Consider the following 57,402-nt stretch of genomic DNA (forward strand, 5'->3'; position numbering starts at 1 on the left):
GTGTCCGTCCCGAGTGCTGCGCGCGGAGGCGGAGCGGACCTTCCCAGTCAACACCGCCGGGCCGTGTCGGGCAAGGAGCCGATGTCGGCCCGCGCGAGGGTGGGTGCCCGTCCAGATGGTTAGTCGACGCCCGCGCTCCCAACGGACTCCGACAGCGTTGGCGAGTGGAAGGTCCGCGTGTCACCGCGCCGGTGTGGGTGCTTCTCGGAGGTGGGGATGGGAGGCCCCGCTCTGCTCCGGCGCTCGCGCGCGACTGCTCAACGTCACCGCGAGCACCGAGGGCAGCCAGCGCCGCGCCCACCACCCCACGCCGCCCACCAGGCAGACCCCCACGCCCAGTGCCAGCAGGGCGCGCGGTAACTCGATGGCGCGACGCGTCCGCGTCACCGGCCGCGCCCGGACCACGAGTCTTGGCGGCTCCGCTTCGGCCAGGGGCTCGACGGTCTGAATCGCGGGCAGCCTCCCGGAGTGGCTGGAGCGCCGTCCTCGCGACGGGGTCCGCGGGCTTGGGCCGTCGGGTGGGAGCTCGGCGGCGTCCGGGAACAGCGGCTGCTCCCACGCCGCGTCGGCGCTGGCGAGCGCGGTCTCCAGGGCCTCGCACCAGGTTCTCGCGGTGCCCCGGCGCCAGGGCTGCTTGGAGAGCAGCCGCAGACACAGCTCGCTGAGTTCCCACGGCACCCGGGGGTTGAGCACGTACGGCGTCACCGGAGGGTGGTGGATGACGGCCAGTTCTCCCTCGGGTGTCTCGACCTGCTCGAAGGGGTAGCGCGCGGTGAGCATCCAGTAGAGGACGACTCCGAGCGCATACAGGTCATCCGCGATGGTGGCCGGGTACACGCCGTCGCGGCCCTCGCGGCGGAAGGCCAGGGCCTCCGGGCTGCGGTAGCGCGGGGTTCCGGGGGGCAGCACGCCGCGCGGCAGTCGGGGCGCTCCGGAGTAGTCCCCCACGCCGAAGTCCATCAACACCGGCGTGCCGTCCTCCTCGCGCACCACCACGTTGGCTTCCTTGATGTCGCGGTGGAGCACCTGCGCCGCGTGCGCGGCCTCCAGTCCTCGCCCCATCCCCAGCGCCAGCCGCGCCGCGCTCCGTGCCCCGGGGTTCTCCTCTTCCACCCACTGGGCCAGCGGGCGCCCGCGCACGTACTCCATCGCCAGATAGAGCCACTCGGGCGCCTCCGGCGGGAACAGGCCGCCTTCGCGGAAGCCCACCACGTTGGGGTGCGCCAGCCGCGTCAGGATGGCCACCTCGCGCCGGGCCCAGCCGCCCAACTGCGCCAGCGACTGGAGCTTGAGCGCCACGGCCTGTCCGTCGCGAGTGGCCCGATACACCACGCCGCAGCCGCCCGCGCCCAGCAGTCCTTCCACCGTGTAACCGGCGATGTCCGTGCCCTCGGGCGCGTCCAGGACGTGAAGACCGTTCATGCCACCTCCCGTGTCCGGCCCGACCTCGGGAATGGGGAGAGATTAACACCACCCATTGGGATGTCCCCACCGGCGGGGGCCCGGGGGCCCGACACGCCGGCGCGGACTGTGTCGTGGAAGACCAACGGTCCGCCCTCAGGGGCACGTGCCACAATCCGCGCGGCAGCTCAACGCGGTGGTGTCCGTGCCGCAGCGCTCGGTGAACTGACAGATGCCGTCGCCGCAGCGATAGATTTCCTGCGAGCGAATCCGCGCGGTGATGGGGCGGTACGACTTCCCGTTGTACGCGCAGCTCTCGTAGTAGGGCTGGGGCGTGGTGCCGACGACCGCGGGCTGGCACAGCGTGGCGCACATGCCCACGTGGGTGATGGGAGGGCACGCCTGCGTGGGGCCCGACGCCAGTCCACACGTGCGCGGGGTGCTCTTGTCCGCGGACAGGTAGGGCTGGTCATTGGCCGCGAAGACGCCGGTGCCGTCGAACAGGTTGCCGAAGAAGCACGCCTCCTGCTGGTTGTACGTGGCCAGCTCCTCCGCCGTGTAGGGGATGGGCGCGTTCGTTTCGGACGTGGTGAGGCCCAGCACGGAGATGGGCACGTGGAGGCCGTACTTGTTCGCGTGCGCCGCGAGGCAGGCGGAGACCACCTGCTGCTCCACCTCCGTCGCCGGCAGCCCCGAGGCCCAGCGCGGCGCCAGCCCCAGCGCTCCGAGCCACATGTGTGTGATTCCCGTCACCGGATTGGTGAACTGGCGCGCCACCCCCGCCTGCACCGCGCACGTCACCACGTAGGCCATCACCGAGTCCGCCGTCGCCGGATCCTGGTTGAACCAGGTCACGAAGCCATTCGTGGACAGGCCATTTGTCGACAGGCCATTCGTGGACAAGCCATTCGTGGACAGGCCATTTGTCGACAGGCCATTCGTGGACAGGCCATTTGTCGACAGGCCATTCGTGGACAGCTGGCCTTGTCGCAGGTGCCCGAGGTCATCTCCCACCGGTTCCACCCCCACGCCACAGGCCCCCGTTCCAAGCGCCAGACTCAGGAGCCCCGCGAGCCATCCCCGGGCGTGGAGTTGGAGAGCGGTGGTGTGACGACGCGACGGCGAAGCTGGTGTGCGGTGCATGCTTTTCCCCCGTGTGTGGCAGTCAGCGTTCGCTGACCACCTTGCCGCCCACCTGTTTCAGCACTCCCAAAGAATGCCGCTGTAACTGATGGGTTCGACAAGATTTGCCGGGGTTTCAGGCTTTTGCATGCCGCATGGGAAATAATTTTCCCATGGAAGCTGAATCACAACAGTCAGGCTGTAAGGTCCAGGACTCAGGCAGTCCTGGATGAAATGGAATCAACGGATGTCTGTGATTTCCGGGAGGCCTAGATTGGTTCCGGGAATTCCAGGGACAAGGCCGCCGCGGGGGTGAGGGCGAAGCCCTCGGGTCCGCGCAGTCGCCAGGCGCCCACGTCGGTGACGGGGCCTCCCACGACTTCGGACTCTCCGGTGTCGCCGCGCGTCTCGGCCTGGCCCAGGTGCAGGCACAGGTGGACGCGGGCATCCACGGGGTCGGCGAGCTTCTGCGCGGCCTGCTGGAGGATGCGCAGGGAGCGCTCGGCCTCGCGCAGGTACGCGGTGCGCTCCGGCGTGGGCGCCCCGTTCTCCAGGGGGCGCACGGCCAGCAGGGTGGTGCCGGACTGGAGCGCGAGCAGGAAGCCGCCGCCGCGCAGGCCCTGCTCGAGTCCGTCCAGCACATCCGCGAGCACGGCGTACATCGCGTCGTCGTCCTGGGCGGCGGAGGGCAGCATCACCTCCGCGTGGACGGCGAGCGCCAGCCGGGAGCGGTTCGCGGGCTGCACGGGCTCCTCCGCGGCGTCGGCGAGCGAGGCGAGGAAGGCGCCCACGCTGCTGAAGCGCCGGCTGGCGTCCTTCTCCAGACAGCGCAGCACCACCGCGTCCACGGCGGGGGACACCGGCGCGATGGCGCTGGGCCGGGGAGCGGGGGCCTCCAGGTGCAGCCGCTCCAGCTCCATCCGGTCCTCGCAGAGGAACGGGTAGCGGCCGGTGAGCAACTGGTGCAGCAGCACGCCCAGCGCGTAGATGTCCGTGTACGGGCCAATGGTGGAGCCGCGGAACTGCTCGGGCGCCATGGCGTGCGCGGTGCCCAGCCGCTGGCCGGCGATGGTGAGGCCCTCCTGCGAGGGCTCCGCGTGCATCAGCTTGGCGATGCCGAAGTCGAGCAGCTTCACCCGGGGCTTCTCGCCCTCCTCCACGACGAGGATGTTGCTGGCCTTCAAGTCGCGGTGGACGACGCCGGCGCGGTGCGCGGCCTCCAGCGCGCCGCACACGGGCTCCAGGTAGGCGCGCGCGCGGGACGCGGAGAGCCGGCCGCGCTCCTGCACCACCTGGCCCAGCGTCCGGCCCGCGAGCAGCTCCATGACGTAGTAGGGGCTGCCGTCCGGCATCAGCCCGAAGTCATAGACATCCACGATGTTGGGGTGGCGAATCTGGTTAACCACGCGGGCCTCGCGCACGAAGCGCTTGAGCATCTCGCCCTGATCCGCCAGGTGCGGATGCAGCACCTTCACCGCGGCGCGGCGGCCCAGAATCCGGTGCTCGGCTTCGTAGACGCTGCCGTGTCCACCGGAGGCGAGCAGGGCCTTGAGGATGTACTCGCCCGCAAGCGTGCCAGGGCCCCGTTCACCTCGGCCCGCATCGCCACGACCTCGCTCGGAGCCATGCAGATCCGCCCGTGCCTGGATGCGGAACGTGCTCTCGGAGTCGGCCGCCATGTGTGGTCAGCACCCTACCACCCACCCTGGAGCCCTGCTGCATGCCCCGGGCCCGAAGCGACCGCCGCGTCGCGCCAATCCCCGCCATGCGTTCACCACCCATCACCTCGGGTGGGGTGCGCGGGGGCAGATGTTGCCTTGCGAATGCTCGGACGCCCCAACACCCCGGGTGGTTGGACGCCGTGGCTGGGGACTGCTGGATTCTCGGGACGTGACATCACGCGTGCGAGTCGGGGCAGGTCGGGTGGACGGAAGCGGCGCGTGGTGCCGGGGGGCCTCTTGATGACGACATTGGATGACCTCACGACCTGCGCCGGCATGGCGCTGGCTCCGCCTTCCTCGACGGGTGCCTGCCTCATCCTCATCAGCACCACCACGCCCGCGGCCATCGGCAAGGCGTACCGGCTGGAGCCCGGCGAGCACATCATCGGCCGAGGCTCCGAAGCCACGGTGCGCATCGACGACCACGGCGTCTCGCGAAAGCATGCCCGCATCATCCGCGCGCTCGACGGGGGCTGCCACGTCACGGATTTGGAGTCGACCAACGGCACGCTGCTCAACGGCACGCCCATCGCCACGGCGGAGCTTCAAGAGGGAGACCGGCTCCAGATTGGCACCGTCACGGTGTTCCGCTTCTCCAAGCGGGAGCTCTTGGAGCAGCGTGAGGAGCAACTGCGGCAGGCGTTGTCCGCCGCGCGCGTGGGCATCTGGGATTGGAACGCGCAGAGCGGCCGGGTGACGTGGAGCGAGCAGGTGGACCGGCTGTTGGGGCTGGCGGTGGGAAAGCTGTCCGGCCGCGCCATGGAGCTGGAGGAGGTGGTGCACCCCGGCGACCTGCCGCGCGTGCGAGAGGCCCTGTCCACCGCGCTGGAGAAGAAGACGCAGGTGGACGTGGAGTACCGCATCGAGCCACAGGGCAGCGGGTGGCGGTGGATTTCCTGCAAGGGTGACGTGCTGTGCGACGCGTCGGGCATGCCGGCGCGGGTGACGGGCACGGTGATGGACATCACCGCGCGCAAGCAGGCCGAGCAGGAGCTGAACCGTCAGGCGCTCATCTTCGAGAGCATCTACGACGGCGTGGTGATTACCGATTTGGGCGGCGGCATCATCGACTGGAACGCCAGCGCGGAGCGGATGTTCGGCCGCAACAAGACGGAGGCGCTGGGACAGACGCTCTTCCGCGTGCTGCATCCGGAGGAGCCGGACCGGCTCACCGGCATGGTGCTCGCCGCGCTGGAGAAGCAGGGGCGGTGGACGGGGGAGCTGGAGTTCAAGCGCCACGACGGCACCACCTGCTGGTGCGAATCCGTCGTCGTGCCGCTGCGCGACAGCGAGGGGCGCACCATCGCCAACATCATGGTCCACCGCGACACGTCGGAGCGAAAGCAGCTCCAGGCGCACCTCGTCGTGGCGGACCGGCTGGCGTCGGTGGGCACGCTGGGCGCGGGCGTGGCGCACGAAATCAACAACCCGCTGGCCTACATGCTCGTCAACCTGCACCTGGTGCGCGAGGGGCTGGAGCGGATGGAGAGTCAGGTGCCCGCGGCGGCCATCGCCTCGCTCCAGCAGTTGGTGCGCGAGACGACCGAGGGCGCCGAGCGCATCGCCACCATCGTCCGCGACTTGAAGGTCTTCGCGCGCGGCGAGCAGGAAGTGCGGCTGATGCCGGTGGACGTGCGCCGCGCGGTGGAGCTGGCGTGCAAGATGGCGGACAACGTCATCCGCCACCGCGCGCGGCTGGTGACGGAGTTCGAGCCGGTGGCCCCGGTGGAGGCCAGCGAGTCGCGGCTGTGCCAGGTGTTCCTCAACCTGCTGCTGAACGCGGCGCAGGCGATTCCGGAGGACCGCTCGCCGGAGCACGAGCATGAAATCCGCGTCGTCATCCGCGCGGGAGACCGCGGCCGGGTGCTGGTGGAGGTGCGGGACACGGGCATGGGGATGTCGCCCGAGGTGATGGACCGCATCTTCGACCCGTTCTTCACCACGAAGCCCGTGGGCGTGGGCACGGGGTTGGGGCTGTCCATCTGCCACGGCATCATCGAGTCGATGGGCGGCTCCATCCATGCGGAGAGCGACCCGGGCAAAGGGAGCACCTTCCGCGTGGTGTTGCGCGCGGCAACGCGGGAGCTGGAGGTGCTGCCGAGGCTGACGGCGGTGGTGGCCGTCAATGCGCGGGCGCGCATCCTCGTCGTGGATGACGAGCCGAACGTGACGTTGGCGCTCCAGCGCTCGCTGGCGGCGGACCATGAGGTCGCCACGGCGAACAGCGCGCAGGCGGCGCTGAGGTTGCTCAACGAGGGCAGCCGCTTCGACCTCATCCTCTGCGATGTGATGATGCCGGGGATGACGGGCATGGACCTGTACCACGAGCTGGGGCGCAGCGTGCCGGAGCAGGCGGGCCGCATGGTGTTCATGACGGGCGGCGCCTTCACCCCGCGCACGGTGTCCTTCCTGCGCGACGTGCCCAATCTGAAAATCTCCAAGCCGTTGGACCTCACCCAGCTCCGGGAGTTGGTGGGTCGTTCAGCGGAGGCGGGCAGATGAGCAGTCCCCTGGAACCCATCGTGTCCTCCACTCCTGTTGTTCCCGAGGTCGCCGGCGAGACGCGTCTGGCGGCGGTCTCCGATGAAGCACCGTCCCCTGTCCGCGAGCCGAGGGAGGGGACCGCGCGTGCGCTGGGGATGGGGCTCGTCGTCGGCGCGCTCCTGGCCGTCACCAACGTGTCCATGGGGTTGAAGCTGGGCTGGTGGGAGAGCGGCTCCGTCACGGCGGCGGTGTTGGGCTTCGGTGGTCTCGCGGCGGTGTCACGCAGGCGCGGCTCGCCGTACACGCCGCTGGAGAACAACCTCACGCAGGTGACAGCGGTGTCGGTGGGCGCGATGCCGGCGGCCGCGGGGCTCCTGGGGCCGCTGCCCGCGCTGATGCTGCTGGGGTTGGACGTGCCCGGCGTGGGAGTGGCGGTGTGGAGCGTGGCGCTGGGGGTGCTCGGCGTGCTGGCGGCGCACCTGTTGCGGCGGCGGTTGATGGAGGAAGAGGCGCTGGCCTTTCCCACCGGCATCACCACGGCGGAGCTCATCACCGCGATGCATGCCTCGGCGCCCGAGGAGAATCGCGGGCGCGGGGTGTGGTTGGCGGTGGCGGCGGGGGTGTCCGCGGCAATCACGGCGGTGCGCGATGTGCTCCAGAAGCTGCCCGGTATGGTGGCGGCGCCGGGCTCGGTGGGCGGGGTGTCGACCGCGTCGCTGACGTGGGGTCTGGCGTGGAGCCCCATGCTGCTCGCGGTGGGGATGATGGCGGGGTTGCACCTGGGCTTGAGCATGCTGGCCGGGGCGCTGGTGGGGTGGGGCGTGCTCGCGCCGTGGCTCTTGAATACGGGCGCGGTGAAGGACGCGACCTATGACTCCCTGCTCGGCTGGCTCACGTGGCCGGGCGTGGGGTTGCTGGTGGGCTCGGCGGTGGTGTCGCTCGCGGCGCAGGCCCGGGACTTCTGGGGCGCGGCGAAGGATTTGGGCTCACTGAAGCGGAGTGGAACGCTCCCTCGGTGGGCGTGGCTGAGCGGCGGCGCGGCGGCGGTGGTGACGCTGGCGCTGGGCGTGGGCCTGTTTGGGATGAGCGTGCCGCAGGTGTTGCTGGCGCTGGTGGTGTTGCTGCCGCTGTGCGCGGTGTGCGCGCGTGGCGCGGGACAGGTGGATGTGTCGCCGGTGACGCAGGTGGGGCAGCTCTCGCAGGTGGCGGCCGGGGTGCTGCTGCCTGGGGCGGTGGCGCCGAACATCGCGGTGGGCGGTGTGGTGTCCGGGGCGGCGGCGCAGACGGGCGTGAGCATGTGGGCGCTCAAGGCTGGGCACCTGCTGGGGGCCTCGCCACGGAGGATGCTCGGGGCGCAGTTGGTGGGAGTGCTGGCGGGGTCGCTGGTGAGCGTGCCGGCGTATCTGCTGCTGACGCGAGCGTATGGATTGGGCTCGGAGGCGTTGCCCGCGCCGTTCTCACATCAGTTCCGCGCGGTGGCGGAGCTGGCGGTGAAGGGGCTCGCGGGCCTGCCGCCGAACGCGGCGCTGGCGGGAGGCGTGGCGGCGGGTGTCGGCGCGCTCCTGACGGTGTTGGCGCGAGGCCGGGCGGCGCGGTGGATGCCTTCACCAGTGGCGATGGGAATCGGCTTCATCCTGCCCGCCTACTTCGCGGTGACGCTGTGCCTGGGTGGAGCGATGGCGGCGGTGGCGCGGTGGCGCTGGCCGCAGGCGACGGGGCGCAATGTGCCCGCGCTGGCAGCGGGCGCGATTGCCGCGGAGTCGCTCGTGGGCGTGCTCATCGGCGCGCTCAAGCTGCTGGGCCTCATGGCGTAGCGGACACTTCACGTCGGAGGGGCGTTGTCCCGAGCACGCTCCAGCGAGCGGCGGATGCGCGCTTCCATGAGATTGGGCAGCCGTGAGGCGAGCTGAAGCGCGTCCGTCAGGATGCGGATGGCTTCCTCTCGCTCACCCCGGCGCAGCGCCGCCAACCCCATCATCTCCAGCACCTCGAGCGGCTCCTGCTCCACGGACACCTGGGCGGACCACTCCCGCAGCGTGTGCCAGGCCTCCGCCGTGGCGTCGCGCGTGGCCAGCTCCACCATGGCGAAGAGCACCTCCTCCGACGGACTCAGCTCCACCCCATTGCGGCCCTCCGACAACACCTGCCGCACCTGCGCGAGCAACTCGCGGGCCCGCGCCTGCCGTCCCAGCCACGCCATGGTGCGCGCCTGGAGCAGCAGGGCCCACGGACGTGGCGCCACCTCCGGGTGCCGGCGCTCCAGCGTGATGGCCCGGGTGATGTGCGGCGTGGCCGCGTCGACGTCTCCCGCCTGGTAGTGGAGCTCACCCAGGTTGTGCTCGGCGAAGTACTCCCAGCCCACCATGCCCAGCTCGCGTCCCAGGTGCATGAAGCGCTCCTGGTCCTTCAACGCGTTGGCCAAATCCCTGCGAGCCACCCACAGGTTGCGGCGGTTGTTGATGGCGCTGCCCAGATGGAACAGGTCTCCACGCTCGGTGCACGCGGCGACGACCTCCGACAGCACCCGGTCCGTCTCGTCGATGTCGCCCAGATTGGGGAGCATCACCGCCAGCAGCAACTGGGACACCACCTGCGTCTCATAGCCCGCGTCGCCCAGGCGCCGGGCAATCTCCGCCGCCGCCTCCAGGGGCTCGCGGGCTTCCTGCCACTCGCCCTTGCGGAACAGCGCGCGGCCCACCGCCAGGAGCAGCCGGCCCTGCACATAGGCCGAGCCCACGCGGGCCGCCTTCGCCTGTGCCTCCAGCGCGCGAGCCTCGCTGGCGGGATAGTCATTCACCCAGTCCAGCGCCATGGCCTCGTCGAGCAGCAGCTCCACCTCCGTGCGCGTGTCACCCAACCGTTGGGCTCGCTCCCGAGCGGCGGCGAAGTCCGCCAGCGAGTCGTCATACCGACCGATGCGGATGCGCATCAGCCCGCGTCCTCGCAGCGCGGTGAGGCAGCGCAGCTCGTCCGTGCTCTCCAGCAGGTCCAGCGAGCGCGTGTACATGGCCTCCGCGTCGAGGAACGCGTGGCGTCCGCGTGCGGACTCGGCCAGGTCGATGGAGAGCGCGGCGGCCTCGTCGCGCAGGTCCGCGGCGGCGGCATGCAGGGCCAGCCGAGGCAGGCGCTGCCGCTCGCTGGCCCCGGTGGGGCCCAGGAAGTAGCGGTACGCGGCGCGGTGGATGCGCTGGCGTTCGGCGGCGGGGAGGGTGGCGGCGACCGCGTCGCGCAAGAGTTCGTTGCGGAAGCTCAGTCCTTCCAGGCGGTGGGACACCAGCAGTCCAGAGTCCAGCAACCTGCGCGTCGCATGTCCCGCATCCAGCGGGAAGCCACCGGCCGCGCCGTCGCGCTCCAGCTCCCGCACCACGCCCTCCGCCGTGGCGGCGGTGAAGTCCGTGCCCAGCAGGGCGCACAGCCGGGCGTGCGCGGCGAGCGTCGGCGGCAGCGCCCCCAACTCGCGGTCCGCCAGCCACTCCACGAGCCGCAGCTCGGGCACCTTCTCCACGCCGTCGGTGACGAGGTACCAGCTCCCGCCCGGAGCGCGCTGGCGCACCAGTCCCTGGCGCTTGAGGCCGCGCACCAGTTCCACCATGTAGAGCGGCACGTGCTGGGCGCGCTCGACGATGCGGTCCACCGCCTGCGCCGGCACGTTCTCCACCGGCTTGAGGAGCATGCGGCACAGCTCCTGCGCCTGCTCCGCCCCCAGCGCGCGCAGGGTCACCGTGGACTGTCGGGCCGCGCGAGTGCCCCACAGTGGCCGGCTCTTCTCGAACCCCGGGCGCGCCAGCACACACACCCAGATGGGGACGCTCGCCTCGGCGAGACACGCGTACTCCAGCGCATCCAGCGCCGTCTCCTCCGCGAAGTGCGCGTCGTCGATGACCAGACACAGCGAGCGCTCGCGTGCGGTGGCGGCCAGCAACTCACCCGTGGCGCGCATGGCCAGGGAGCGCAGCGCACCCGGCGCCGCCGCCCAGCTCTGCAGCTCCGGCCCGCCCGGCGCATACCACCCCAGCGTCGCGGCCACGCCCGGCCACAACTCCGTGCCGAGCGTGGGCCCCAGCCGCTGCATGATGGACGCGCGGCCCTGCTCCTCCGTGTCCGTGTTGTCGCTCTCGAAGGCATTGAGCGCGCAGCGCAGGAGCGTGCGCAGCGTACCGTCCGGGTCGCCCTGGACCGGCTCGCGTGAGCGCGTGGTGTAGATGCGAGTCAGTGGCAACTGCATCTGGAGTTCGCGAGCGAGCGCCGCGGCGAGGTGGCTCTTGCCCAGCCCTCGCTCGCCCATCACGGTGACCAGCGTCGGCGCCGCTTCGCCCACCGCCGCGCGGGCGCTGTCCAACAGCGAGGTCAGCTCCGCCTCGCGGCCGACGAGCACCTCGCTGCCCAACTGGAGCACGGTGATGTCTGGACGAGGCGCGGCGCCTGGGGACGCGGGACGCAGCAGGCCGGGATGGCCGGGCACCTCCGTGCAGGGCACCTCCGGCACGGCCTCCGCGGCGGCGGGAGACAGCAGGAGCCCGTGGGTCTCCGGGCCAATGGGGTAGCGGTCCGCGCGGGAGAGGATGGCGCCCAGGTAGCGAGGGGTGCCGGTGGGACGGCGCTGGACGGTGACGGCGGACACGTCCACCAGGGCGCTCGCGGCCAGTCCCCGGTCGGCCAGTCCCTCCGCTGCGCGCATGGCCCGGCGCACGGGATTTTCTCCCACGTCTGGGTCGAACACGGCGGCGATGCGCGGCCCATCCGTGAAGGCCAGATGCCCACCGTAGGAAGCGAGCCCCTTCTGCAGGCTGACGGGGTTGGCGCGGGACGTCAGGAAGAGCACGGCGACCGAGCGGCGCACCTGCGCGGGCCGAGGCTCACCGGGTGCGGTGGGACGGGGCGTGACGGGCTCGTGGGGACGGTGCGCGTGGGTGAAGGCCTCGCGCAGCGCGGTGCCGAGCGCCGTGGCGTCCTCGGGTCTGCGCGCGCGCTCCTTGGCCAGACACCGCAGCACGACTTCCTCCAGCGCCGGAGGCACGGGCGCGAAGTCGGAGGGTGGAGGCGGGCGCAGGGCCAGGTGTGCCTGGAGCACGTCCGGCGTGGGGCCGAAGAAGGGCGGCCGACCGGTGAGCATCTCGTAGAGCAGCACACCCAGCGCGTACACGTCCGTGCGCGCGTCCACGTCCGAGTTTCCCGCGCACTGCTCCGGCGCCATGTACTCCGCGGTGCCGGCGAAGCCAGACGAGTCGCTCGTCGTCGCGCCCTCACCGGGCAGGGCCGAGCCCTCCAGGGGAGAGGTTCCGCGCACCAGGCCGAAGTCGAAGACACGCACCTGCCCGCCGCCGTCCTCGTTCAGGAAGAGGTGCTCGGGCTTCAAGTCGCAGTGCGCCAGCCCTCGCGCGTGGACGTGGGCCACCGTGTCCGCCACGGACAGGGCCAGGGCGGCCAGCTCCTGGGCCGGCACGGGCCCCGCGGCGCGCGCCAGCCGCTCCGCCAGGGTGGGCAGCGGGACGTGCTCCATGACGAGGAAGCGAATGCCTCCGGAGAGCACGCCCACCTCGTACAGCGCGGGTACGGTGGGCGGCCCCAGGGTGCGCAGCGCCTCCGACTCCCGGACGAGCTGCGCGCGGGCCAGGGCATTGCCGGTGCGGGCCAGCTTGATGGCCACGCGTTGCTGGTCCGTCTCACGCCGGGCGCCCAGCAGCACGCCGAAGCCGCCGCGCGCCAGCACCCCTTCGACGAGGTAGCCGGGGATGAGTGGTGGAGGGGGCTCGGCGGACGACGCACGTCCCGCCCCGTCGACGGGTGAGTTCGGCGGGCACGGCGCGTGGGAGCCTTCCCAGCGCCGCCCACATGTCTGGCACCGCGGCACGCGGCAACTCTACGCCAAATGCAATGGGGATTCAGGACACCCCCTGGAAACCCCGGGGGTCGGTCTCGCATCACCTGGACTCCAGGGCCTCTTGCTGGCGCGAACGCACGTTCATTGCCCCGCCCGGGTGGCGATGCTGTCATGCCGCCTTCCCCGAGGAGGACCGCGTCGCGTGGGTGGCGTACCCAAAGGCGGGGCAGCTCGACACGGACCTCAACCGGGACATCCTCGCCAGGCGCCTGGAGCAGGAGGGAATCCAGGCCGTGCGGCAGGTGGCCATCGACACGGTCTGGAGCGCCCTGCGCTTCCGCCCGGGGACGTGAGCGCGTCGCGCCGAGGTGTCGGAATTTCGTCGTGATGAAGGGATGCTTCCCGTGGCGCGAGGAGCGGCGTGTTTGACTGACCGCTCTTCTCGTTCCTGGAGGTTGTCATGCCCTACGTCGATGGATTCGTCCTGCCAATGCCCACGAAGAACCTCGCCGCCTACCGCAAGATTGCGCGCAAGGCCGGCAAGATCTGGCGCGAGCACGGCGCGCTCCAGTACACCGAGTGCGTCGCCGATGACATCGCCGAAGCCCCGCTCGCCCTGTTCGCCAAGAGCGTGAAGCGCAAGCCCGGGGAGACGGTGGTGTTCTCCTTCATCGTCTATGCGTCGAAGGCCGACCGCAATCGCATCAACAAGCTGGTCATGAAGGACCCCCGCCTGAGTGGCATGCAGAGCATGCCCTTCGACATGAAGCGGATGATGTACGGCGGCTTCAAGCCCATCGTCTCGCTCTAGAAAACCTCAGCGGCGTCCGGCGGGTGGGAGGGAAGGCCCGCCGGACACCGTGAGGGACTACGGAATTTCCAGGGCGCGAAGCACCGTGGATTCCGAGTCCGGGGCTCGCACGCGCAACAGGAGCGCGGCGCCCGACTTCACAGAGGACAGGGTGTTGGCCGCGTCGGACGCGCTGGACACCTTGTCGTCACCCACCTGCACCAGCACCATGCCGGGCATCAGGCCCGCGCGCTCGGCGGGGCTGCCGGGCTCCACTTCCATGATTTGAGCGCCGCCGCCTTCCGCGTCACGCAGGCTGATGCCCAGCTTGCGCGTGGCGGGAGCGGTGAAGTTGCGCGGCGTGACTTCCTCCTCGCCGCGCTGGGCCGGACGCGTTCCGAGCGTCACCTCCAGCGACAGGGGCTTGCCACCGCGCACCAGCTCCACCTTCACGCGGCTGTCGGGCTTGAGCAGCGCCACGGCGCGGGTGAGCGCTCCAGCGGACTCCACCGCGCGACCTCCGACGGAGGTGATGATGTCCTCTTCCTTGAGGCCCGCGCGGTCGCCAGGGCCCCCTCGGCTGATGCCGGACACGACGGCGCCCTTGGCCGCGTCGACCTTGAGCGCGCGCGCCAATTCCGGCGTGAGGTCCTGGATGGCCAGGCCCAGGTAGCCACGGCGCACCGCGCCCGTCTCCTGGAGTTGGGGCAACAGCGCGCGGATGAGGTTGCTGGGCACCGCGAAGCCGATGCCGCTGGCGCCGCCGATGATGGCGGTGTTCATGCCCACCACTTCGCCCTTCATGTTGAAGAGCGGGCCGCCGGAGTTGCCGGGGTTGATGGCGGCGTCCGTCTGGAGGAAGTCGTCATAGGGGCCGGAGTGGATGTCGCGAGCGCGTGCGGAGAGGATGCCGGCGCTGACGCTGGAGTCCAGGCCGAACGGATTGCCGATGGCCATCACCGCGTCGCCCACGCGCACCGCGTCCGAGTCACCCAGCGGCACGAAGGGCAGGTTGTTCGGCGCGCCCTTGAGCTTGAGCAGCGCGACGTCGGTGAGCGGGTCTCTGCCCAGCACCTCCGCGTCGAACGAGCGGCCATCCTCCAGCTTCACGCGCACCGCGTCCGCGCCCTCCACCACGTGGTTGTTGGTGAGGACGGTGCCCGTCGCGTCGATGATGAAGCCCGAGCCCAGGCCCTGGCGCGGCTGCGGATTGCCCTGCATGCCCGGCGGCATGCCGAAGCGCTCCGCGAAGCCCGGAGGCAGGCCCTGCATGCCCGACATGCGCTTGGGGCGGGCCTGCACTTCGACATAGACGACGGAGCCCTTCACCGAGTCGACGAGTGGCGCCAGCGAGGTGACGGTGCCGGACGTCGCGGGATTGAAGCGCGCGGGCTGCACGGGCGCGCCGGAAGGTGTCGCGGCGGCGGCCGTCGCGGTGGCGGCGACCGTGGCGGTCGCTTGAGAGGAATTGGAGGCACCCAGGGCCTGGGCCTGTCCGCACGCGAAGCCCAGCGTCGCGGCGGGCAGGAGGGCCAGGGCACCGAGGAAACGGCGAGAGGGGAGCGAGCAGGCCATCGTTCGTTCTCCGTGAGGCCGGAGGCGTTCCGGCCAGGAAAGAGTGTTTGAGAATCGGCCCGGACGTGGGGAGGACGCGGAGCGGCTCCCCTTGGAGGTGGAAAGGTGTGCCGCTGGTCGTCCCCCGACTCCCGACGGCTGCCATTGCTCGGGGCTCGTTCCGCGAGTCCCCACATCCGAACCGATGCCAGACACCTGTGCACGTGCCGGGCCAGGGCTCCGCGCGGGGGACTCTCCTCTGAGGGTGGGAGCCGCGGGGCAGGAAGCGCGGGGCAATGTGCCCCGCTCGGGGCAAATGTCCCCGGGGCGAAGTGCCTCCTTCTCCTGGGGAATGAAGTGGCACGTCGAATGCTCTGCCCGGACCCGCTCGCACCCACGTTCCGGCCTTCATCGTGGAGGCTGGAGAGAGGGCGGGCAGCCCACCGCGCTGGAAGGAGTCGACCTTTGATGGGGCCAGACGAAGAGCAGGAGCAGCAATCAGGAGCGCGGCCGTGGCCGCTCCTGGACCCGGAGCGAGGGCAGCGCCCGCGAGTGCTCGTCGCGGAGGATCAGCCGGAGATGCGTGCGTTGTTGCGCAGGGCGCTCAAGCGCCAGGGTTATGAGGTGGTGGAGGCGGCGGACGGGCCTGGGTTGGTGAAGGCCATCATCGATGGCCTGCTCGCGGACCAGACGCAGGTGCCGGACCTCATCATCACCGACGTGCGCATGCCGGGGTACTCGGGGCTGGAAGTGGTGGCGCGGCTGCGGCGCGAGGGCTGGACGACGCCGGTCATCCTCATCACCGCGTTTGGAGATGCGCAGCTGCATCGGGACGCGGAGCTGTTGGGCGCGGCGCGTGTGTTGGACAAGCCCTTCGCGATGGAGGACTTGTGCGCCACGGCGGAGGCGCTCGTTCCGCCGGTCCGCTGAGCGCCTGCCTGCCCGACGCGGGCGGGGATGGAAGCAGGTGTGCACTCTCGAAGGGTGCTCTCTCGAACCGCGTTGAGGCGAGCGCTCCTCGCCTTGCTCCCCCTGGTGCTGCTGGCGCTGGCGTTCATCGTGATGCGCCACGAGCTGCATGAATTGCGAGGGGCGGACGTGGCCGAAGGGCTGGCGTCGATTCCTCGCGAGCGCATCGTGTTGGCGGTGGTGTGCGCGGCGTTCAACTACCTGGCGCTGACGCTCTATGACGTGCTGGCGCTGAAGCACCTGGGGCGCAGGCTGCCCTATCGGCAGGTGGGGTTCACGGCGTTCGTGGGCTACGCGTTCGGCCACAACATCGGCATGTCGTTCCTCACGGGAGGGGGCGTTCGCTACCGGCTGTATTCGGCGCGGGGGTTGACGGCGCTGGATGTGGCGCAGGTGGGGACGTTCAACGCGCTGACGTTCTGGGTGGGGTTGTTGGCGGTGGCGGGTGTGGCGCTGGTGGTGGATGCGGGGCAGGGAGCCATGGCGTCGCTGTCGCTCTCGCCCGGGGTGGCGCGGGGGCTGGGCTTCTCGCTGCTCGGGGTGTTGCTGGGCTATCTGGTGCTGTGCGCGCGGATGCGGCGGACGCTGAAGGTGGAGCGCCTGCATCTGGAGGTGTCGTTGCCCACGCTGAGGCAGGCGTTGGAGCAGCTCGTGGTGTCGTGCCTGGACTGGTCGCTGGCGGCGATGGTGTTGTGGGTGTTGTTGCCGTCAGGGGTGGGGATTTCGCCGCCGAGCATGGTGGCGTTGTTCGCGGTGGCGCAGCTCGTGGGCATCGCGAGTCAGGTGCCCGGAGGGCTGGGCGTGTTCGACTCCATCATCCTGGCGGCGCTGACGCCGGAGGTGCCGGCGTCGATGCTGCTCGGCACGCTCGTGGTGTACCGCATCGTCTACTACCTGCTGCCCTTCGCGGTGGCGGTGGTGATGCTGCTGGGGCACGAGCTTTCGCAGCACCGCGGCCACCTGGCGGAGCTGCGAGCGCGGCTGGGACGGCGACGGCAGGAGGGGTGAGGGAGGACGCTCGTCTCGCGGGGCTGGCATCCTCTAGCGAAGGTCCGCGAGGATGGAGCGATGCGACTCCTCGCGTGCGCCGTGCTCCTGCTCTTCTTCTCGGCGTGTGCGACGTCGGCCCCGGGTCCAGGAGCGCGCGTGCCCCCGAGCCGGAGGGTCGCCAATCTCCAGAGAGCGGCAAAGCTGCCGTGGACGGACGGAGGGAAGTGCGCCGTCCATCAGGCCTCCCAGCCATGGCCCGTACTGGCGGAGCGGTGTTTCCAGGCACTCGACCATGATCGAGTCCGGTTCAATGACCCCACGGGCAGGTGCGCCGTTGCCTCGGTGGGCATGGCTGTCATGGGAACCGGACTCTGTGTCCTCGCGGCCCCGGAACTCATCGCGGGTGCTGTACTTGTCGTTGGCGTATTGGTGGTGGGCGTCGCCATCAAAGAGGCGCTGGATGCATATGCCCTGAGCGGGAGTCACCCCGAGGAGGAAGAGGTCACGCTCCTGGCGAAGCCAGCATCGCGGGAGTCCTCCTCGAATCGAAAGCCCCAACCCGAGCCAGCAGGGCAGGACTGGTTTTCTCCAACACCACCCGATTCCCCTGAGAAAGAGCGCCACCCCCGGTGTGAGCCCGTCCCAGTGCCTCACCTTGGCGGAGATGCAGCTCATGACAGGTGCGCCGACCAGTTCCCTCCGAACCGATTTCCCGGCAAGGACGTGCTCGTGAAGGGCAAACGCTTCGACGCGCTGCAGGTCGGCGTGCGTGTGCTGTGGGAAATCAAGACCGATCAATTCGACACGTACTCTGATTTCCTTCAGGGGCAGGTGGTCCGGCAGCAGGTGGCGACGATGCGAGAAGAGCGAAGCATCGCGACCGAGTGCGGATATGGCTTCGTGGTTGGGGTGAGCACCGAAGCCCACAAGGAAGCACTGGTGGAAGAAGAAGCAACTCTCAACATCGTCGTCACGGGATGCAAGCGGTGACAACTCGAAGAAGGCTCGGCATCGCCGTCTACGCGCCAGCGCTCACGAACAGTGACGGCCGCGTGCTCGCGGTCATCCAAGGCATGGAACGGGCTCTGCTCGGCTTGCGTCTGGAGTGGAAGGTCTCCGAAGACGGGCACCCCATCGCCTTGCCTGCGCGCGACACATGGCTCGCTGAGGAGATGAGGGACGGGGGATTCCCTCTCGTGTGCAACGGTGACGAGCGCTACCCCGTGATGGTTCATGGACTGCAAACACCTGGGAGTCAGGCGCCGGGCGGTCAGCCGATGCTCGATGTCCATGCAAAGCTGCCGCTGGATGAGGCCATGACCGCGGTGGCGCCGGGTGTGCTTGAAGGCGTGGCGGAGGGCGCCCGCGCGTACTGGGGGCATGCGACGCCGTCCAAAGCGGCGGCGCAGATCGCTGGGCAGACGGTCGACCCGGTGCACAAGCCTGGGGTTCCGCCCCGAGGGCTCCCAGTACTCAAATTCCCTGAGAGAATCCGCTCGCCGGAGATTCCCCATCGCTTGGGGTGGCTGAACTATTGGTCGGCTGCTGCTGCCCGAGCCATCGGGTTTCCGGATGCCTCGCGCGACGCCGAACTGCTCACGCGAGCGCGTGGAACTCCATCGGGCGGGTGGGTCGTACAGCTCACGGACGCGCCGCTCGACCTGGATGACCCCGCCCATCTGGACGTGCTCCTGCGGACCTATGAACGGTTCCCGGAGATTGGTGGTCGCTCAGTTCCTTGACCTTCGTGAACAGGGGCTCCGCGCGCGTGTTGTGCCGGCCTTCGTTTCCTGCTTCCGTGGCCCACTCGATGCGAGTCCATCAAACAGCGTGGGTGTCGGCGCTCTGTGTCCTGGGCATGGGGCTGGGCAACGGCTGTAGCTGTGGCCCCGCGCAGCGGCGCATCACCCCCGAGGGCGCGCCGACGCGGAAGGTCGCGCACATCGTCCAGGAGTATCCGCACTCGACGGACGCCTTCACGCAGGGCCTCGTCTTCCACCAGGGTCGCTTGTTTGAAAGCACCGGCAATCAGGGCACGCTGCGCGAACTCTCCCTGGAGTCCGCCACGCCGCTGTGGATGGAGCCGCTGGGCAACATCTTCACGGAGGGCCTCGCCAGCGACGGCGAGCGCCTCTACCAGCTCACCTGGACGGAGGGCCTGCTCTACACGTGGAGCGGCCTGCCCCCCACGCGTGAGCGCACCACGCGTTACTCCGGTGACGGCTGGGGCCTGTGCTACTGGCAGGGCCGCCTGGTCCGCAGCGACGGCACCTCCATGCTGACCTTCCACGCACCCGACACCTTCGAGCCCGTGGGCTCCGTGGAAGTCACCCTGCAAGGCCTCCCCCAGGACCAGCTCAACGAACTCGAGTGCGCCAACGGCGTCATCTACGCCAACGTCTGGCACTCCTCGAGCGTGCTGGAAATCGACCCCGCCACGGGCCACGTCACCGCCATCATCGACGCCTCCGCCCTGTCGCGCGCCGTGTCTCCCCAGCTGAACAGCCGCGAGGCCGTCCTCAACGGCATCGCGGTGGAGCCCGGCACCGGCCGCATGCTGATGACCGGCAAGCTCTGGCCGAAGCTCTTCGAAGTGCGCCTGGAAACCGTCGACTGACGCTCAGGGCTTCTTCGCCTCGTCGTCGCGCTCCAGCTTCCGGTACAGCGTCTTCCGGTCCACGCCGAGGATGCGCGCCGCCAGCGTCCGACTGCCACCCACCGCCTCCAGCACGCGGTGGATGTAGCGCCGCTCCAGCTCCTCCAGCGTCACCAGCTCCGACGGGTCCGTGTTCTCCGGCACCACCTTCGGCTGGCTGTAGTTCCGGATGCGCTCGGGCAGGTCATCCACCGTGAGCTGCTCGAACGACGTGAGCGCCACCGCGCGCTCCATGCAGTTCTGCAGCTCCCGCACGTTCCCCGGCCACCCATAGGCCAACAGCCGCTGCGCCGCCGCCGGAGACAGTCCCACCACGCGCTTGTTGTTGCGCGCCGCGAACTGCTCGATGAAACGCTGCGACAACAGCAGCACGTCATTGCCCCGCGCCCGCAGCGGAGGCAGCTCCACGCCGATGACGTTGAGCCGGTAGTACAGGTCCTCGCGGAACCGGCCCTCCTCCACCGCCAGCTCCAAGTCCCGATTCGTCGCCGCCACGATGCGCGCGTCGAACGGCACCTCCGTGTCCCCACCCACCGGCCGCACCACTCGCTCCTGGAGCGCGCGCAAGAGCTTGGGCTGGAGTGTGAGCGGCAATTCACCCACTTCATCCAGGAACAGCGTGCCGCCATTGGCCTGGACGAAGAGGCCCGTGCGCGTCGCCTTGGCGTCCGTGAAGGCGCCCTTGGCGTGGCCGAACAGCTCGCTCTCCAGCAGCGCCTCCGGCATCGCCGCGCAGTTGAGCGCCACGAACGGCCCCGCCGAGCGACGCCCCCGCGTGTGCACCGCGCGCGCGGCCACTTCCTTGCCCGTGCCGCTCTCGCCGGTAATCAGCACCGTGGAGTCCAGGTCCGCCACCCGGTCGATGAGCGCATAGGCCTGCTGCATGGCGGGGCTCTCTCCCACCACCGCGCCGCTGTCCTGCTGCCGTCCCAGCTCCTGCCGCAGCCGGCGCACCTCGTCGCGCAGGGCCCGGTGCTGCACCGCGCGCTCCAGCACCAGCACCAGCGCGTCCAGGTCGATGGGCTTGGTGACGAAGTCGTACGCCCCCGCGCGGATGGCGGCGACGGCCGTCTCCAGGCTCCCGAACGCCGTCAACACGATGACGGGGATGTCCGGCCGGTTGAGGACGATGCGCTCGCACAGCGCCAGCCCATCCATCCCGGGCATGCGCAGGTCCGTCAACACCACGTCGAAGTCCTCGCCGGACAGTCGCGCCAGCGCCTCGTCGGCGGACCCGAGCGCCACGGGCGTGTAGCCCCGACGGGTCAACCCCTTCTCCAACATGGCGCGCATCTCGCGCTCGTCCTCGACCATCAGGACGCGGCCTGGCATGTGTCCCCTCCGCTCGGCAGGTAGATGGAGAAGCAGCTACCGCGTCCCAGCTCGCTGCGCACGGCAATCCAGCCGCCATGGTCTCTGACAAGACCATACGAAACGGACAGCCCCAGCCCCGTGCCCTCGCCCACGTCCTTCGTGGTGAAGAAGGGCTCGAAGACATGGCCCAGCACGTCCGGGGGGATTCCGCCGCCCTCGTCCTCCACGTCCACCCGCACGTAGCTGCTCTCCGCGCCCCCCACGTCAGTGGGCGGTGTGGCGCGCGTGCGCGTCGCGTGGATGCGCACCGTTCCGGGCTTGTTCATCGCCTGCAGCGCGTTCATCACCAGGTTCGTCAGCACCTGCTGCACCTGTCCTCCATCGGCCTCCAGCATGACACCCGGGGGCACGTCGTCCACCAGGGTGATGCTCTTCTTGGAGGCCATGGGCTTGAGCAGCGACAGCGAGCGGTCCACCAGCTCCCGCACGTCCTCCGGGGCCCGGTGGGGCGCGCGGCGCCGCGCGAAGTCGAGCAACTGCCGGATGATGCCCGTCATGTGCTGGGCCTGCTGGCTGATGATGCGAGCGCACTCGCCCACCTCCTCGCCCTCCGCTTCGCCCGAGGAAATCATCTTCGAGCGGCCCATCACCACGTTGAGCGGCGTGCCCAGCTCGTGCGCCACGCCGGAGGCGAGCTTGCCCACGGTGGTGAGCCGGTCCGCGTGGCGCAGGTGCTCCACCGCGGACAGGCGCGCGACAGTCTCCGAGGACAGGCGGGAGCGCGTCTCCTCCAACTGCTCGCCCATGCGGTTCATCGCGTTGGCCAGCATGGTGATTTCATCACCCCGGCGCCGGGTCGGCAGCCGCACGCGGGCCGTCAAGTCGCCCTGGCCGAAGCGGTTCGCCAGTTGGACCAGCTCGTCCACGGGCTCGCCGACGAGCTTGCGGCCCATGGCCATGGCGGCGATGAAGAAGGCGAAGGTGATGGTGCCGGTGGCGACGATGGTGCCCACCACCGTGACGAAGACGTGCTGGCGCTCCTCGCCCAGCGACTCGGTGATTTCGATGGCGCCAAAGCGCTGGCCCCGGCCGATGAAGACCGGCGTGTAGGAGTGCAGCAGGCCAGGGTCCGGGCTCGGGTCCACCATGGAGCCGTCCTTCCCCTGGCGCAACGTGGCCAGCAGGCGCGGCGGGAATCCGACGAGTGACGGAGTCCCCGGGCCACCATCCAGCCAGACCCAGCGCAGGTGGACCTGCCCCTGGTAGCTGTTGGACTGGTTCAGGATGGTGAGGGCTTCACGCTCACCGGCGAGCTGCCACGCCTTGCCGATGGCTCCGGCGAGCGTGTGACCGAGCAGCTGGTGGTCGTGTTGCATGTCCAGCGCCGAGCGCTCCAGCTCACGGCGAACCTGGATGACCTGCAGCCCGGCGATGACAGCCACGGCGAGCAGGACGAGGGCGAGGGTGAACTTGCGAGCGAGTTTCACGGGAGGTCGAGGCTATTCCGGTCCATGCACCTTGGAGGGGTCGAATACGCATGGACCGGAAGGAAGTACTCACAACGTACCGCGAGTGCCGCGAGAAGAGAGCAGTGCGTCGTGCCGGAGTCCTTGGAGGGAGTGGGAGCGACCTTCGTGCGTCACACGGAGGCCTAGAGCATCCGCCATGCCAGGGCGGTGCTCGGAGCGCTCTGCCTCGGAGGAGGGTGTCTCGGCGGGGCGGGATGACCCGCCGAGACCGGGGCACATTGCCCCGTGGGGGCGAAGTGCCCCCGCCTCAGAACCCCTTGGGCAGGGCCACCACGTCGCTGACCAGCGAGAAGCCACTCGCGGGGCAGGCGGCGATGGCGGGCTCCGACGTGTCGAGGAGTCCCCTGCGCTCGACGAGCGTGCTGCCCACGACCTCGTGGACGAAGATGCGCCCGCCGTTGGTGTCGCCCAGGTAGGTGCGATTGCCGACCACGGCGAAGCGGCCGGCGGCCGGAATCGGACAGGAGCCGATGCCCGGCGAGCACTGGATGGGCGCGGTGGACACCACGCGGTCCTGCGCGTCGAGGAGCACCAGCGCCGAGCGCTCCACGGACAGCAGCTTGAAGTTGGTGTCATAGACGGCCTTGCCGCCGCAGCTCACGAGGAGCTGCTCGCCCACGGGAGCCACGGAGCCCGGGTTGAGGCAGCCGTCGCCCAGGTCGATGAGGTCCACCGCGCGGCTCGTCGGGTCGATGCGTGCGAGCAGGCCAGGCCCGCCGGGGCTGTACGTGACGGGGTTCAGGTTGTTGAGGGTGACGTACAGCTTGCCGTGGTGTTCGGTGATGCCGGTGGGCGTGGACAGCGTCGTGTTGTCGGGGAAGGGCTTCAGCGCGGCCCCCGAGGGCAGCACGATGGTGTCCACCACGGCGGGTTCGTTGTTGGCCAGCGAGACGCGCACCACACGGCCCCCGGCGGACGGGTCTCCCAACAGGTTGCCGTAGAGCGTGACCCAGAGGTCGTGGGTGCCCGTCCTCGTCATGGCGAAGGGATTGGTGTTCGCGCCGAAGCTCACGCTCGCGACGTTGGTGAAGGTGATGCCGTTGGGGAAGCGGGAGCCCGGGGGGCCGGGAGGCAGGGGGTCTCCTTCGCGACGGAGCACCTGGAGCGTGTTGTCGGACGAGTTGAGGATGTAGACGTACGGGTCCTGGACCAGGACCTGGTTGGGAGCGCGGCCCGTGTCGTTGCTCGCGGGCAACACGCCGTAGTCGCTCAGTCGCGCCTGGACGAGCTTGCGCGTGGAGTCGAGCACCAGCAGCACGTCCAGCATCCGCGCCGCGCTCTGCGGAGACGAGGCCACCAGGGTGTTCGGACCCTTGAAGTCCGAGCCGGACTGGATGCCCACCACCTGCCCGGTGTTGAAGCACGTGGCCACCACGTCATAGGTGCACACGCTGCCCCGGCAACTGCGGGCGTCTCCGCAGACGTTGCCGCAGGCGCCACAGTTGTTGGGGTCGGCCTCCCCGTTGATGCACGCGTTGCCGCACTGAAGCATGCCCCCGGCGCAGCTCCCCTGGCAGTCGCCGTTCATGCACACCTCGAAGGGTTGGCAAACCTTGCCGCCTTCACCCGCGCAGCCGCCGCAATGCTGGGGCGAGGACTGGGTATCGACACAGGCGCCGCCGCAGGCCGTGGCGCCCTGCTGACAGCGGCACGCGCTCTGCGCGCAGAGCTGTCCGGTGCCGCAGGTGTTGCCACACTCGCCGCAGTTCGCGGACTCGCTGGTGAGGTCCACGCAGGTGTCCCCGCAGCGGGAGAGTCCCTCGCTACAGACGACGCCTTCGTCGGGGCAGCCCGTCAGCAGCAGGCACGACAACAATGAGACCAGGGCAGCGAGGTGTCGCCCGGGAGGAAGTGACGCGGCATTCATGGGGTGTCCGCCTTTCGATGCGAAGAGGGAGAAACGTCGAGTGCCATCGCCACGGAGGCGAGCACGGCGCGGCCCGGCAGGGGATAGCCGTCGAAGTCCTCGACGAAGGTGTCGAAGACGTTCTTGAAGTCGACGGAGAACGTCAGCGCGGGCCTGCGCCCCACCGTGCTGGACACCCCCGCATGCAGCAGGGCACGCGCTGGCAGCAGCAGCTCTCCGGTGCGGTTGCGCAGTTGCGAGGACTGGGCCCGCAGCTCCACGCGTCCCGTCAGCCACGAGGGGCCCGCGGCCACGCGCGCGGACAGCGTGTGGCGCGGGCGGAGCGGTATCTCCTTGAGGTAGTAGCGCGGGTCATCCCGGAGGTTGCGGGAGACGAGGAGCGTGTACGCCAGGGAGCCGGACAGGAACGACGTGGGCCGCGCCTCCGCGTCCACTTCCAGCCCCGAGACTCGCGCCGAGGCGAAGTTGAAGGGCTTGGCGGCGAACGGGGGATACGCCTCGTAGGCGATGAGGTCTTCGTAGAGGCTGTGGAACCCTCCCACGGACACGAGCGAGCGCTCCGTGCGGTGCGCCACGGCCACGTCCGCGGACACGGCCCGCTCGGCGCGCAGGTCCGCGTTGGGCAGCAGTGTGCCCTGGCGTACGTACAGCTCCAGCAACGAAGGCGCGCGGTGGGCCTGGCCCACGTTGGCGCGCAGCTCCAGGCGCGCGGGCAGTGACACCCGGGCACCCAACTTGGGTGACCACAGCGTGTACGGGCCCACGCGCTCCAGTCGCAGTGAAGGCGTCACGTGAAGGCGCCCCGAGAGGAACTCGACGTCATCCATCGCCATGACGCTGGCGCGCAGCCAGGAGGTCCGCTCTTCCGTCGGCGTGGCGACGCCTCGCGTGGACAGGCCCTCTCCGCCCACGCTCGCCAGCGCGGAAACGACGTGCCAGTCACCCAGGGGCAGCCGTCCCTCGAACTCACCTCCGCCGGCTCGCAGCACCTGCACGCCCTGTTGTGACACCGGGCCACCCGACAGCTCCAGGCGCTCCTGCCGGAAGTGCGCGCGCGCCGACACATCGACGCGGTTCGCGAGTGAGCCGAGCACGCGCAGGCTCAGCACGCCCCGGCGGCTGGACTGCCGCGCATCCGCGACGGGGTTCTGCGCCGTGCCCGCGAGCCCTCGTCCTTCCAACGAGCCCTCGCCCATCGCGTCCACCACCACGCCCGGGGCCAGTCGGTGCCGCACGCGCAGCAATGCCCCCGCGCCGCGTGCATCGTTGTTGTCACGTCGCCGCGTCTCGGGCGCGTCTCCCGGCAACGTGGGCGTGGTGTCGAAGGGGTAGGAGAAGCCGCCGGAGGAGGTGCCTCCGTGCACGAGCAGGAGCAGCTCACTGTCCAGCAGCGGGCCGGTGGCGGCGAGCCAGCCCGTCGCGGTGTCCCAGCTCCCATAGCTCACTTCGCCGGACAGGCTCAGCGTGTCGCCGGGACTTCGGGTGACGATGTTCACCACGCCGCCGAGTCCACCGCTGCCGTAGCGCGCGCCCGCGCTTCCGCGCAGCACCTCGAACTCGCGTGCGAGCGCCAGGGGGATGCGCGACAGGTCCGCGCTGCCCCCCGCGCCATTGAGGGGAATGCCGTCGAGCAGCACCAGCGTCCCGTTCGACGAGGCTCCCCGGACGACCAGGCTCTTGCTCTGTCCGTACCCGCCAGACTCCTGGATGGCGACACCCGGTGAGGTGGCGAGCACCTCGGCGGTGTCGCGGGCCGTGCCGCCGCGCTCCTCCACGGAGATGACGGTGACGACGCTGCTGGGGTCTCGTTGCGACGCGCGGTCCATCGGCTCGGGGTCGGGCACCTTGCCCACCACGTCGATGACCTCGGACATGGGAGGTGTTCCCGCGTCCTCGGTGGACTGGGCCCATGCCGGCGCGCACGCCAGCAGCGCCAGACTCAAGAGCCACCGCGTGAGTGCCGTCTTCACGCTCCTGTACCGGGAGCGAGTCCCGGACCGAAGCCGAGGATGGAGGCGCGGCGCAACGAGCCGAGCATCCGCAGCAGTCGCGCTTCGTCCAGCGTGGAGTCCTCGCGAGAGGCGCGCTCCAGCAACTTCCAGCCCGTCATTCCGGGCTCGACCTTCGTCACCAGCTCCGAGAGCGTGAGGGAGACGAGCTGGAGCACCGTGCCCCACGGTGTCCGCACGCGGAACGCGCCACAATGTCTCCACCCGCCGGTCATCTGGCGCGCATCCTCCAGGGCGCGACCTTCCGCGTCCAGAGCGAAGCCCAGGGGCTCCTTCAACAGGTGCCGCAGGTCCGTTTCACCCGTGAATCCGGAGGGCTCGGGCGCCAGTCGCTCTCCGAGCACGAGCAACTCCAGGTCCAGCAGTGAAGCGTAGGCCGCCTGCTTCAGCACCAGGTGCTCACCGAGCACGCAGCCGTCGAGCCCCGTGGACAGCAGACACCAGAGGGCGTCCTCGGGTGTCTCGACGATGGGCTCTCCCGCGACGTTGAAGGAGGTGTTGAGCAGGACGGGCACGCCGGTGCGCGCATGGAACGCCGAGAGCAGCGCGTGCAACAGCGGGATGTGCTCCGCGCGGACCGTCTGGACGCGGCCCGTGCCGTTGACGTGGGCGACGGCGGGGACGCGATGACGCTGGGCCTCGCGAAAGCGCCACACCCGGAGCATGAAGGGACTGTCGTCGGAGGCTGTGTCGTCGAGGTCGAACCACTCGCGCGCATGCTCCGCGAGGATGGCGGGCGCGAAGGGACGGAACGCCTCGCGGAACTTCACCCGGCTGTTGAGGACGTCCTTCATGTCGCCGGGACGTGGGTCGCAGAGAATGCTCCGCTGCCCGAGCGCGCGAGGGCCCAGCTCCGAGCCTCCCTGGAACCACCCGAGCATCTTTCCTTCCACCAGCAGGTCGGCGACCGCGGGCACCACCGAGGGCAACCGACGTGACACGACAGCGGGAGTCGCCTGGATGGCGCGGTCCACCCATGCGGAGGAATAGGTCCTGCCCACGCTGTCCTGTTGGAGCCGTCGAGTCGACTGTCGCCCTGTCAGGTGCCAGAGCCCGTGATACGCCGCGCCCAGGGCCGTGCCGCTGTCCTCGGCGGCGGGCATGACGTAGACGTCGCGGAAGCCCGCCTCCGTGAAGAGTCGCTCGTTCGCCACGCTGTTGAGCGCGACACCGCCCGCGTAACAGAGCCTGTCGCACGACGTGCTCGCGCGAAGGCGTCGGACGATTTGCAGCAGCCCTGCTTCCAGCGCCGCCTGGGCGGAGGCCGCCAGGTTCCGATACTCCTCCTGGCGCGCAGGCCATCGCTCGTTGTGTGGGAAGCGCCGAGGCACGGCGTCGGAGAAGACGAACCGTCCATCGACGATGTCGAAGAAGTCGGTGATGGGGATGTCAGGCACGCCGTAGGGCGCCAGCCCCATGACCTTGCCCGGCCCTTCGAGCACGTCGGAGAAGAGCTGGCGCCCGACGGCGGAGTACAGGCCGCCGAGACTGCCGAAGCGCGGCATCCCCTGGAAGCGCTCCAGTTCCGCGGAGGCGGTGACCTCCAGGAAGGTCCCCAGGTGCTTCTCCAGCGGGACGAAGCCGTCGCGCGACGCGCGGTAGACGGAGAGCGTCTCTTCTCCTCGCCGCTCCGAAACGACCGCCGCCAGCTCCGTTTCGGACAGGTCCTGGACGTTGGAACCGAAGCCGTCGGCGACGAGCACGAGGGCCTCATCGAAGCCGGACGTGGCGAAGGCGCCGACGGCGTGTCCCAGGTGATGCGATAGGGTGAGCGTGGGCACCCCCGTCCTGGCGAGGGCGAGGTCGGGGTTGGCCCGCACGTCGAAGAGGGGCCCGCGAGGCCCCATCAGCGAGCAGCACGCGACGAGGCTCAAGTCCTCGGGTTGGATTCCCGCGTGCTCCAGGCAGTAGCGCACCGACAGTGACGCGAGGCCGCCAGGAATCCACGCCCGCTTGCGTCGCAGCAGGCGCTCTTCCTGGATGGCCACGACCAGCTCGTCGCCGCGCAGCAGACACGCGGCGCCGTTGTGGTTCGACGCGCCAATGCCCAGCACCCACGGAGCGCTGTGGCCTGACATGGCGATGCCTCAGTTCGCCGGGGCGGGCTCGGGCCTCAAGGAAGGAGCCTGGGGCGGAGCCACCTTGGGGGCCGCCTGCTTGCGAGGCGCGGGAGCGGCGGGCGCGGGCGCGGCGACATTGAAGAGGTTGACGAGCACGCCCACGGCCGCGAGCTGGGACGTGGTCGGGTTGTAGTCAATGGCCTCGCCGATGGGGAAGTCCACGGAGCTGGAGGACTGGACCTGGAGCTGGCCGTCGGGGGTGACGAGGACGGTCCACAAGAAGCCCTCCTGCGTGGTGGCGAAGGCATACGGCTGGCCGCCGACGCGGGCCATGGCGGCGCGGAACGCGAAGGACTGGGGCAGGGCCAGGTTCTGCTTCAGGTCCACGGAGCCCTGGGACTGGAATTCAGCGGGGCGCACGCGGAAGAGCCACGTGTTCTTGTCCGCCGGGCCCACGGAGCAGGCCACGGCGACCAGGTGGTCATCGAGGATGGCCAGGCCGTTGATGCCGCGCTGGGCGGCCGGGTTGTAGCGCTTGCGGGCGAGCACGTTGCCCTGGGGGAGCTGGAGCATCACCAGGTCTCCGTCCTCGGCGCCGGTGATGACGATGCCGTCGCGCCACGCGACGATGTCGCGCACGTTCCAGAGCTGGAAGGGGCTGGGGATAGGGTCGGGAGAGCGGACGTTGAGCTTCTTCAGCACCGCGAGCTGGCGGCCGTTGCGCGAGACGTTCCAGATGAGGACGAAGCCATTCTCATGGCCCGTCACCAGATACTCGCGATTCGCGTGGACGACGAAGACGCCGCTGTTGGCGGTGCCCACGTCCGCGTCGTAGGCGAAGTTCTCGAAGCGGAACGCGCGAGGAAGCCTGTCCAGGTGCGCGGGCTCCGCGTCCTCTTGCAGCGCGGTATCCCGCTCGCGCCAGAGGGTGATGGTGGTGCTGTCATTGGAGGTGACGAAGGTCCGCTCGTCGCGGACGGCCATCATCTCCACGCCCCGGTTGGCGGGGGTGCGCAGCACATCGGTGAGCATGGGTCCCCACTCGGTGGGGCCAGGAGGGCGGAAGAACGTCATGGAGCCATCCAGACGTCCAACGATGAAACGGCCCGAGTCCAACCACTGCAACTGCTGGGTGTAGGGATACGTGGTGCCAACGGGTGTGAGCACCTGGGCGGCGAGGTTGCTGTCGGCGGTGCCGGCCTGGGCCTGTTCCTGGGCATGGGCGTCGTGCTGACAGGCCATGACAAACAGCAGCACCAGTCGTGGCAGGACGCGAACGAATCCATCGAGCTTCATGTTGAGCCTCCTCCTACATGCGCTTCAGTCGGGAATCCCCAAGCGCCCCCCTCGGCAGGATGGAGTCAGGCAAACGTTGTCATGTGCTCGGCCAAGGCGGCTGCGAGGCGATTATAACTTTCCTCCCGACGGGTGTCATGGTTGCACAGGGGAGCTGTCAGGATTGGCAATCCCTTGCGCTGGCGCAACGTGTTGATGAATGCCCGACTGAGTCGGGGATTCTTGAACAGGTCATGGATGAACGTGCCAAAGATGGGCAGTCGCTCATGCACGGCGCCATCGACTCCGCCCGCATGGGCGTACAGCGGCCTCGCGCTCGCATACCTGACGAGTCCGGAGTGAATCTCATACCCTGACACCTCGCCCGCGCTCGCGAAGGGGTTGTCGGGCGTCGGCGTGTAGTGACGATTGAAGACCGTCTTGCCAGGGAGGAACTCCACGTCGATGTCCAACAACCCCAGCCCCGTGGTGCTGCCGTGCTCGGACTCGCGGCGGCCCTCGTCGAGCAACTCACGCCCCAGCATCTGGAAGCCCCCGCAGATGCCGACGATGGGCGTGGTGGTGCTCAAGTCCTGGAGCACCCGCTCGAAGCCGATGCGCCGCAGGTGGAGCAGGTCTCCCACCGTGTTCTTGGTGCCGGGAACGATGATGGCGTCCGGCGCGCCAAGCTGGTCCACGGAGCGCACGAAGCGCACGCGCACGTGGGGCTCCTCCTGGAGATAGTCGAAGTCGGTGCTGTTGGAGATGTGCGGCAGGTAGAGCACCGCCACGTCGATTTCAGGCGCGCCGTGCATCCGGGGCTGGACGCGGTCCTCTTCCTCCAGCGCCAGGGACAGGTAGGGCATCACCCCGACGACGGGCCGCTTCGCGTGGTGCTCGATGAAGTCGACGGCGGGCTGGAGGACCTGCCGGTCTCCTCGGAACTTGTTGATGATGAAGCCGGCGATGCGCTCGCAGTCCTCGGGCGCCACCAGCTCCAGCACCCGCAACGTGCCGAGCAGCTCCGCCGCGATGCCGCCCTTGTCGATGTCCACCGCCAGGTACACGCGCGCGTCCAGCCGATGGGCCACCTCCATGTTCACCACGTCGAACGGACGCAGGTTGGGCTCCGCGCAGCTCCCCGCGCCTTCCGCGATGACCAGGTCGTAGTGCCGCGTCAGGTGGTCGATGGACTCCTGGATGGCGGACAGCTTGAGCGCGCGGTGCGTGTCGGAGAGGAAGTACTCGCGCGCGTCGACGTCCTGGTGCGGCCGGCCGTGGATGATGAGCTGGCTGACGCTGTCCGACTTGGGTTTGAGCAGCAGCGGGTTCATGTGGACGATGGGCCGCTGCCTCGCCGCGAAGGACTGCACCGCCGTCGCCCGGGCGATTTCCTCGTTCTCCTCCGTGACGAAGGAGTTGAGGGACATGTTCTGCGACTTGAAGGGGGCCACGCGCAGCCCCTTGTTGGCGTACAGACGGCACAGGCCAGCGACCAACGTGGTCTTCCCCACGTGGGAGCCCGTGCCTTGAATCATGAGGTGAGGGTGCTTCGGCATGGCGGGCCTCCTGGCGCGCGTGCACTATAAGGCGTCAACCTCTCACGGGTTCCCTGCTGCTCATGTCCGTCGCGCGCTCCCTCTCCCTGCTCGTCGTCTCCCTCACGCTCCTCGTCGGCTGCCAGCGCTCCGCGCCAGCTCCGGAGGCGGGGACGCGGCGAATCGTCTCGCTGTCTCCCGGAATCACGGAGACGCTCTACGCGCTGGGTGCGGGTGAGCAGGTGGTGGGCCTCTCCGACTGGGCCTCCTGGCCCTCCGAGACGGCATCCGTGCCCAAGGTGGGCTCCACGCTGTCGCCCAACTACGAGGCCATTGCCCGCCTCAAGCCCACCCTCATCATCGATGAGCAGGTGAAGCAGGCCCCCGCGGGCTCTCTGTCCGCGCTCGCCCCGGTGAAGGTGCTGCCCTGGCTCTCCGTCGACGATGTGGCGAACGGGATTCGCGAGCTGGGCCGCCAGACGGGGCGCGAGGACGCGGCCACGAAGCTCGCCCAGAAGGTGGAGACGACGCTGAAGCGCAAGCCCCCACCGGACGCGCCCCGGGTGCTGCTGGTGATTGGCGACCCGGAGGCCGCGCTCACCAGCATCTGGTACATCCGCAAGGGCTCGCTTCACGGTGCGGCCCTGGAAGCGGCGGGCGCGCGCAACGCCGTCGCCGAGGACCCCGCGGGCCCGCCCAACGTCTCCGTCGAGCAGCTCATGACGTTGGACCCGGACATCATCCTGGTGCTGGTGGAGGGCCCCCGCCTGACGCCGGAAGAGGAGGCGCGACAGCTCGCCCCGTGGAAGCAACTGACGGTGCTGCGCGCGGTGAAGCAGGGGCGGGTGAAGCTGGTCGCGGGCCCGGGCGTGCAGTCCACCGGCCCTCGCATCCTGGACGTGGTGGAGCAACTCCAGGCCGCGCTGCGCTTCGATACGAAGACCCCATGACGTCTCTTCTGGAGGTCTCCGGGGCGACGGTGCGCAAGGGCGAGCGGGCGTTGCTGGAGGATGTGTCCCTCCGCGTCGCACCGGGAGATTTCGTCGCCGTGGTGGGACCCAATGGCGCGGGCAAGACGACGCTGATGCGCGTGGCGCTCGGCCTTCAGCGCCCCGACGCGGGCCGCGTCACCGTGAATGGCCTCGACGTGGGAGCCCTCTCCCCCCGGGAGCGCGCCGCGTTCCTCGCGTGGCTGCCCCAGCGCGTCCAGGTGTCCGAGCCCATCACCGCGCTGGAGCACGTGGCCGCCGCGCGCTACCGCTTCAAGGAGTCCCACCGTCGCTCGGAGGAATCCGCGCTCGTGGCGCTCGCCCGCGTGCAGGCGGAAGCCCTCGCCTCGCGGCCCATCACCGAGCTGTCCGGCGGAGAGCAGCAGCGCGTCGCGGTGGCGGCGCTGCTCGCGCAGGAAGCGCCCCTGGTGTTGCTGGACGAACCCGCCAACTTCCTGGACCCGGCCCAGCAGTTGGAGCTGTATGCGCTCGTGGGGCAGATGTGGCGCTCGGGGCTGGGCGTGCTGTGCATCACTCACGACATCAACGTGCTCGCCCATGCGATGCGCGCGGGCAGCGAGGGACGGATTCGGGTGCTGGGCTTGTCGAAGGGCCGCGTCGCCTTCGAATCGCACTACGACGCTCCGGACCTGGGTGAACACCTGGGCCGGGTGTTCTCCGTGCGGATGCGAGGCGTCGAAGTCGAGAACCGCCGGGTCTTCGTGGGCATGTCCCTGGAGCGTGGGGAATGAGGACGCGACTGGTGGTGATGCTGGCGGTGTGCGCGCTCGTGGTCGCCGTGGCGCCCTTCGTCGGGCCGCCCATGCCTCCGGACGCGCGCGACTTCATCCTCTGGCAGTTGCGCATCCCCCGGACGTTGATGGCGCTGGTGGTGGGAGGCACGCTGTCGCTGGTGGGCGCGGTGTATCAGTCCCTCTTCTCCAACCCGCTCGCCGCGCCGAGCACCATTGGCACCACGGCCGGCGCCACGCTGGGCGCGCTGGTGGCCATCGTCCTGGGCGCGCGCACCGCGCTGTGGGGCCTGCCGCTCATCACCGGCGCTGCCTTCGCGGGCGCGCTGGGGGTCAGCCTGCTGGTGGCCGCCATCGCGGCGGGGCGCAACGTGCGGATGAATGACCTGGTCCTCGCGGGCATCGCCTTCTCCATGGCGGCGGGCGCCATCTCCACGGGCGTGCAGTTCTCCGCGGACTCCGCCGAACTGCTCACGGCCATGCGGTGGACCATGGGCCACCTGCCGCAGGTGGGCTATCAGAACATCGTGATGTTGTTGCCCATTGCCGCGGTGTCGGTGGTGGGCCTGCTGACGCTCACGCGGGCGCTGGAGGTGTTCATCTCCGGTGAGGAGCACGCCGAATCGCAGGGCGTCAACGTGCGCGCGGTCCGCATGGCCTCCATCGGCCTGGGGGCGCTGGGCGTGGCGGGCTGTGTCGCGTGGTGCGGTCCCATCGCCTTCGTGGAACTCATCGTCCCCCACATCGTCCGGCGGGTGCTGGGGGTGAGTCGGCGCGTGCTGCTTCCGTGCTCGGTGGTGGTGGGCGCCAGCTTCCTCGTGCTCTGCGACGCGGTGGCCCGCATCATCCTTCCAGGCAGGGAGACTCCCGTGGGCCTGGTGACGGCGGCCCTGGGCACGCCGCTCCTCATCTACCTGGTGGCGCGCAAGTCGTCCTGAGTCGCTCAGCCCTGGCAGGGCAGTGAGGTGAGGCCCCGGAACACGGCGGTGTCGCGCCGCTTCCACGCGCCGGGCACCAGTCGCAGTCCAGGCAGGTCCCTGGCCAGCATGCCCAGCGCGCCCTGGGCCTCCATGCGCGCGAGCGCCGCCCCGACGCACTGGTGGATGCCGTGGCCGAAGGCGATGTGCTGGAGGTCCGGGCGTTGGATGTCGAGCGTGTCGGGTTGCTCGAAGCGCCGCGGGTCCCGATTCGCCGCGCCCAGCAACACCCAGGCCCACTCGCCCGAGCGCACGGCGGCGCCGCCCACCTCCACGTCCTCCTGGGCCATGCGCGAGCAGAGCTGCAACGGCGTGTCGAAGCGCAGCACCTCCTCCACCGTCCCCTTGAGGCGCGAGGGCTGGGTACACAGCGCCTCCCACTGCGCGCGGTGCTCCATCAGCGCGAGCACCCCGTTGCCGATGAGGTTGACGGACGTGTCGTAGCCTCCGAAGAGCAGGAGCATGCAGGTGGGCAGCAGCTCCTCCTCGCTCAGCGCCTGCTCGTCCTCCTGCGCGGCCACCAGCAGCCCGAGGACATCGCCGCGACGCGATTGCCTGCGCCGGGTGACGGAGGCCTGGAGGCTCTGGCTCACCTCGCGAGTGGCGGCGCTGGCGGCCTCTCTCACGGCCAGCGGCGCGGAGGCGTCTCCACAGCGTGCGAGCGCGAGCGCCCAGCGCTGGTACAGGTCCGAGTCCAGCTCGTCGGCGCCCACGAGCCAGCGCAGCGTCGTCCGGGCCAGCGGCGCGGCCAGGTCCGCGATGATGTCCAGCTCTCCTTTCTGGCGCGCCCGGAAGAGGAGCGCCTCCACCGTGGCCTGGACGTGCAGGGACAGCTCCTTCATGCGTGGACCCAGCGCGCGCTTCGTCACGGCGCGCAGGCGCGTGTGGTCCGGCGGGTCCATCAACAGGAACCACTGACGGTGCATGGCGGACAGCGCCGCGAGCGCCTCCGGAGGCGAAGGGAAGTCCTCGGGGCGGCTCTCCCTGGCGCCCGTGATGTTCCGGCTGAAGCGCGGATGGGAGAGCACCTCCACGCAGTCCGCGTGGCGGGAGAACAGCCACAACCGGAGCTCGGGGTTCCAGCAGGCGGGCCGCTGGAGGAGTTGCTCATAGACGGCGTAGGGATTGCCCCGTGACTCAGGTGAGAAGGGATTGAGGCAGTGCGTCTCACGGGCCCCGGGGGCGCTGGGAGGCCTGTCGGCTTCGCCTCGCGGGTCGCTCTCCATGGGACGGGTCCCCCGTGCGGCGGATGGACGATGTGAGAAAGACAGACACAGCGCCGCGCCGTGAATCGCAAAGGCTACGCCTCGCGGACAAAACCGGTCAAGCCGAGGGCCCCGGGGGGCTGGCCCGCTGTGTCACGGCGCCGCGTTCGTCAACTTCACCACGGGCTCATCGCCATAGAAGTCGATGACATTCACGGCGGCGTGGACCTGGTCCAGGCGGAACAGATGTTTGTCCGCCATGCCCAGCGACTCGGCGAGGAGGGTGCGGTTGACGCCTCCATGCGACACCAGGGCGAAGCACTGTCCGACATGTCGCGCGCGCAGGGCTCGGCCCCCCGCACGGACGCGCTCGCGCATCTCCGAGAAGGTCTCTCCCTCTGGAAACCGCACCCGTTCGGGGTGCGCCATCCATTCGGCGTACACCTCCGGAAACTGGCGCTCGGCCTCCTCGTAGGTGAGGCCCTCGAAGAGTCCGAAGTCGATTTCGCGGAAGGCCTCCTCCACGCGGATGTCCAGGCCGCGTCCCTCCGCCACGCGCTTCGCCGTATCGAGGGCTCGGCGGCGAGGACTCGAGTAGAGGCCCTGGAGGTCCGCGCTGGCCAGCAGGGTCGCGGCACGCTCCGCCTGGGCATGCCCCTCCGGCGCGAGGCCCACGTCGAGCCGTCCGTAGCAACGGCCCTTCATCTCCTCGGAGGGCTTGCCGTGCCGCAGCAGAATCATGCGCGTCACGCCGCTCGGTATTCGCCAGTCCATGCCGCGTCCGTTCCCTATGCTCGCTTCACTTCAACCGAGTGCCAGCGCGAGCACGAGCACCAGCGCCTCGCAGACCTCGGTGTTGGCTCCCATGGTATCGCCGGTGATGCCATCGATTTTCTTCCGGCACCAGAGGCCCTGGAGCGCGGATACGACGGCCACCATCACCAGGGCCACGCCCCCTCGCCAGCCCATCAGGCCCAGCGCGAAGCCGAGCGCCAGCACCGTGGCGCCGATGACTTCGACGCGGCCCACATAGTCGGTGATGGCCATGCCGATGCCCCCGCTTCGCCGCGCATAGGGAAGCAGCCAGCCTTGAGGGACGGAGCCCCAGCGGCCCAGCGCCAGCGCCACGACCAGCGCGGCGTCCGCCTGCCCGCGCTCCAGCAGCGCCGCCAGGGCGGTGGCCTTGAGTCCCACGGTCAGCAACAGCGCGACACCTCCATAGGCGCCAATGACGTGGTCTCTCATGATGCGCAGCACGTCCTCCTTGGTGCGCCCGCCGCCGAAGCCGTCCGCCATGTCCGCCAGCCCGTCCAGGTGCAGAGCGCCGGTGAGCAGCGCGTAGACGGCGAGCAGCAGATACGCCGTCACCATCGACGGCAGCAGCGGGTAGAGCGCGAAGCGCACGCCGACGAGCAGGGCGGCGAGCAGGGCGCCCACCAGGGGGAAGCACAGCGTCGCGCGGCCCACGTCGGCGGCGTCGAAGGTGGCCGCCCCGGGGACGGGGATGCGACTGAGGAAGGCGATGCCGGCGAGGAGTCGCTTCATGGGGGCTCGGGTGTCGCGACTCCTGCCACGTTTCGGCCGGAGGAGCGAGCCTCAGCGCCGGCTCTTCTCCGCGACGCCCGCCGAGGCGAACGTCGCCATCTCGTGCAGGATGTGCATGCTGCTGTCCATCAGCCCCATCGCGAGCACGGCGCCCGTGCCCTCGCCCAGGCGCAGGCCCAGGTCGAGCAGGGGCCGCAGGCGCAGGGCCTCCAGCACCCGGCGGTGGCCCGCCTCGCGCGACATGTGACTGGCGAGCAGGAAGGGCATCACCTTGGGACACAGCCGTGCGGCCACCAGCCCGGCGACCGAGGAGATGAAGCCATCCAGCATGACGGGCACCCGCCGCGAGGCCGCGCCCAGCGCCGCGCCGGCCAGGCCCGCGATTTCAAAGCCGCCCACCTTGGCGAGCACGTCCAGCGGGTCCGCCGCGTCCGGCTTGTTCACCGCGAGCGCGCGGCGCACCACCTCCACCTTGCGCGTGAGGCCCGCGTCGTCCACGCCCGTGCCTCGCCCGGTGGCCATGTCCGGTGACACGCCCGCGAGCACGCACGTGAGCGCCGCCGACGCGGTGGTGTTGCCAATGCCCATGTCGCCCAGGCCCAGCAGCGTCACGCCCGAGTCCGCCAGCTCCAACGCCAGGAGCGCGCCCACGCTCAGGGCCTCCTCGGCCGTCTTGCGCGACATGGCCGGCCCTCGGGCCAGGTTGGCCGTACCGGGGCCCTGGCTGTGCATGCGCACGCCCTCCAGTCCCTCCACGGGAACGCGCACGCCCATGTCGACGACCTCCACGCGCACGCCGTGCTGTCGGGCCAGCACGTTGATGGCGGCGCCGCCTCGGGCGAAGTTGGCCACCATCTGCGCGGTGACCTCCGCGGGGTAGGCGCTCACGCCTTCCTCCGTCACGCCGTGGTCCGCCGCCATCACCACCAGCCCCTTGCGCGGCATCGCGGGCGCGGGCTCACCGCGCAGCGTGGCCCACTGACACGCCAGCTCCTCCAGGCGGCCCAGGCTGCCCTGGGGCTTCGTCTTCATGTCCAGCAGGCCCTGGCACTGGCTCCCTGCCTCGGCGTCAGGTTCGGGAATCCTGGCGAGCACGTCACGGTACGCAGGCATGGGGCCCCCTTCGAGGGAAACCCCTTCAAGCTAGGCGTGCGCGGTGCCGCGAGGCAATGGCCGCGGGCCGGTCCAAGGGCGCGGTGCTGCATGGTGGTGGACACAACCCCGCACGCGCGTCCTGTCGTGGAGGCCACGGGCGGTGTGCCTTCGAGGGCTGGGAGTCCATGCGACGAGGGTTGCCCTTCGAGGCGGCGCATCGTCGAGCAGTGAGGGATTGGGTTCCGGCGCGTCGGGTCAGTGACAGCGCTGAGGCGTGTGTCCCTGGCACGCGGCGCGGCGCGGGTGAAAGTGCGCGGGCCGCTGTACGGCTGTCCCGAGATCAGGGCGGCGGGGGGAGGCGCTCATGAACAGGAAGGCACGGTGGTGGGGGCTGGCGCTGGTGGCGCTCGTCGCGAGCTGCAAGTGCGGGAGCGAGTCGGACCCGACGGGCACGGGGGGCAGTGGAGCGCCTCCGCCCCTGGTGGAAGTCACCACGCCGGAAGGGGGTGAGCCGGTGTCGCTGGCCATCATCGAGGCCTTCACGCGCCGCGAGGAAACGCCTCCACGCACGTCGTTCGTGACGAGCGAGGAGCTGGTGGTCCGCGCGCGCGTCACGGGCGGCGAGGCGGGGTTGGTGGACCGCATCAAGTGGACGGTGACGCCGGTGGGCACGCGCACCGGGCCCGCGGAGCCCGCCACGGCGACAGGTGCCGAGCTGACGTTCCGAGGCAAGTCCGCACAGTCGGTGGCAGGCAGTCGGGACCCCAACCCTCCGCTCGAGTACGAGGTGTTGGGCGTGCTCGACCTGGAGGATGGCCGCGGGCTGGAGGTGAAGCTGCCTCCGTCCTCGTTCCTCCGCCAGGACGAGACGGACACGCTGAGACAGGAGTACGTGGATTACGACACGGACTTCCAGCCGACGCTGGCCAACATCCGCGTGCCGGGCAACACGACGCTCAATCGGGGCAACTACACGCTCGTCGCCGAGGAGACGCCGGGCGACCTGGACAAGCTGCTCCAGGACGTGGACACCGAGCTGAACAAGCTCCTCAAGGATGATGTGCAGGTGGTGCCGGTGGGCACTGTGACGAGGAGCCCCGCGACGGTGGTCGTATCGTCCGGGGGGTCGGTGCTGATGCTCGGGCCCCTGGGAGACACCACGCCGAGCGGCGATGACGTGTGCGCGGGACTCCGGGTGGGCGGCCTGTGCGCGGGGCCCATCCTCGCCGGGCCGAACCGGCGGGCCGACACCACCGCGAACAACCGCGTCGCGACGGTGAGCGTGGAGCCCTTCATCACCAGCGCGTTTCGCAATCCGCAGCGCAACCGGTTCATCGGCTCGGGCTCCATCAACAGTCGTCACACCCGGGGACGCGCGCTCGACATCGACCCGCGCTCCATGGTGGTGCCCGGCAGGGACGCGCGGCAGCTCATGTGTCTGGTGGAACTCGCGGGCATCCGGGTGGTGGGCGAGGAAGACAGCTTCACGGAGAACGGGCCGGTGACGTTCCTCGACTGCAATGACCCGGCGGCGGACCACGTCCACATCCAGCGGTAGCAAGGAGGGCAGATGAGCGCGAAGGTTCTACTCGTCGCGGTGTGGGGGGTGCTCACGCCCGTGCTGGCACAAGTCCCGTCGTCCGCGGCGCCCAAGCCCTCGGTGGCGACGCCCGCCACGCTGTCGCCCACGGCGAAGGAGGGCATCCGGTTGGCGCAGCGGGACTGTCCCTCGGATGGCTTCGACAAGGCGCGCTGCGCGAGGGCCATCGCCCTGCTGGAGGAAGCGGCGAACGAGAACCCGAACCAGCAGGACGTGCAGCTCGCGTTGGCGCAGGCGTACTGGAACACGTCGTTTCGCGAGTCACCGCAGGGGCGCTCCCGGGGGGACTTGCGGCAGCGCTCGCTGGACATCTACCAGCGGCAGGTGGAGCTGGGCTCGAAGGATGCCAGGCCCTACTGGGAGCTGAGCCTTCGACAGAAGGACGAGGCGCAGCGACTGCCGCTGTTGCGACGCACGGTGGAGCTCAACCCGGTCCATCCGCAGGCCAACCGGGAGCTGGCGCGCACGGAGCTGTCGGTGGGGGAGGTGGACGCGGCGGTGCGCAGCTACCAGAAGCACCTGGAGGTGAGCCCCTATCGCGACTCGAGTGATGCGCTCGCGCACCTGGACTTCGCGAAGCAGTTGGAGGGCGCGGGACGCCCGAAGGACGCGGCCCAGGTGACCGAGCGGGTGTCGACGCTCATGCAAGGCGAGCGTCGTGCCACGCGCTGCGAGGTCTGGCGGTCCGCGGACCCGAAGCTGTACGCGCAGAAGGCGGAGCTGTCGAAGAAGGTGAAGGAGCTGCTCCCCTACTGCACGGAGACCGCGTCACTCGAGCAGGCGGCGGAGCTGGAGCGCCAGGGGCGGGTCGACGAGGCGATTGTCGCCGCGAAGCGACAACTGGAGGAGAACCCGAAGCCCGAGGCGACACACGTCATGCTGGAGCGCCTCTATCAGAGCAAGGGCGAGCCGGCGCAGGCCGCGCAGGTGGCCACGCAGACCCTGGAGCAGGAGCCCGATGCGAAGGAGAAGTGCGAGCGCTTCCGCGAGCTCGCGCCCACCACCGTGCGGGCCATGCCGCAGGACCAGGTGGAGGCGCTGCGGCGCGACTGCCATCAGCCGTGAGGGCCACTTCGCTCGGCGCTCCCGGGTGCGGGCGCCTCGCGCTCCCCGAGGAAGCGCCGCCGCAAGGTCTTCGTCACCTCCGCGTCCCAGCGCGGGGACAGCAGCTCGACGAAGGTCCGCCGCCAGCGCAGCGCGCACGCGAAACACGCCAGCGTGGTGATGAGGCCGATGACCGCGTTCTGCCACGAGGAGAGGTTCCACTGCCCCTGCCAGAACCACTCCCGGAAGCTGGTGGGCCAGTAGTAGTAGATGGGCCACCCCGGCCCGCTGCCCGCGAGGTCGCAGAGCAGGTGCAGGTGGAAGGTCCCCAACGCGAGCAGCCCCACGCGCAGCCGTTGTCGCGCCAGCCCCATGCACACCGCGGCGGTGAGGAGCGCCCCCACGTAGCCGTGGAACAGCACGTGGTGATAGCGCACGTACAGCTCCTCGCCCCCCAGCAGCGTGAGCCCATCCAGGTCCGGTGCCAGTCCCGCGCAGGTGACCAGGATGCGGTCTCTTCGCTCGCGCAGCCCCTGCGCCGCCAGCCACGAGAACTCCGCATGGACGAGGGGATTCATGAAGCCCCGGAGCCTACGTCAGCGGCGCGTCCCCGTGCTCACGTGGGCACGGGCGAGCGACGGGGCGTACCCAGGAGTTCCAGCGTCCGCACCGCCACGTCCGCCAGCGTGGCCGAGCACGGCTGGCAGCCTCCACCGCAGCAGGGGGACCAGTCCCCCTCCGGGTCCCTGAGCAGGCCATACACGCAGCTGCGCAGGGAGTCCGGCAGCCCGGCCTCCTCGGAAGCACGGCGCAGCGCCTCCTGCACGGTGGGGTCCTTCACGTCGAGCACACCCCTTCATAACGGTGCGCGTGGCCCTTGGGGATTCGCCTTCACTCCCCGGGCAGGCGAGCAGCCCTGCCTGTCTCTTTCTGGCGCCCTCCCGCAGATTTCTATTGCGCCCACTAGTTAGGGGCCTTACGAGTTGGGGGCGGCATCTTTTCGCCGCGCATCGAGATGAGCGTGAGTCCTCCTCCCATCACCCGCTTCGAGCGGTTGCAGCGACTGGCGCGGCGCTTCCCGCAGCTCGACACGAGCGGCCTGGAGACGTGCATCACCCTGCTGCGCCTGTCGAACGATTTATCCGACGCCTACGACGCCAGCCTGGCGCGACACGGGCTGTCGAAGGGGCGCTTCACCGTGCTCGTCCGGCTGTTCTCCACCAGCGAGGCGGAGGACGGCCGAGGGCTCACGCCGGCGGAGCTGGCGGAGAACTCGTGTGTGAGCCGCGCCACCATGACGGGCCTGCTCGACACGCTGGAGAAGGACGGCCTCATCTCCCGGGAGGACCACCCGGAAGACCGCCGCATGTACACCGTGCACCTCACGCCGAAGGCCCGGCAACTGCTCGAAGGCATGCTCCCCGAGCACTACCGCCGCGTCGCCGCGCTCATGTCTCCGTTGAACGAGCAGGAACGCGTCACCCTGCGCGAGCTGCTGGCCAAGGTCTCCACCGGCATCCCGGCCTTCCGGGAGCCGTGAGCCACCCCCTGAACCCTTGATTCCCCTTTGCCGATTCGGCGGATGAGCCGCTGCGTCCAGATGGTTAGCCACCAAATCATCGACCCGCTGAACCTTTGAGAACCACCATGAGCACTGCTTCCCCCTCCCTGGATGTGCAGGACAACGATGTTCCGAAGAACCTCCCCTCCGTCGTGAAGGAGCCCGCCGCGCCGCGCTCGCGAGCGAAGAAGGTGTTGCCCGCCCTCGTCGCGCTGGCGCTGGTGGGAGGTGGCGCCCGCTGGGTGCTGACGCGTGGCCACGAGTCCACGGATGACGCGCAGGTGGAAGGCCGCATCGCCAACGTGTCGCCGCGCGTCTCCGGCATGGTCGCCAAGGTGCGGGTGAGCGACAACCAGGCGGTGAAGGCCGGCGACGTCCTCGTCGAACTGGACTCCACGGACCTGGACGCGAAGCTGGAGGTGGCCCGCGCGGACGTGCTGAGCGCGGAGGCCCAGGCGTCCAACGCCCAGTCGCAGCTGGCGCTCACGGAGGTCAACGCCGGCGCCAACCTGCGCCAGGCGCGCGGCGGCGTGGTGCAGGCGAACAGCGGCATCAGCTCGTCCAAGGCGGCGCTGGACCAGTCGCACGCGGACGTGGCGGCGGCCGAGGCCCGCTTCAAGCTGGCGGACGCGGACATGACGCGCGTGAAGACGCTGAAGGCGGAGGGCGCGGTGACGCAGGCGGACCTGGACGCGCGGCAGTCCGCGTATGACCAGGCGAAGGCGTTGCTGGACGTGGCGCGCGCGCGGCTGACCTCCACGCAGGCGGGGGTGCAGGGCTCCTCCGGTGGGCTGGAGACGGCGCAGGGGAAGCTGGCCGCCGCGGAGACGGGGCCGGTGCAGGTGCAGGCGGCGCAGGCGGCGGTGAAGCTGTCCGACGCGAAGCTCAAGCAGGCCCAGGCGGCGCTGCACCTGGCGGAGCTGGCCGCCTCCTACACGAAGGTGCGCGCGCCGGTGGACGGCGTGGTGAGCCGTCGCACGGTGGAGGTGGGGCAGATGGTGGGCCCGGAGCGTCCGCTGATGGCGGTGGTGCCGCAGGACGACGTGTGGGTGGTGGCCAACTTCAAGGAGGACCAGGTGGGCGAGATGAAGGCGGGCCAGCCGGTGGAGGTGGAGGTGGATGCCTTTGGGAGCCACGCCTTCAAGGGCCATGTGGACAGCCTGGCCGGCGCCAGCGGCGCGCGCTTCGCGCTGCTGCCTCCGGACAACGCGTCCGGCAACTTCGTGAAGGTGGTGCAGCGCATCCCCGTGCTCATCCGCTTCGACGGTGAGTCGCAGGTGGCGCTCAAGCCGGGCATGAGCGCCGTCGTCACCGTGGACACGAGGAGCAACTAGTCGTGAAGGGCGACGTCATCACCGGCTCCAAGGCCGGCATCACCATCGCCGCCATGGCCGCGGCGCTGATGTCCGTGCTGGACATCTCCATCGTCAACGTCGCGCTCAGCGACATCCGCGCGAGCTTCGGCACGCCGTTGGACCAGATTGCCTGGGTGTCCACCGGCTACATGATGGCGAACGTGGTGGTCATCCCGATGACGGGCTGGCTCCAGCGGCGCTTCGGTTTCCGGCGCTACTTCACCGCGTCCATCCTCATCTTCACCGCGGCCAGCGTGCTGTGTGGCCTCGCGTGGGACCTGCCGTCGCTGGTGGCCTTCCGCATCCTCCAGGGCATGGGGGGTGGCGCCATCATCCCCACGTCGCAGGCCATCCTCTTCGCGCGCTATCCACAGAAGGAGCACGGCATGGCCGGCGCGCTCTTCGGCCTGGGCGCGGTGACGGGGCCGCTCCTGGGGCCCACGGTGGGCGGCATGCTCATCGAGGTGGCGAGCTGGCACTGGATATTCCTCATCAACCTGCCGGTGGGCCTGTTCGCCGCGTTCATGGCGTGGCGTCACATCAAGCAGGAGGACTTCGCGCCCTCCACGGCCCGCGTGGACCGGTGGGGAATCGCCCTGCTCGCGGTGGGCATGGCGGCGCTCCAGTTCGTGCTGGAGGAGGGCACGCGCGAGGACTGGTTCGACAGCATGAAAATCACCGTGCTCGCCGTGGTGGCGGGCGTGGCGCTCATCACCTTCATCGTCCACCAATTGGAGACACCCGAGCCGGTGGTGGATTTAAGGGTCTTCGCCAACCGCTCCTATGCGGCGGCCACGGGGGTGAACTTCCTCGTCGGGACGGCGCTGTTCGGAGGCTCGTTCCTCTTCAGCCTCTTCTGCGGCACGGTGATGCACTACTCGGCGCTCGACATCGGCCTGGTGTTCCTCAAGGGCAGCTTCATCCAGGTGCTGTTGATGCCGCTCATCGGCAAGTTCGGCGGCAAGCTGGACGGGCGGTGGCTGGTGGGCCTGGGCATCGTCGGCATGTGCTTCTCGCTGTGGACCAATGGCCACTTGAGCAGCACGGCGGACGAGGCGGCGCTGATTACACCCGTCTTCATCCGCGCCTGCTCCATGGGCTTCATCTTCGTGCCGCTGTCGGTGATGGCGCTCAGCAATCTGCGTCCGGACCAGCGCGGCAACGCGGCGGGGCTCTTCAACCTGACGCGCGAGTTGGGAGGCTCCATCGGCACCGCGTGGATGAGCAGCGCGCTCAACCGGCTGACGAAGGTGAACACCACGGCGCTCGCGTCGCACGTGGACCCGTACAGCCAGGTGACCCAGGAGCAACTCGCCGCCCTCAAGGCCACGGTGGCCGCGCGGGTGACGGACCCCCTGGCCGCCGCCTATGGCCTGTTCAGCCAGCGCATCAACATGCAGGCGCTGGTGCGGGCCTTCAACGCCAACTTCACCGTGCTCACCGCCATCTTCGCGTGCTCACTGGTGCTGGTGTTCCTCCTCCAGCGCGCCAATCCCGGCGTGAAGGTGGAGGGCGCTCACTGACGTCCGGGCGGCTCGCGCCGCGCACGCGCTGAAAACACAAAAGCGGGTCCGCTCTCGAGGAACGGACCCGCTTTCGTGTTTCCAGGCGGCGGAGAAGAGGTCCGCCGGTTCATCTCAGCGCCGGGGGGCGCGGACTTGCGCGGGCTTGCGACGACGGCTCAGCAGCGTGGCCATGGCCAAGAGCGCGGTGGCGGCGACGAACGGAGCGCCGCCCGTGGCCGACGCGCCACAGCCCTGCGCGCCGCTGTCGGACATCGGGTTGTGGGTGCCATCGCCAGGATTGTTCACCACGCCGACGTTCGGCGTGCCGGTGCCGGGCAGCGTGGGCACGGTGATGACCGGAGGCGGGGTGGGCGTCGGGGTGGGGGTGGGCGTGGGGTCCGGCGTCGGCGTGGGAGTCGGCTCCGGCACGGGCGTCGGCGTGGGAGTCGGCTCCGGCACCGGCGCGGGGGGAATCACGTCCTCGAGCGCGGTGCTCATGGTGAAACCATCGTGGTACACGCTCGCCTCGGGCTGGATGGTGTCCTCGCGGTACAGGCCGAGCTTCAGGTAGTTCATCTCGCTGCCGAACTGCGTGGCGCCCATCGTCTTCGGCAGCGCCAGCTTGCCGTTGTGCCAGAGCTGCACGAAGCCGACCTTCGCGTTGGAAGACCACTTCACCTGGAGCACGAAGTCGTGCCACGAGCCCCGGGAGAGCGGGCCCTGCCAGGGGATGGGACCTTCGGAGCCGCCCACGCGCAGGAACATCTGGTCGCCCTTCACGAAGAACTCCAGCGGGGGCGAGCCACAGCAGCCCTCCTGGTGCCACTGCGCGAAGACCTGCCACCCGTCCGACAGGGGGTAGTCCTTCGGGAACAGCGTGCTCCACTTGTAGAAGTACGTGGAGCCCGCCTTCTCCTCACTGATGTAGAGCAACTCGTTGCGATTGCCGCTGGCGCCGATGGGGTCATCGCCCTGGCGCACGGTGGCCTTCAGGGCATAGCGGCCTTCGCGCACCATGTCCGTCACCACTTGAAGACGGCTGTTGGAGACGCTCTGCGAGCGCGTCCACTGCGAAATGTTTCCGGTCTCGAAGTCGCCCTTCCACACCACCTCCGCGGAGGCGAGTGAGGGAACCAGCAACACCAGGGCGGCGAGTCGAAGGAATGCGGTCAAACGAGGTCCTTTCATTCCGGGTTGGCGCATGGGGACACCCGGCCGGGCGTGCTACTTCCCGCTCATGACTGGCTGCCAACCCCCAGGGGTGCGCGCCCTCGTCCGTTCGCTCGGTGGGGAGTGAAGCGGCACGGCGCTTTCGTGCTCGCTCGCCGGTTGCCGCATCGCGCAGTGATTCTGGGGGGATGGAGCGCCGCGTCGCGGGTGGGTGCGCGAGCCACCTCGAGTCGTGTCGTGCTCGCATGCTCCACGGCCTGGGGACGCGCCGTCGTCCCGCACGTCCGCCGTTGCATGGGAAATCCGGACCTGCGTCACCGGTGCCGAGGATTCGGCGGCATGTCCGTTCGTACGAGACGGACGTGGACTCCCGAACGTCCGCACCCTGGGGGAGGGGTGTCTGCTTTCCGTCGAAAGTCGGCGGAGGCAGGAGGGTTGGTGTAGAACCCAACGCGTGGGCGGCTGCTTGGGGGAGGCGCCCGAGGGGGCAGCATGTTGAAGTCGACGTACGACAAGGCCCTGGTCCTGGCGTTGGCCGCGCCCGTGCTCGTTGTCACCTTCCTGCTCGCGCGCACACCGTCCGGGGGGAACGGAGTGGAGACGCGATTCTGGGCCGAGCGCCGGGCGTCCGCGCGCATCGAGGCCCGACTCACCTACCCGGAAGCCGACCGTTACCGTCCGCGAGTCTCCGCGGGTGGCTGTCTCATTCCTCCCGAGCCCATTCCGTTGAAAGAGCTGGCCCGGCTGGAGGAGGAGGGCGACTGGGCGGGCATCGCCGCCGCGTACGGCCTGCAGGGCGAGTGGAACCAGTCCGGCTCCTTCCTGGAGCGGATGACGTCATCCCCGGACCGCGACAGCGATCTGGCCGCCGTGCACCTGGCGAAGGGAGCCCACGAGCAGGCGCTGAGGTTGCTGGATGGCGTGCTGGCGACGAAGCCCCAGCACCCGCAGGCGTTGTGGAACCGCGCGCTGGTGCTCCGCGACATGGGGCTCACCATGAAGGCGGCGGAGACCTTCGAGAAGGTGGCCGCGCTCGGTGAGCAGGGGTGGAGCCGCGAGGCGAAGGCGCACGCGCTGACGCTGCGCGAGGAGACGCTGGAGCGGGCGAGGAAGTGGCGCGGCGCGCGCGACGCGACGCTGGCGCTGATGGACGACGCGAAGGCGCCGCTGCCCCTCCAGGAAGCGCGTCAGAGTCCGGGGGTCGTCCGGCAGCACTTCTACGACGTGGTCCGCGCGGCGCCGTCGAAGGAGCGCGTGCTGGCGCTGATGCCGCTGGCGCGGGAGTTGGACCGCATCCAGGGCGGCTCCTCGCTCGGGGACTATGTGACGCGCGTGTCGTCCCGCGACTTCGCCCGCCGGGGTGAGCTGTCGCGGAGCTACGCGGAGGCGGTGCGCAAGCGCGCCGCCGCGCCGGAGTCGCTGGTGGAGATGGTGCGCGCCTCCAGTGAGGACGACCTCTTCGTCGGGCTGGCGCTGCACAACAAGGCCGCGCTGCGCTACCTGCCGGACCTGGAGTCGCGAACCCAGCGCGACCAGGACTCCTGGTTCAGCCTCTATCTGGAGCGCGAGCGGGCCCGCAAGGAGGTGGCGGACGGGGAGTGGTGGAAGGCCGAGCAGCGCCTGTTCAACGCGCTCCAGCGCTGCCGCGAGGGCGCCTTCTCCGTGCGCTGCGTGGAGCTGGAGGGCCGCCTGGGCATCCTCTACGCGGACCTGCGGCGGCTGACGGAGGCCGAGCAGCACACGCGCACCGCCTGGTCCTGGGCGCGCCAGCTCCAGGAGTGGGACCTGGAGCTGACGGCGCTGGAGAACCTCAACCACATCGCGAGGGACCGCGGCGATTTCTCCAGCGCGCTCGCCTATGTGGAGGAGTGGTCCGCGCGCGGCGGTCGCATCGACCCCTGCTATTGGCCGAACATCAATCGGGCCCACACGTCCTACCTGGCGCTGCGTCCGGAGGCCGCGCGTGAGGCGCTGGCCGCCGCCGCCGCGTGCCCCCAGGCGCCGTTGGACCTGATGTTCGGCGCGACGTTCGCGGAGATGGCGCGCGCGCGTCCGGACCCGAAGGACGCGGAGCGGCTGCGCCACGTGTTCGACGTCGCGCGGGTCAACAACCCGATACCCGGCGACGCCGTGTACGCGCGCTACATCGAGGGCCGCTTCGCGCTGGACCGGGAGCATGAGCGGGGCGTGGAGTTGCTCACGGGCGCCATCGAGGACGCGCGGAAGCTGCCGTCCACCGACGTGCTGGCGCGCGAGTCGTGGACGCTGAGCTACTCCTCGCTCGTCACCGATGCGGGGCGCACCGGCGACTGGGCGCGGGTGCTGGAGTTGATGGCCGCGCAGTTGGAGACGCAGGTGCCCGCGAAGTGCGCGCTGGCCGCCGCCGTGCACAGCGAGCGCTCCGTGGCCGTCGCGCGCGGACCGGACGGCGAGCTGGTGGGCGACTACCAGGGAGACCGCAAGGCGCCCTTCGCCGAGAGCTCCAGCGCGCAGCTCATTCCCGAGCGGGTGCGGCAGGCGCTGCGAGGCTGCCCCCAGGTGGACGTGCTGGCCTGGGCCCCTGTCTTCGGGCGCACGGACCTGCTGCCCTCGGACCAGCCCTGGAGCTTCCGCATGGGCCGCACCGTCCCGGCTCCTGGCGGCGCGCCCTCGTCCCGGCGGCTGGTGGTCTCCAGCGTGGAGGCGCCCGCGCTCCTGCAACTGCCCCGGCTTCCCCCGTGGACGCCGTCGACCGAGACGGAGTCCACGGCGCTGGAGCTGCTGTCGGGCCCGGACGCCACGCCCTCGCGCGTGCTCTCCGGCATGTCGGACGCGACGGAAATCGAGATTCACGCGCACGGCATCAGCGACCCGGTCCTCTCCGACGCCGCGTTGGTGGTGCTGACGCCCGAGGGCAACGGCCGCTATGCGCTGACGGCGGACATCGTCCGGCAGCAGAAGCTGGCGGGCGCGCCGCTCGTCTTCCTCGCGGCATGCAGCGCGGGGCGGCTGGCCTCCACCACCACCCACGAGCCCTTCAGCCTGCCGGCCGCGTTCATCGAGGCGGGCGCGCGCGCGGTGCTCGCCTCCACCGTGGACATCCCGGACGCCGCGGGCCGCTTCTTCGACGGCGTGCGCCAGCGCATCCGCGGCGGCACCGCGCCCGCCGTGGCCTTGCGCGACGAGCGACAGAAGTGGCTCGCGCGCGATGCCCGCAACGGCTGGACGCACCACGTGCTGCTGGTGGAGACGTCCGACTGAGCACGCGCCGCTAGAGCGGCGTGGGCAGGTACGTGTTCCCCTGGGGCACGAGGAAGTGGTGGAACGTGACGGACGCGCTCACGTCGAGCGCGTGGACCCAGTGCCACCAGCCCACGGGGATGAAGACCAGCTCTCCGGGCTCCAGCACGGCCTCCACCACGTGCGCTTCCGAGAACAGCGGGAAGCGCTCGGCGTCCGGGCGCGCCGCGTCCACGTGGCTGAACGTCCCATAGCGCGGGTACATCAGGTGGCGCTGGAAGGAGGGGATGAGCTTGATGTGCTTGCGCCCCATCACCTGCGCCAGCATCACGTTCATGTTGTCGTGGTGCAGCGGGGTGACGGTGCCCGCCGGGCCCAAGAGCAGCGTCATCATGTCCGGCCGGAGCTCCGCGTCGATGATGCCCTGGGGCGCGCGCACGTCGTCGCGCAGGGGCTTGAAGCCATCGCGCTGCCAGTTCTCGTTGCGCGGCACCATGTAGTAGTCGTTCGTCGTGCCCCCCGTCGCCACGCGGTGCACGTAGTCGCGAAAGCGCATCGCCTCGCGGTGCTTCTCCGGCTCGGGCGCGTGGTCCGGGTTCGACTCCCGGCGCGTCATCACCTCCACCTCCGCGTCGCCCACGCGCTCCGCCAGGTACGGCAGCGTCCAGCGCTCCAGCGCGGGCCAGTCCTTCATCAACCCCGTCAGCACCACCGGCCGGTGGCCGAAGTAGTAGCGCGTGAAGAACTCGTCCGCGGACAGGCCCTCCCGCCGCTCCAGCGCCGCGTGCCCGCCCGACTGCCGGTGCAGTGTGCTGTAGACATCCATGACGGACTCCAGCCAGCCGTAGCGGCGCCCCAACCGCTGACACGCCTGGAAGAAGGGATGCGCCTCCACGCGCGCCACTTCCTCCCGCGCCACGTCCTCACCCACCCCAACACCCATCAACGCGCGACAGGCCTCCTCCCGCGTCACCCCCAGCGCGAGGTTCTCCACCAGCCAGACTTGCCACTCCAATGCCAACCGGGACGTATCCGCGCTCATTTGGAAATCCTTGGATTTCACGACTCAATCCACCCCCCTGCCTCTCACGGAACCGCACCGGAGCATGGTAAGGACGGCGACAGTTTCAAAGTTTCATCCACCAGCAACTTGTACGTGCTGCCTGTATCCCAGCACGAGGAGCGAGGCATGACGCCCGGTTCCAAGCAGTCCCCGAGTGCGAAGGTCGTCGAGTCGAGTGCCGCGGACGCCCACGTGAAGAACAACTACGTGGACTGCGCCACCGAGGTGGGGGTGCAGCGCGAGCGCAAGCCCCTACCGATGCCGTCCACCCCCGCCCTGGCCTCCGCTCCGGAGCTCCGCTAGGCCGCTTCCCCGACCAGCGGCGGGCCCGCACCCCCGCTGAGATCCAATGCCCGGACGGGAATGACCCCCCTCCGGGCATTTCCTTGTCTGTGCCCTTGCACTTTTTTCTCAAGGAACAGGCGCCTTCGCGTCTTTGACTGGGAAACCTGCCGCGCGAGCATGTAGGACAACATGGCAAACCTCTTCAACCGGGAGCGGAGGCGCTTTGAGGCGTTCATCCGACAGCACCGGCCCAGTCTTCTGGGCCTGGCGCGCCGGTTGTCCGCCCGTTCGAGCCTGGAGGCGGAGGACCTGGTCCAGGAGGCCTTCGAGCGGGCGATGCAGGACTTCGAGGCGTTGAAGGACCGGACGGACGCGGCGGCGGCGGCGTGGTTGTGTACGACGATGACCAACCGCTTCCTGGATTACTGCCGCAGGCAGCGGACGGAGTCGCGGGGGATGCCACACCTTGCCCTGGTGCAGGAGGGGGTGGCGCAGGGGGAGGCCCAGGAGAACTGGGAGCTGGTGAGCACCGAGGAGTTCCAGAAAGCGGTGGAGCGGCTGAAGCCGCACCTGCGCGACGCCTACCGGCTGCATGCGGAGGGCAAGCGCTACAACGCCATCGCCGAGCATTTCAACGTTCCCGTGGGCACGGTGGGCAGTTGGCTCACCCTGGCACGCAGGGACCTGAAGGACTTGCTGCTGCCACAGGTAGCGGTGGCCCGGGAGCGGGGGGCAACGAGCTCATGACGACGCCATGCACCAACAACCGACTGCACCTCTTCGTCGACGGAGAGCTTTCCGCCACGGAGGGTGAGGCCTTCCGGCAGCACCTGACGCGGTGCGCCGAGTGCGAATCGGGACTGAGGGACTTGCTGCAACTGGAGCTGCTCGCGGCGCGGGCGCTGGGGGGCGCTGCTCCGGTGGCCGAGCCGGTGGAGGTGGCCGAGCCGGTGTCCGCGAAGGTGGTGCCGCTGCGGGCCAGGCTCCAGAAGGTCTACCGCACGGCGGTGCCGCTGGCGCTGGCGGCGGGCCTGGCCGCGGTGGGGGTGTTCCGCTTTCAGGAGCCGCCCCAGATTCCGGACGCGGTATGGCTGGCGAGCGCGGACTCCCGCACGTTCGAGGCGCGGCTGAGCCATCCGAAGGCGGACCGCTTCCTTCCCTACAGCCCGATGCGGGGCACCAGTCACGCGTCGGAGATGTTGCCGCTGCGGCCGCTGGCGGAGCTGGAGGAGCGGCACGACTTCCGGGGCATCGCCGCGGCGTATGCGCTGCGCGGGGACTGGCAGCAGGCGGAGGCGTTCCTCGGGCGTGAGCCGGAGTCGGCGGACAAGGCGAACGACCAGGCGGTCGTGGCGCTGAGCCGGCAGCGGTACGAGGAGGCGCTGGGGCTGTTGACGAGCGCGCTTCGCCAGAACCCGAACCATGCGCAGGCGCTGTGGAACCGCGCGCTGGTGCTGAGGGAGAGGGACTTGCTGGACCGCGCGGCGGCGTCGTTCGACACCGTGGCCTCGCTGGGTGAGGAGGGCTGGAGCGCGGAGGCGCGTCGGATGGCGGCGGAGCTTCGCACGCAGCTGGCGGAGGAGCGGGTGCGGTGGTGGCGGCAGGTGACGGACGCGTGGCTGACGCTGACGGGGGAGGCGCCCTGGGACGCGAAGCAGCTGGCGCAGCGCCCGGTGGTGGCGCGCGCGGCCCTGTATGAGGCGGTCCGCACGGTGACTTCGAAGGAGGGCGTGGAGGCGCTGTTTCCGCTCGCGAAGGAGCTGGACACGCTGGGGGGCGGCTCGGTGCTGCAGGACTACGTGCGGCAGGTGGCGACGCGGGACTTCGCCGCGAGGGCGCCGCTGGCGCAGGGGTATGCGGGGCTCCTGAGGGAGCGCGAGACGAAGAAGGACGCCACGGCGCTGTTGGAGTCGCTGCGCCGCTCGGGGGAGCGGGACATCTACTTCGGGGCGCTGGTGCATACGGGGAGCGCGGTGGTGGACGGCACGGCGCTGAGCGCGCTGCGCGGCTTCGCCGAGGGCACGCCGGACCCGTGGCTGCACCTGCTGGCCGAGCGTGAGAGCATCCGCCGCGAGCTGGCCGCCGGCCACACGGCGCTGGCGGAGAAGCAGCTGATGGACGCGATGCTGACGTGCAACGGGCTGGGCAACATCGTCCCGTGCATGGAGCTGAACTGAGGACGACGCGGCGTCCGCGCTGAGGTGTCGAGGGGTCGGTCCATCAGGGCCGGCCCCTTCGTCTTTGTAGGGCGCGTCGCGCTGTTGTCCACCGTGCGAACGCCGCACGGTGTGAGCGCGGTGTCCTTGGGGTGCGTGGCAGGCTCGCCCGCATGCCTGAGTTCGCGCCCCGCAACATGAGCGATTACGCGGCCACCCACCGTGACTTCCGATGGGAGCGGCCCGAGCACTTCAACTTCTCCACCGACGTGGTGGACCGGCACGCCACCGAGCGTCCGGAGTCGCTGGCGCTCTTGTGGTCCGACGAGTCCGGCCGCGAGCAGCGCTTCACGTGGCAGGGCGTGCGGCAGCGCTCGATTCACGCCGCGCAGTTCCTCGCGGGCCTGGGGCTGAAGAAGGGCGACCGGGTCTTCATCATGATGCCCCGGGTGCCGGAGTGGTGGTTCCTGGTGCTGGGCTGCATCCGCGTGGGCATCGTCTTCATGCCCGGCACGCCCATGCTCACCGTCAAGGACATCCGCTACCGACTGGTGGCGGCGGACGCCAACGCGGTCATCGCCGACGTGAGCTGCCTGGACCGCTTCGAGGGACTCGCGGGCACCGGCCGCGTGGAGACCTGGGTGGCGGTGGGCGATGGCGCCCCCGAGCCATGGGTCTCCTACAAGGCAGGCACGGTGGGCACCGGCGCGCATGGCCAGCCCTTCGCCGCCACGCGCGCGGAGGACCCGCTGCTCATCTACTTCACGTCCGGCACCACCGGCATGCCGAAGATGGTGTTGCACACGCACGCGAGCTACGGCCTGGGCCACGTGATTACCGGGCGGTACTGGCTGGATTTGACGCCGGAGGACCGCCACCTGACGCTGAGTGACACGGGCTGGGCCAAGTGTGCCTGGGGCAAGCTCTTTGGCCCGTGGAGTCAGGGCGCGTGCAACGTCGTCTACGACTTCCGGGGTCGCTTCGACGCGGGGAGGATTCTCAAGCTGCTGGAGTCCCAGCGCGTCACCACCTTCTGCGCGCCGCCCACCGCGTGGCGCTCGCTGGTGCTCCAGGACCTGAAGGCCTTCGACTTGTCGTCCCTGCGCCACACGGTGAGCGCGGGCGAGCCGCTGAACCCGGAGGTCATCGACTCCTGGAAGGCGGCCACGGGGCTGCACATCCGCGAGGGTTACGGGCAGACGGAGACGGTGGTGGTGGTGGGCATGTTCCCCTCGGTGGAGCCGCGCGTGGGCTCCATGGGCAAGCCGTCCCCGGGCTTCACCGTGGGCGTCATCGACGACACGGGGCAGGAAGTGAAGGACGGCCAGGAGGGCGACATCGCGGTGCGCGTGGCGCCGGAGCGGCCGGTGGGGTTGTTCCAGGAGTACGTGGGGGACGACTCGGCCAACGCGGCCTGCCGCCGGGGGGACTGGTACGTCACCGGGGACAGGGCGGTGCGGGACGCGGAGGGCTACTTCTGGTTCGTGGGCCGCGCGGACGACGTCATCAAGACGTCCGGCTACCGAGTGGGCCCCTTCGAGGTGGAGTCCGCGCTGCTGGAGCACTCGGCGGTGGCGGAGTCGGCGGTGATTGGCGTGCCCGACGACAAGATTGGCCAGCGCGTGAAGGCGTACGTGGTGCTGGCACCGGGCTTCACGCCGTCACAGGAGCTGGCGAAGGAGCTCCAGGAGCACGTGAAGCGGACGACGGCGCCGTACAAATACCCGCGCGAGGTGGAGTTCGTCTCCGAGCTGCCCAAGACGGTGAGCGGCAAGATTCGCCGCGCGGAGCTGCGCGCCACGCCGCCGAAACCGGGGTGAGGACGTCACCCCGGCTCCGAAGCGCTGTCAGCTGTTCCAGTCCGAGTGCACGAAGCCGGCGTCGGGCTTGTCCCGGCGCTGGTACGTGTGCGCGCCGAAGGCGTCACGCTGGGCCTGGGTGAGGTTCTGCGGCAGCTCCGGGCTGCGGTAGCTGTCCAGGTACGCCAGTGACGAGCTGAACACGGGCACGGGGATGCCCAGCTTCGTCGCCGCGCCCACCAGCTTGCGCCAGGACGGCGACAGCTTCTCGAGCACCGGCGCGAAGGCGTCCGAGACGAGGAGGTTGGGCAGCTCCGGCTGGCGGGTGAAGGCCTCCCGCAGCGGGGTGAGCAGCTTCGCGCGGATGATGCAGCCGCCTCGCCAGATGCGCGCCATCTCCGCCAGGGAGATGTTCCACTTGTACTCGTCTGACGCCGCCTGGATGAGCCGCATGCCCTGCGCGTACGTCACCACCCGCGCCGCATACAGCGCGTCATGGGCCCACGCCGCCAGCTGCGCCTTCTCCTCGGAGGACAGCGCCTCCGAGGGGCCCTTGAGCTTGTGGCTCGCCGCCACGCGCTGGTCCTTCATCGACGACAGGTTGCGCGCATCCAGCGCGGAGGCGATGGAGGGCACCGGCACGCCCAAATCCAGCGCCACCTGCACCGTCCACTTGCCCGTGCCCTTCTGCCCGGCCTTGTCCAGCACCAGGTCCACCAGCGGCTTGCCCGTCTCCGCGTCCTTCTTGCGCAGCACCTTGATGCTGGTCTCCAAGAGGAAGGACTCGGCGATGCCCTGGTTCCACTGCGCGAAGAGGTCCGCCACGCCCTCCGCCGACAGGCCCAGGCCCCGGCGCAGCACGTCGTACGTCTCCGCGAGCAGCTGCATGTCCGCGTATTCGATGCCGTTGTGCACCATCTTCACGAAGTGGCCCGCGCCATCCGGCCCCACGTGCGTGACACACAGGCCCTCATCGGTGCGCGCGGCGATGGCCTCCAGCACCGGACGCACCAGCGCGTACGCCTCCGTCGGGCCGCCGGGCATGATGGACGGGCCGTGACGCGCGCCCTCCTCGCCGCCGGACACGCCCACGCCCAGGAAGTGCAGTCCCTTGGACTTGCACAGCTCCTCGCGCCGGCGCGTGTCCAGGAACCAGGAGTTGCCCGCGTCCATGATGACGTCGCCTGGCGACAGGAGCGGGAAGAGCCGCTCCAGCATCTGGTCCACCGCCGCGCCCGCCGTCACCATCAGCAGGATGCGCCGGGGGCGCTCCAGCCGCGAGACGAACTCCTCCATCGACGCGGTGCCCTTCAGCTCCGGATGCCCGTGCTTCTGGTGCATCTCGTCGATGCGCTCCGGATGCCGGTCCCACGCCGTCACCCGGAAGCCGTGGTCCGCGATGTTCAGGGCCAGGGCCGCGCCCATGACGCCCATTCCCGCCACGCCGAACTGCGCGCCCGCCTGGGCGCTCGCTGCCGCACTCATGCATCCTCCGAGAAGGCCCGCTCACCGTCCCGCGGCGGCGGAGTCCAACATCCACTGCGCATTCGTCACCCGGGCCGCCGGAAGCGCCGGGTCGCCCGCGAGCGCCCGGTGCACCGTCTCCCGCTTGCCCGCGCCCGCCACCAGCATCAGCACCGCGCTCGCTGACAGCAGCGTCGGCATCGTGAGCGTCATCCGCCAGGGCGGCGGCTTGGGGCCCACCACGGACAGCACGCGCCGGCTCTGCTCCTCCAGCGCCGGGTGGCCAGGGAAGAGGCTGGCCGTATGCCCGTCCTCTCCCATCCCCAGCAACACCACGTTCAGCACCGGCGGCAGCTTCGCCTCGTACTCGCGCGCGGCGACTTCGCGGTCCCCGCGTTCGCCCTCCATGCGGAACACCTGCGACGGCGACAGCCGCAGCGGAGCCACCAGCGTCTCCTCCACCATGCGGTAGTTGCTGTCCGGGTGGTCCGGCGGAACGAAGCGCTCGTCCACGAAGTAGAGGTCCACCCGCTCCCACGGCAGCGTCAGGCGGGACAGCTCCCGGTACGCGGGGCCCGGCGTGCCTCCACCCGACAGGGCCAGGCTCACCCGCCGGTTCATCGCGAGCGACGTCTGGAGCGACCGCGCCATCCACTCGGCGGCCGCGCGCGCCAGGTTCTCCGGCGGGACGATGCGTGGAGGCAGCGCGCTCATAGCTGCGTCCACCGCCGCCCGTCGCGGGCCAGCAGCGCGGAGGCGGCCTGGGGGCCGGTGCTGCCGACCGTGTAGGGGTGCACCGTGCCTCCCTCTCCGGACTCCAGGGCCTGGAGGATGGGCGTCACGTAGGCCCACGCCTGCTCCACGCTGTCCTGCCGCGCGAAGAGGGTGGCGTTGCCGCGCATGCAGTCCAGGAGCAGCCGCTCGTACGCCTCCGGCACCGGCTTCTGGAAGCTCTCCTCGTAGTTGAAGTCCATGGTGACGCCCGCGATGTTGACGTCCTCGCCGGGCACCTTGGACTCGAAGGAGAGGGCGATGCCCTCCTGGGGCTGAATCCGCAGCGTGAGCACGTTGGGCTGCAGCCGCTGGCAGGTGGCGCCCTCGCCGGAGAACAGGCCGATGGGCACCGACTTGAAGTGGATGGACACCTCCGTCATCCGCTTCTTCAGGCCCTTGCCCGCGCGCAGGTAGAAGGGCACGCCCTCCCAGCGCCACGAGTCCACGCTGAGCTTCATGGCCACGTACGTGGGCGTGCGCGAGTCGGGCTTGACGCCCTTCTCCTTGAGGTAGCCCTCGTACTGACCGGCCACCACGGCGCGCGCCACCTCCTTGCCCTCCACGGGGCGCAGCGCGCGGAACACCTTGTTCTTCTCGTCGCGGATGTCCTCCGCGCCGAAGGACACCGGAGGCTCCATGGCGCACAGCGCGAGCACCTGGAGCAGGTGGTTCTGCACCATGTCCCGGATGACGCCCGTCTCGTCGTAGAAGCCGCCGCGGCCCTCCACGCCAATCGCCTCCGCC

The 57,402-nt window shown here is 70.0% G+C and carries 45 protein-coding genes (1 of these 45 running past the window's edge); 22 read left to right on the plus strand and 23 right to left on the minus strand.

Going from position 1 to position 57,402, the window contains the following annotated elements; genetic code table 11:
• Window positions 1-180: 180 nt before the first annotated feature.
• From HUA74_RS10500 to HUA74_RS10510, 3 genes are all read right to left on the minus strand, one after another.
• Window positions 181-1,422: a serine/threonine-protein kinase gene (locus tag HUA74_RS10500; RefSeq protein ID WP_174454456.1), complete on the minus strand. Its 1,242-nt coding sequence runs from the start codon at window positions 1,420-1,422 to the stop codon at window positions 181-183.
• A gap of 135 nt (window positions 1,423-1,557) precedes the next feature.
• Complete coding sequence (locus HUA74_RS10505) at window positions 1,558-2,544, minus strand: hypothetical protein (RefSeq protein ID WP_174454457.1); 987 nt, start codon at window positions 2,542-2,544, stop codon at window positions 1,558-1,560.
• 248 nt (window positions 2,545-2,792) lie between these two features.
• Window positions 2,793-4,202: a serine/threonine-protein kinase gene (locus tag HUA74_RS10510; protein ID WP_141647411.1), complete on the minus strand. Its 1,410-nt coding sequence runs from the start codon at window positions 4,200-4,202 to the stop codon at window positions 2,793-2,795.
• Window positions 4,203-4,484: 282 nt separating this feature from the next.
• Here HUA74_RS10510 and HUA74_RS10515 point away from each other — a divergent pair, with 282 nt between their 5' ends.
• Together HUA74_RS10515 and HUA74_RS10520 are read left to right on the plus strand one after the other, a co-directional pair.
• The gene (locus HUA74_RS10515; protein WP_141647412.1) at window positions 4,485-6,746 is read left to right on the plus strand and encodes a PAS domain S-box protein; all 2,262 of its coding nucleotides are present in this window, start codon (window positions 4,485-4,487) and stop codon (window positions 6,744-6,746) included.
• Window positions 6,743-8,542, plus strand: a complete 1,800-nt coding sequence (locus tag HUA74_RS10520) for an OPT family oligopeptide transporter (RefSeq protein WP_174454458.1) — start codon at window positions 6,743-6,745, stop codon at window positions 8,540-8,542. The genes HUA74_RS10515 and HUA74_RS10520 overlap by 4 nt, the downstream gene beginning before the upstream one ends.
• A gap of 8 nt (window positions 8,543-8,550) precedes the next feature.
• Here the strand turns inward: HUA74_RS10520 and HUA74_RS10525 are convergent, their stop codons facing one another.
• Window positions 8,551-12,579 (minus strand): protein kinase, encoded by a 4,029-nt coding sequence (locus HUA74_RS10525; protein WP_174454459.1) that lies wholly within the window; start codon window positions 12,577-12,579, stop codon window positions 8,551-8,553.
• A gap of 176 nt (window positions 12,580-12,755) precedes the next feature.
• Here HUA74_RS10525 and HUA74_RS10530 point away from each other — a divergent pair, with 176 nt between their 5' ends.
• Together HUA74_RS10530 and HUA74_RS10535 are read left to right on the plus strand one after the other, a co-directional pair.
• Window positions 12,756-12,902, plus strand: coding sequence for a hypothetical protein (locus HUA74_RS10530; RefSeq protein WP_174454460.1), 147 nt, complete (start codon window positions 12,756-12,758; stop codon window positions 12,900-12,902).
• Window positions 12,903-13,009: 107 nt separating this feature from the next.
• The gene (locus tag HUA74_RS10535) at window positions 13,010-13,360 is read left to right on the plus strand and encodes a DUF1428 domain-containing protein (protein WP_141647415.1); all 351 of its coding nucleotides are present in this window, start codon (window positions 13,010-13,012) and stop codon (window positions 13,358-13,360) included.
• Between the two features lie 57 nt (window positions 13,361-13,417).
• Here HUA74_RS10535 and HUA74_RS10540 read toward each other — a convergent pair whose 3' ends face one another.
• Entirely contained in the window at window positions 13,418-14,914 is a 1,497-nt protein-coding gene (locus HUA74_RS10540) for a Do family serine endopeptidase (protein WP_174454461.1), read from the minus strand.
• Between the two features lie 447 nt (window positions 14,915-15,361).
• Between HUA74_RS10540 and HUA74_RS10545 the strand changes: the two genes are divergently transcribed.
• The 5 genes from HUA74_RS10545 (at window position 15,362) to HUA74_RS10565 (ending at window position 19,469) form a co-directional block, all read left to right on the plus strand.
• Entirely contained in the window at window positions 15,362-15,823 is a 462-nt protein-coding gene (locus HUA74_RS10545; RefSeq protein ID WP_141647417.1) for a response regulator transcription factor, read from the plus strand.
• A gap of 72 nt (window positions 15,824-15,895) precedes the next feature.
• The gene (locus tag HUA74_RS10550) at window positions 15,896-16,870 is read left to right on the plus strand and encodes a lysylphosphatidylglycerol synthase domain-containing protein (protein ID WP_174454462.1); all 975 of its coding nucleotides are present in this window, start codon (window positions 15,896-15,898) and stop codon (window positions 16,868-16,870) included.
• A 339-nt stretch (window positions 16,871-17,209) separates the two neighbouring features.
• The gene (locus HUA74_RS10555) at window positions 17,210-17,842 is read left to right on the plus strand and encodes a DUF6310 domain-containing protein (RefSeq protein WP_371817220.1); all 633 of its coding nucleotides are present in this window, start codon (window positions 17,210-17,212) and stop codon (window positions 17,840-17,842) included.
• Entirely contained in the window at window positions 17,839-18,594 is a 756-nt protein-coding gene (locus tag HUA74_RS10560) for a DUF5953 family protein (RefSeq protein WP_174454840.1), read from the plus strand. The genes HUA74_RS10555 and HUA74_RS10560 overlap by 4 nt, the downstream gene beginning before the upstream one ends.
• Before the next feature lie 92 nt (window positions 18,595-18,686).
• Window positions 18,687-19,469, plus strand: coding sequence for a glutaminyl-peptide cyclotransferase (locus tag HUA74_RS10565; RefSeq protein ID WP_371817221.1), 783 nt, complete (start codon window positions 18,687-18,689; stop codon window positions 19,467-19,469).
• A 3-nt stretch (window positions 19,470-19,472) separates the two neighbouring features.
• Here HUA74_RS10565 and HUA74_RS10570 read toward each other — a convergent pair whose 3' ends face one another.
• The 7 genes from HUA74_RS10570 to HUA74_RS10600 form a co-directional block, all read right to left on the minus strand.
• Window positions 19,473-20,840, minus strand: coding sequence for a sigma-54 dependent transcriptional regulator (locus HUA74_RS10570; RefSeq protein WP_174454464.1), 1,368 nt, complete (start codon window positions 20,838-20,840; stop codon window positions 19,473-19,475).
• On the minus strand, window positions 20,822-22,309 hold the full coding sequence (locus HUA74_RS10575) for a sensor histidine kinase (RefSeq protein WP_141643455.1): 1,488 nt from the start codon (window positions 22,307-22,309) through the stop codon (window positions 20,822-20,824). Before HUA74_RS10575 ends, HUA74_RS10570 begins: the two co-directional genes overlap by 19 nt.
• Window positions 22,310-22,598: 289 nt before the next feature.
• Window positions 22,599-24,218, minus strand: coding sequence for an MXAN_6577-like cysteine-rich protein (locus HUA74_RS10580; RefSeq protein WP_174454465.1), 1,620 nt, complete (start codon window positions 24,216-24,218; stop codon window positions 22,599-22,601).
• Window positions 24,215-26,188, minus strand: a complete 1,974-nt coding sequence (locus HUA74_RS10585) for a TonB-dependent receptor plug domain-containing protein (protein WP_371817222.1) — start codon at window positions 26,186-26,188, stop codon at window positions 24,215-24,217. The genes HUA74_RS10580 and HUA74_RS10585 overlap by 4 nt, the downstream gene beginning before the upstream one ends.
• Window positions 26,185-28,305, minus strand: coding sequence for a carbamoyltransferase C-terminal domain-containing protein (locus tag HUA74_RS10590; RefSeq protein ID WP_174454466.1), 2,121 nt, complete (start codon window positions 28,303-28,305; stop codon window positions 26,185-26,187). The genes HUA74_RS10585 and HUA74_RS10590 overlap by 4 nt, the downstream gene beginning before the upstream one ends.
• A gap of 9 nt (window positions 28,306-28,314) precedes the next feature.
• Window positions 28,315-29,583 (minus strand): hypothetical protein, encoded by a 1,269-nt coding sequence (locus HUA74_RS10595; RefSeq protein WP_174454467.1) that lies wholly within the window; start codon window positions 29,581-29,583, stop codon window positions 28,315-28,317.
• Window positions 29,584-29,648: 65 nt separating this feature from the next.
• Entirely contained in the window at window positions 29,649-31,121 is a 1,473-nt protein-coding gene (locus HUA74_RS10600; RefSeq protein WP_174454468.1) for a cobyric acid synthase, read from the minus strand.
• 62 nt (window positions 31,122-31,183) lie between these two features.
• On the opposite strand from HUA74_RS10600, the gene HUA74_RS10605 reads away from it, so the two are divergent.
• The 3 genes from HUA74_RS10605 to HUA74_RS10615 are packed head-to-tail and all read left to right on the plus strand — an operon-like array spanning window position 31,184 to window position 33,779.
• Entirely contained in the window at window positions 31,184-32,050 is an 867-nt protein-coding gene (locus tag HUA74_RS10605) for an ABC transporter substrate-binding protein (protein ID WP_174454469.1), read from the plus strand.
• Window positions 32,047-32,841: an ABC transporter ATP-binding protein gene (locus HUA74_RS10610; protein WP_174454470.1), complete on the plus strand. Its 795-nt coding sequence runs from the start codon at window positions 32,047-32,049 to the stop codon at window positions 32,839-32,841. The genes HUA74_RS10605 and HUA74_RS10610 overlap by 4 nt, the downstream gene beginning before the upstream one ends.
• The gene (locus HUA74_RS10615; RefSeq protein WP_141643463.1) at window positions 32,838-33,779 is read left to right on the plus strand and encodes an iron ABC transporter permease; all 942 of its coding nucleotides are present in this window, start codon (window positions 32,838-32,840) and stop codon (window positions 33,777-33,779) included. Before HUA74_RS10610 ends, HUA74_RS10615 begins: the two co-directional genes overlap by 4 nt.
• A gap of 5 nt (window positions 33,780-33,784) precedes the next feature.
• On the opposite strand, the gene HUA74_RS10620 is transcribed toward HUA74_RS10615, so the two are convergent.
• From HUA74_RS10620 to cobT, 4 genes are all read right to left on the minus strand, one after another.
• Window positions 33,785-35,044 carry a cytochrome P450 gene (locus HUA74_RS10620; protein ID WP_174454471.1) on the minus strand — a complete coding sequence of 420 codons (1,260 nt, stop codon included), beginning with the start codon at window positions 35,042-35,044 and terminating at the stop codon, window positions 33,785-33,787.
• Window positions 35,045-35,176: 132 nt separating this feature from the next.
• Entirely contained in the window at window positions 35,177-35,797 is a 621-nt protein-coding gene (locus HUA74_RS10625) for a histidine phosphatase family protein (RefSeq protein ID WP_174454472.1), read from the minus strand.
• Between the two features lie 30 nt (window positions 35,798-35,827).
• Complete coding sequence (gene cobS, locus HUA74_RS10630; protein WP_174454473.1) at window positions 35,828-36,568, minus strand: adenosylcobinamide-GDP ribazoletransferase; 741 nt, start codon at window positions 36,566-36,568, stop codon at window positions 35,828-35,830.
• A 51-nt stretch (window positions 36,569-36,619) separates the two neighbouring features.
• Complete coding sequence (gene cobT, locus HUA74_RS10635) at window positions 36,620-37,681, minus strand: nicotinate-nucleotide--dimethylbenzimidazole phosphoribosyltransferase (protein ID WP_174454474.1); 1,062 nt, start codon at window positions 37,679-37,681, stop codon at window positions 36,620-36,622.
• A 346-nt stretch (window positions 37,682-38,027) separates the two neighbouring features.
• Between cobT and HUA74_RS10640 the strand changes: the two genes are divergently transcribed.
• Together HUA74_RS10640 and HUA74_RS10645 are read left to right on the plus strand one after the other, a co-directional pair.
• Window positions 38,028-39,221: a D-Ala-D-Ala carboxypeptidase family metallohydrolase gene (locus HUA74_RS10640; RefSeq protein ID WP_174454475.1), complete on the plus strand. Its 1,194-nt coding sequence runs from the start codon at window positions 38,028-38,030 to the stop codon at window positions 39,219-39,221.
• 12 nt (window positions 39,222-39,233) lie between these two features.
• Entirely contained in the window at window positions 39,234-40,328 is a 1,095-nt protein-coding gene (locus HUA74_RS10645) for a lipopolysaccharide assembly protein LapB (protein ID WP_141643469.1), read from the plus strand.
• On the opposite strand, the gene HUA74_RS10650 is transcribed toward HUA74_RS10645, so the two are convergent.
• Both HUA74_RS10650 and HUA74_RS10655 read right to left on the minus strand, forming a co-directional pair.
• Window positions 40,319-40,885: a metal-dependent hydrolase gene (locus HUA74_RS10650; protein WP_141643470.1), complete on the minus strand. Its 567-nt coding sequence runs from the start codon at window positions 40,883-40,885 to the stop codon at window positions 40,319-40,321. The two genes, HUA74_RS10645 and HUA74_RS10650, sit on opposite strands and share 10 nt — an antisense overlap.
• 38 nt (window positions 40,886-40,923) lie before the next feature.
• A complete protein-coding gene (locus HUA74_RS10655) occupies window positions 40,924-41,157 on the minus strand; it encodes a hypothetical protein (protein ID WP_174454476.1) in 234 nt (77 codons plus the stop codon).
• A gap of 165 nt (window positions 41,158-41,322) precedes the next feature.
• On the opposite strand from HUA74_RS10655, the gene HUA74_RS10660 reads away from it, so the two are divergent.
• From HUA74_RS10660 to HUA74_RS10670, 3 genes are all read left to right on the plus strand, one after another.
• The gene (locus HUA74_RS10660) at window positions 41,323-41,847 is read left to right on the plus strand and encodes a MarR family winged helix-turn-helix transcriptional regulator (RefSeq protein ID WP_141643472.1); all 525 of its coding nucleotides are present in this window, start codon (window positions 41,323-41,325) and stop codon (window positions 41,845-41,847) included.
• 107 nt (window positions 41,848-41,954) lie between these two features.
• Window positions 41,955-43,202 carry an HlyD family secretion protein gene (locus tag HUA74_RS10665; RefSeq protein ID WP_174454477.1) on the plus strand — a complete coding sequence of 416 codons (1,248 nt, stop codon included), beginning with the start codon at window positions 41,955-41,957 and terminating at the stop codon, window positions 43,200-43,202.
• 2 nt (window positions 43,203-43,204) lie between these two features.
• Complete coding sequence (locus HUA74_RS10670; RefSeq protein WP_141643474.1) at window positions 43,205-44,746, plus strand: DHA2 family efflux MFS transporter permease subunit; 1,542 nt, start codon at window positions 43,205-43,207, stop codon at window positions 44,744-44,746.
• A 114-nt stretch (window positions 44,747-44,860) separates the two neighbouring features.
• Here HUA74_RS10670 and HUA74_RS10675 read toward each other — a convergent pair whose 3' ends face one another.
• Complete coding sequence (locus HUA74_RS10675; RefSeq protein ID WP_174454478.1) at window positions 44,861-45,901, minus strand: polysaccharide lyase; 1,041 nt, start codon at window positions 45,899-45,901, stop codon at window positions 44,861-44,863.
• A 489-nt stretch (window positions 45,902-46,390) separates the two neighbouring features.
• Here HUA74_RS10675 and HUA74_RS10680 point away from each other — a divergent pair, with 489 nt between their 5' ends.
• Window positions 46,391-49,138, plus strand: a complete 2,748-nt coding sequence (locus tag HUA74_RS10680; protein WP_174454479.1) for a CHAT domain-containing protein — start codon at window positions 46,391-46,393, stop codon at window positions 49,136-49,138.
• Between the two features lie 10 nt (window positions 49,139-49,148).
• Here the strand turns inward: HUA74_RS10680 and HUA74_RS10685 are convergent, their stop codons facing one another.
• Window positions 49,149-50,159, minus strand: coding sequence for a cupin-like domain-containing protein (locus HUA74_RS10685; protein WP_174454480.1), 1,011 nt, complete (start codon window positions 50,157-50,159; stop codon window positions 49,149-49,151).
• Between the two features lie 147 nt (window positions 50,160-50,306).
• Between HUA74_RS10685 and HUA74_RS10690 the strand changes: the two genes are divergently transcribed.
• From HUA74_RS10690 to HUA74_RS10705, 4 genes are all read left to right on the plus strand, one after another.
• On the plus strand, window positions 50,307-50,483 hold the full coding sequence (locus HUA74_RS10690; protein ID WP_174454481.1) for a hypothetical protein: 177 nt from the start codon (window positions 50,307-50,309) through the stop codon (window positions 50,481-50,483).
• Between the two features lie 171 nt (window positions 50,484-50,654).
• Complete coding sequence (locus HUA74_RS10695) at window positions 50,655-51,212, plus strand: RNA polymerase sigma factor (RefSeq protein WP_141643478.1); 558 nt, start codon at window positions 50,655-50,657, stop codon at window positions 51,210-51,212.
• Entirely contained in the window at window positions 51,209-52,642 is a 1,434-nt protein-coding gene (locus HUA74_RS10700; protein ID WP_174454482.1) for a tetratricopeptide repeat protein, read from the plus strand. The genes HUA74_RS10695 and HUA74_RS10700 overlap by 4 nt, the downstream gene beginning before the upstream one ends.
• Before the next feature lie 152 nt (window positions 52,643-52,794).
• Complete coding sequence (locus tag HUA74_RS10705; protein ID WP_174454483.1) at window positions 52,795-54,441, plus strand: acyl-CoA synthetase; 1,647 nt, start codon at window positions 52,795-52,797, stop codon at window positions 54,439-54,441.
• Between the two features lie 27 nt (window positions 54,442-54,468).
• Here HUA74_RS10705 and gndA read toward each other — a convergent pair whose 3' ends face one another.
• The 3 genes in view from gndA to zwf are tightly spaced (at most 21 nt apart) and all read right to left on the minus strand, a layout consistent with a single transcriptional unit that may run on beyond the window.
• Window positions 54,469-55,905, minus strand: a complete 1,437-nt coding sequence (gene gndA, locus HUA74_RS10710; protein WP_141643481.1) for an NADP-dependent phosphogluconate dehydrogenase — start codon at window positions 55,903-55,905, stop codon at window positions 54,469-54,471.
• Window positions 55,906-55,926: 21 nt separating this feature from the next.
• Window positions 55,927-56,598, minus strand: coding sequence for a 6-phosphogluconolactonase (gene pgl / locus HUA74_RS10715; protein ID WP_141643482.1), 672 nt, complete (start codon window positions 56,596-56,598; stop codon window positions 55,927-55,929).
• On the minus strand, window positions 56,595-57,402 hold the 3' portion of the coding sequence (gene zwf / locus HUA74_RS10720; RefSeq protein WP_174454484.1) for a glucose-6-phosphate dehydrogenase. It continues 734 nt past the right edge of the window; only the last 808 of its 1,542 coding nucleotides appear in the window; its start codon lies beyond the right edge, outside the window; it ends in the stop codon at window positions 56,595-56,597. The genes pgl and zwf overlap by 4 nt, the downstream gene beginning before the upstream one ends.

It is taken from the genome of Myxococcus sp. CA051A, assembly GCF_013336705.1.
GTDB classification, from domain to species: domain Bacteria; phylum Myxococcota; class Myxococcia; order Myxococcales; family Myxococcaceae; genus Myxococcus; species Myxococcus llanfairpwllgwyngyllgogerychwyrndrobwllllantysiliogogogochensis.

Bases quoted from the DNA above. Each gene is read 5' to 3' on its own strand.
- HUA74_RS10500 (WP_174454456.1), bottom strand. From the start codon at position 1,422: ATGAACGGTCTTCACGTCCTGGACGCGCCCGAGGGCACGGACATCGCC.
- HUA74_RS10505 (WP_174454457.1), bottom strand. From the start codon at position 2,544: ATGCACCGCACACCAGCTTCGCCGTCGCGTCGTCACACCACCGCTCTC.
- HUA74_RS10510 (WP_141647411.1), bottom strand. From the start codon at position 4,202: ATGGCGGCCGACTCCGAGAGCACGTTCCGCATCCAGGCACGGGCGGAT.
- HUA74_RS10515 (WP_141647412.1), top strand. From the start codon at position 4,485: ATGACGACATTGGATGACCTCACGACCTGCGCCGGCATGGCGCTGGCT.
- HUA74_RS10520 (WP_174454458.1), top strand. From the start codon at position 6,743: ATGAGCAGTCCCCTGGAACCCATCGTGTCCTCCACTCCTGTTGTTCCC.
- HUA74_RS10535 (WP_141647415.1), top strand. From the start codon at position 13,010: ATGCCCTACGTCGATGGATTCGTCCTGCCAATGCCCACGAAGAACCTC.
- HUA74_RS10540 (WP_174454461.1), bottom strand. From the start codon at position 14,914: ATGGCCTGCTCGCTCCCCTCTCGCCGTTTCCTCGGTGCCCTGGCCCTC.
- HUA74_RS10545 (WP_141647417.1), top strand. From the start codon at position 15,362: ATGGGGCCAGACGAAGAGCAGGAGCAGCAATCAGGAGCGCGGCCGTGG.
- HUA74_RS10555 (WP_371817220.1), top strand. From the start codon at position 17,210: ATGGGAACCGGACTCTGTGTCCTCGCGGCCCCGGAACTCATCGCGGGT.
- HUA74_RS10570 (WP_174454464.1), bottom strand. From the start codon at position 20,840: ATGCCAGGCCGCGTCCTGATGGTCGAGGACGAGCGCGAGATGCGCGCC.
- HUA74_RS10580 (WP_174454465.1), bottom strand. From the start codon at position 24,218: ATGAATGCCGCGTCACTTCCTCCCGGGCGACACCTCGCTGCCCTGGTC.
- HUA74_RS10590 (WP_174454466.1), bottom strand. From the start codon at position 28,305: ATGTCAGGCCACAGCGCTCCGTGGGTGCTGGGCATTGGCGCGTCGAAC.
- HUA74_RS10595 (WP_174454467.1), bottom strand. From the start codon at position 29,583: ATGAAGCTCGATGGATTCGTTCGCGTCCTGCCACGACTGGTGCTGCTG.
- HUA74_RS10600 (WP_174454468.1), bottom strand. From the start codon at position 31,121: ATGCCGAAGCACCCTCACCTCATGATTCAAGGCACGGGCTCCCACGTG.
- HUA74_RS10605 (WP_174454469.1), top strand. From the start codon at position 31,184: ATGTCCGTCGCGCGCTCCCTCTCCCTGCTCGTCGTCTCCCTCACGCTC.
- HUA74_RS10610 (WP_174454470.1), top strand. From the start codon at position 32,047: ATGACGTCTCTTCTGGAGGTCTCCGGGGCGACGGTGCGCAAGGGCGAG.
- HUA74_RS10615 (WP_141643463.1), top strand. From the start codon at position 32,838: ATGAGGACGCGACTGGTGGTGATGCTGGCGGTGTGCGCGCTCGTGGTC.
- HUA74_RS10620 (WP_174454471.1), bottom strand. From the start codon at position 35,044: ATGGAGAGCGACCCGCGAGGCGAAGCCGACAGGCCTCCCAGCGCCCCC.
- HUA74_RS10625 (WP_174454472.1), bottom strand. From the start codon at position 35,797: ATGGACTGGCGAATACCGAGCGGCGTGACGCGCATGATTCTGCTGCGG.
- cobS (WP_174454473.1), bottom strand. From the start codon at position 36,568: ATGAAGCGACTCCTCGCCGGCATCGCCTTCCTCAGTCGCATCCCCGTC.
- cobT (WP_174454474.1), bottom strand. From the start codon at position 37,681: ATGCCTGCGTACCGTGACGTGCTCGCCAGGATTCCCGAACCTGACGCC.
- HUA74_RS10640 (WP_174454475.1), top strand. From the start codon at position 38,028: ATGAACAGGAAGGCACGGTGGTGGGGGCTGGCGCTGGTGGCGCTCGTC.
- HUA74_RS10645 (WP_141643469.1), top strand. From the start codon at position 39,234: ATGAGCGCGAAGGTTCTACTCGTCGCGGTGTGGGGGGTGCTCACGCCC.
- HUA74_RS10650 (WP_141643470.1), bottom strand. From the start codon at position 40,885: ATGAATCCCCTCGTCCATGCGGAGTTCTCGTGGCTGGCGGCGCAGGGG.
- HUA74_RS10660 (WP_141643472.1), top strand. From the start codon at position 41,323: ATGAGCGTGAGTCCTCCTCCCATCACCCGCTTCGAGCGGTTGCAGCGA.
- HUA74_RS10665 (WP_174454477.1), top strand. From the start codon at position 41,955: ATGAGCACTGCTTCCCCCTCCCTGGATGTGCAGGACAACGATGTTCCG.
- HUA74_RS10680 (WP_174454479.1), top strand. From the start codon at position 46,391: ATGTTGAAGTCGACGTACGACAAGGCCCTGGTCCTGGCGTTGGCCGCG.
- HUA74_RS10685 (WP_174454480.1), bottom strand. From the start codon at position 50,159: ATGAGCGCGGATACGTCCCGGTTGGCATTGGAGTGGCAAGTCTGGCTG.
- HUA74_RS10690 (WP_174454481.1), top strand. From the start codon at position 50,307: ATGACGCCCGGTTCCAAGCAGTCCCCGAGTGCGAAGGTCGTCGAGTCG.
- HUA74_RS10695 (WP_141643478.1), top strand. From the start codon at position 50,655: ATGGCAAACCTCTTCAACCGGGAGCGGAGGCGCTTTGAGGCGTTCATC.
- HUA74_RS10700 (WP_174454482.1), top strand. From the start codon at position 51,209: ATGACGACGCCATGCACCAACAACCGACTGCACCTCTTCGTCGACGGA.
- HUA74_RS10705 (WP_174454483.1), top strand. From the start codon at position 52,795: ATGCCTGAGTTCGCGCCCCGCAACATGAGCGATTACGCGGCCACCCAC.
- gndA (WP_141643481.1), bottom strand. From the start codon at position 55,905: ATGAGTGCGGCAGCGAGCGCCCAGGCGGGCGCGCAGTTCGGCGTGGCG.
- pgl (WP_141643482.1), bottom strand. From the start codon at position 56,598: ATGAGCGCGCTGCCTCCACGCATCGTCCCGCCGGAGAACCTGGCGCGC.